Source organism: Nosocomiicoccus massiliensis, from assembly GCF_002871345.2.
Taxonomy (GTDB): Bacteria; Bacillota; Bacilli; order Staphylococcales; family Salinicoccaceae; genus Nosocomiicoccus; species Nosocomiicoccus ampullae_A.
In genome coordinates this window covers 1,326,446-1,384,116 of sequence record NZ_CP136964.1, presented here as the reverse complement: position 1 = coordinate 1,384,116, position 57,671 = coordinate 1,326,446, and the positions used below count along the sequence as shown (strand labels likewise).

Genomic DNA, 57,671 nt, shown 5'->3' with positions numbered 1-57,671 from the left:
AAGGGTGGTTTATACATGAGTCCGACGAGAGAAGATTACTTAAAAATCATATATGAACTCGGTGGCGAGTTTTCTAGAGTATCTAATAAATCGATATCTCAAAAACTCAATATTTCACCACCAACAGTTACCGAGATGATGAACAGCCTAGTTAAAATCGGCTGGATCGATTTAAAGCCGTATCACGGAAGTATGCTTACCGCTGAAGGCGCAGAAGAAGCAAAACGACTCGTCCATAAACATCGTCTATGGGAAGTGTTTCTCGTTGAAAAACTTGGTTTTTCTATCGATGAGGTTCACGACGAAGCTGAACTATTAGAGCACTCGACTTCAGATAAACTCGCTGAAAGAATATACGAATATCTAGGACGTCCAAAATATTGTCCACATGGCGGAGCGATTTTACCTGAAGATATGGAAATCGCAGATCGCCACGCGAAAATCTTACCGGACATAAAAATTAGCGATTCCGTCGTCATCCAGCGTTTCGTAAACGAAGACCGACTCGTACATTACTTTAAAAACCAAAACTTAAACATAAACGACGTCGTCACTGTAAAGAACTTCGATGATATGCTTGACTCATACGAACTATACAATGAAACAAACGGAGAAATCGTATATATATCCTCTACAATCGCACAATTTATATTCGTTCGACCATTATAATAGCCGCATCCGTTTATACGGACACGGCTAGTTTTATTTAAATGAGTTTATAATGTTTTAACGCATGATATAATCCGTCGTCATCGACGTGACTCGTGACATATTCGGCGACTGATTTCGTTTCATCGACACCGTTACCCATCGCAACAGAGTGCTTAACGAGCTTTAACATGTCATAATCGTTCGGTCCGTCTCCAAATGCATAGACGTCATCTTCATTAAATCCGAGCTTTTCGATCACTTTTTTAACTGTTTCTGCTTTAGATCCGCCTTTTGGCATTACGTCTAACGACACTCGATGCCATCTTAAAAAGTCTAACTCACTATATCTTTCTTTATAATAGTCTTCTTCATCTTCTGTACAGAAGAGTAATCCTTGGTACACTTCGTTTTCAAGGTGGAAGTTTTCATTATGTCCAGGTGATTGATCGAACTTTAAAGAGCCTAACCCTTCGTTGATTCGGCTATGACCTTTTATATTTGACACCATATGTGTATCGTTTAAATAGACGACTGGATGGTTATGTTTTTTAGCGTCTTTAGATATTTCTTCTAACAAGTCACTCGGAATCGGATTTTTGTAAATCACTTCTCCATCAACGACTGCGTATTGTCCGTTTAATGCGATGAACGACTCAATACCTAACTCTTCTCTTAAATCTTTAAATAAAAACGGTGCGCGACCTGTCGCAATGACTAACGTATGTCCATCTTTTTTAAGAGACTCAATCGCACGTTTAGTAGATTCTGGTACTTTGACCGATGTATTATAAAGTGTTCCGTCAATGTCAAAAAACAATAATTTTTTCACCATTTAGTCCTCCATAATTGATTGTTTTGCAAGATTATCTGCGCGCTCGTTATAAAAATCTCCAGTGTGTGCTTTCACTTTTATAAAATCTACTTTGATTTGGTGCATCAGTTGCTCCATTTGCTTCTGATATTCTTTTGTTGTCGGTTTATTTGCACGCCACTCTTTCGTTGCCCATTTTTCTAAACCTGCATAGTCATAATGGACGTGAATTTTATCGTACTGATTTGAAATCGCATAGTTAACTGCATATAGTACTCCACCAATTTCAGCGCTGACGTTCCATAAGTTGTTTTCTTTATTAATAGCAATCTCTTTCGACGCTTCGTGTATTACTTTACCATCTTCAATTAGAATTGCACCAAATCCTGCGCGTTCTGATCGCTTATCATAACTCCCGTCAACATACGCTATAAGCCCATCTAACTTTATAGCTTCTTTTTTGTTTAAATTTATAAACTGAAGTGCTTCATCTTCAGTTTTAAATGATTTATACTCTGCACCGCTAAAACCCATCACTTCGCGCTTTGCAGTGTCCCAATCTCTATAAATACCAGGGCTTCTCCCTTTACGTACTGCATAATATTTACTCATATGTCTCCTCCACGGTTCATTGTACCAAAAAAGGCAGACCGGAGTCTGCCTTCGTGATATTACATTTCATCAGATTTATCTTCTTTTTCCCCTGGGGGAATGCCGATTTCTTCATCCGCTTCAATATGCGTGACAAATGGCGCTTCTTTTAAACTTTCGTATTGTGACTCATCGAGATCGATTGTCTTCATGTTCATGTTGTCCATCTCATTAATCACATCTGATTCTTCTACACCATATTCTTTTAGGTCTTCTAATGTAACGTCACGATTAAACGAGACGATGTAACGTGTTTTTGTCATATCTTTATCTACATCTTTCTCTTCAATATTTTCTTTTGGTTCTTCGACGTTTTCGGACGGCTCTTTTGTATCTGTATTCGTTGAACATGCAGCTAAAAGTAGTGACATTGACATCAACATGATATAGCGTTTCAACACCATCAGCTCCGATCCATTATTTTGCGCGTTTTTTATCAGTAAATATGCTGATGAAAAACACAAAAAAGATACTTAAAATGAGTTTAATAATATGTTTCATACGTATATTATAACTCATTGCTTGCTGGTTTCGCTTGTTCTGAACCGTAAATATCTTCTAAGAACTCTTCTTTTTCGCTGTCAGTAATATATTTAACCCCAATACCTGTCGCAGCTAAAATGAGTGCAATAATTGGTACAGAGAAGTTTAAAATCGCGTATGGGCCGTAATCCCAAGCGTACACTCCTAACGTTCCATATATAAATACCCCACACGTATTCCACGGGATGAATACTGACGTTAACGTACCACCATCTTCTAAGCTTCGTGATAAGTTTTTCGGATGTAGTTTATTGTCTATATATGATTTTAAGTACATTCTTGACGGTACAACGATTGAAATATATTGTTCAGAACACGTTGCGTTTGTGAAAAACGCTGAAGCAAGTGTAGCTGAAATTAAACCAAATGTTCCTTTTGCGATTTTTAAAATTTGGTTCATAATCGATTGAAGCATGCCTGAGTACTCCATAATCCCTGCGAAAGTCATCGCAACGATTGTCATCGAAACAGTATACATCATGTCGAGTAATCCACCGCGGTTAAACAGTGTATCTACACTTTCGTTACCACTTTCTAAAGCGTATCCGTTTGTTAAGACGTCAATTGACGTGCTGAGTGATCCACCTTGAACAAATACTTGAGCAAGTACCCCGAGCATCGCACCGATGAATAGTGCAGGTGCAGCACTCATTTTTAATACGATTAAAACGATAACAATGACTGGTACTAAAAATAGCCACGGTGAAATGACAAAGTTATCTTGCATCGCATTGAGCATGCTATTCACCTCTTCATCATTTAACGTTTCGTTACCAATTACTTTAAGTCCAATAATTAAAAATACGATTAATGAAATAATAAGCCCTGGAATCGTCGTGTAAAACATATGTTTAATGTGATCGAATAACGGTACGTGTGTTAAACCAGCAGCTAAGTTTGTCGTGTCTGATAGCGGTGACATTTTATCTCCAAAATAAGCTCCAGATATAACAGCTCCGGCAATCATCGCAGGTTCAATCCCCATCGACATACCGATACCCATACCAGCAACACCAATCGTTGCCATCGTTGACCATGAGCTTCCAATCGCAAGTGCAACTAATGCACAGATAAGCATGATCGTGACTAAGAAATATTTAGGATTTAATAAAATTAAACCGTAGTAAATCATCGTCGCAACAATACCTCCACCGATCCAAGAACCGATGACGAGACCAACTAAAATAATAATAACGACAGCCGGTAGTGCGAGTTTGATTCCTTTATACATAAATTCTTCAAGTGAATCCCACTTATAACCACAAATAAGAGCGACAATCGCAGCAGTTGCCGTACCGAGAATTAACGGCACGTGCGGATCAATTTCAAATTTAACCACCGCAACATACATCGAAAAGATCATAACAATGAACGGTATAATTGCTAAAAAGACGTTAATCTGTCTTGGTGATTCTAGTTTACTTTCCTTCATTGAAAATCCCCCTAATAATAATCTCTTTTTAATTATAGCGATTAAAACAAAAAATGGTAGCGATTTCTTAAATATTTTCAAAAAATCGCTGACATTTTCATCAACAATTTGACTGATTTTAATCGTCATATATTACAATACACCAAGAAAATGATACGATATAATTGATAATTTTATAGGAGAGAACGTAATGAATATACTAGTATTAGTTGGAGCGAATGTCGGTTCAAAAACGGCAACTGCTTTACAATACGTCACAGATTATTTTGAAACACATTATAATACTCATAATATCGAGATGATCGATTTAAAAGATAAAACACTCAACTTAGCAGATGGTCGTCATTATGAAGACTGGTCGGGTGACACAAAAGAAGTTATTTCTAAAATGTTAGCCGCTGACGTCATCGTTATCGGATTCCCAGTGTTCCAAGCATCAATCCCTGCAGTTCTAAAAAACTTATTCGACCTATTACCAATCAATGGCTTAAAAGGAAAAACAGTATCCATCGTCTCAACAGCAGGATCCAATAGACATTTCTTAGTTGCAGAAATGATGCTGAAGCCAATATTAAACTACATGAAAGCACACGTACTATCATCATATGTATTCATCACACCAGAAGCATACGAAGGAAAGCGACTCACAGACGTTAACATCTTGCACCGACTCGATAATTTAGCAGATGAAACAATCGACATCGCCGAGGCACATCAATCATTTAGTAAACGTAAGAACAAATAAAATAACGCCGAGTACAACTGTACTCGGCGTTTATTCATAATGAGACCAGCATGAGTAAATATAGACGATTTTCTCATCTTCATTTACTGTATAAACCACTCTGTGTTGATGGTTAATTCTTCTAGAATATCTTCCCTCACTTTTTGGTACGAGCTTTTTAAATGATTGTGTCGATTTAAAGGGATCATTTTTTAATGTCTTTATAATCTTCATAAAGTTATACTTTAAGTTTGATTGCTTAATCTTTTTCAAATCGGTCTTTGCACTATTTTTAATAATAACTTTATACTGTGTTACGCTCATAGCTCATCCCAATTGATATCGTCAATATCTGTCCAACCACTATTATCTTCCATTCGTTCTCTAACTACATTTAATACACCGTTATTTTCTAAATATAGCGTTTCATTAATACTATCCCAATCTTCTTTACTAATAAGGACTGCTTCAGAGTTTGATTTGCTACCACTAATAACTATTGGACTATGACTTTCATTAACTTCTTTTAAAATATTATAAAAATTTTCCCTAGCCTTTGTGGGTGTAATAATTTCCATATCCTTCACTCCAAACGTACGTTTATATGTACGTTTATTATAAGCTATTATTCATCAAGAATACAAATGTCTAATCTCTATACGCTAATAATCTTAAACCATTTAATATAACTAGAATTGTTGATCCTTCGTGGCCAATGACTCCTAGTGGTAAGTTTATTGCTTGGAAAAGGTTCGCAATGATGAGTAACGCGATGACCGCAATTGCAAATAAAACGTTCGCAATGACGATTCGTTTCATCTTTTTAGATAATCCTATAGAGTACGGTATCATCGTTAAGTCGTCTTTAATAAGTACGACGTCTGCTGTTTCCATTGCGATATCTGTTCCTGAACCCATCGCAAATCCAACTGAAGATTTCGCTAACGCCGGTGCATCGTTTACACCATCTCCAACCATTCCGATGTTACCATATTTTTCTTTTAATTCATCTAATATAGAAGATTTTTCATCTGGCATTTTATTTGCATGAACTTCTTTAATACCAACTTGTTTTGCGATATGCTTTCCGGTATTTTCATTATCACCCGTAACCATAATCGTTTGAATACCCATGTTATTAAGTTTTTCAATCGCAATTTTCGCATTTTCTTTCACGACGTCTTCTAGCGCATAAAACGCTTGTAACTCGTTATCACGACTCACGAAAATTACCGTGTTTCCTGTCGATTCTTTTTCAATTACGACACGCTTCACTTCTTCAGATAGCTGAATATTAGATTCATCTAACACATAACTATGCTTTCCGACTTTCCATTCGCTACCTTTGTTTTGAATTAAGAATCCTTTACCTGTAATATCCTCAACGTGACCGAGTTCAATGAGTGGCGTGTCTTCTAAGTAATCTAAAATCGCTACTGCAATTGGATGCTTAGATCCTGATTCCGCACTTTTAATAACCTCATCGACATGTGCGTGGTCGACACCATCTACGTAATAAACATCTGTAACAGCAGGCTCACCGACTGTTAACGTACCTGTTTTGTCAAATATAATCGCATTTAACGCATTCGTGTTGTCAATCGTTTGACCGCCTTTAAACACCATTCCGTTACGTGCAGCGTTTGAAATTGCTGAAAGTGTTGCAGGTGTTGCACTTGCGACTAATGCACATGGTGACGCAACTGTTAAAAGTACCATCCCACGGTAAAACGACTCTGTCCAACCCCAGTCGAGTACAAAGTACGCTAAAGCGATAAATAACGGAACCCCGACTAATACAACTTTTACATAAGTATCTTCAATTGACTCAATAAAACTCGCTGTTTTACTTGGTGAAGACTGCGCTTCATCGACAAGTCGAATAATTTTAGCAAATAACGTGTTACTGTCTTCAACTGTGACTTCCATATCGATTCTGTTACCTTCGTTAATCGTCCCCCCGATGACCTCGTCTCCTGTTAGTTTTTCAACAGGAACGGATTCACCTGTAACAGATGCTTCGTTAACAACCGCGTCAGTTGAAAGTAGTTTTCCGTCAATTGGAATTGTTTCACCGCGTGGCACTTGAACTTTATCTCCAACTTTTAGCTCAGCAGTTGGAACGACTTCAATTTCGCCGTTTTCATTGTAACGACGTGCTTCGTCTGGCGTTAAGTTCATTAACTCAGAAATCGCGTTTCGGCTTTTTTCGTTTGCCATCGATTCCATTGCTTCAGCAAGACTGAAAATGAAAATTAACAGTGCACCTTCCATCCAATAACCGATGATCGATGCACCAACGGCAGCTAAAATCATCAGTACGTCTACGTTTAAATGTTTGTCGTGAATCAGTTCTTCGATTCCGTTTTTAGCGCTATAATATCCCCCGATTAAAAAAGCAGCAATAAACACTGGAATCGCAACATTTTCAAGGCTTTGGTATTGAAGTACAATCCCTATAACAATAAGAACCGCACAAATCACCGTGTTTCTGAAGCCTTTGTTTTGTAACCATTTTTTCAAAGTTGTTCACCTACTAATTTAGAAAATTATCATTTAATTTAATGCTATATCTATACTTAATTATAATAATTTTAAATAAGAAATACAATGGTTTAGATTAGTTATTATTATTTTTTTCAAACATCCTTTTATTCTAAGTATCAATATGTTAGTCTATATACTTGTGTATAAAAAAGGAGTGTTAAAATGACCGATAAAAGTAAGCAAAAAATATCACCAGTGTTTAAATACGCGTCAATTTTAGTACTAATTCTTGTTTTATTTGGTATGTTTATGCCAGCAAGATTCGGTGAATTGACTGGAGCTTTAAGTAACTATATTACAGTTACTTTTGGTTGGTATTACATGATACTTGTTACGGTAATTATTATATTTTCAGTATTTTTAATATTTAGTCCGATTGGAAAATTAAAACTCGGTAAACCGAATGACGAACCTGAATTCAGAACAATTTCTTGGTTAGCGATGTTATTCAGTGCCGGTATGGGGATCGGTCTTGTGTTCTACGGCGCATCAGAACCTATTTCCCATTATCTAGCACCACCATCCACTGACCCTGAAACTAAAGAAGCGTTCATGGAGTCAATGCGTTCAACGATATTCCACTACGGATTCCATCCGTGGGCGGTATATGGAATCGTTGCGTTATCTCTCGCTTACTTCCAATTTAGAAAGAACGAAGATGGTTTACTGTCTAAAACGTTAAGACCTATTTTTGGAGACCGAGTAGATGGTCCATTAGGTACAGTCGTCGACGTACTTGCGGTATTCGCAACTGTTATTGGGGTTGCGGTATCTTTAGGTGTAGGTACGTTACAAATTAACGCAGGTCTGAATTATTTATTGAATGTGCCTCAAAATATTTTAGTACAGTTTATAATTATTTTTGTTGTTACAATTCTATTCTTAGCGAGTGCTTGGAGTGGATTATCTAAAGGGATTCAATATTTAAGTAACATTAATATGTCACTTGCAGTACTATTATTAGTTGCTCTATTTTTCATAGGGCCAACGATCCTTATTTTAAATATGATGACAACAACTGCAGGATCTTACCTCGGAACTTTTTTACAAAACAGTTTCGACGTAGCCCCTCTCTATGAGCAAAAATCTGAATGGCTGAAAAGCTGGACCATTTACTACTGGGGTTGGTGGATCAGTTGGAGTCCTTTCGTTGGTATATTTATTGCACGTGTATCAAAAGGACGTTCAATTAGACAGTTTGTTATTGCAGTATTACTCGTTCCAACAATCGTAAGCTTAATTTGGTTTAGTGTATTTGGAACGACAGGAATTACTGTCGCTCAAAATTCAGACAGCATATTAGCGTTACCACCAGAAACACAGTTATTTGCGATATTTAATGAATTACCACTAAGTGTCGTACTTTCAACAATCGCAATACTATTAGTATCGATATTCTTTATTACATCAGCGGACTCAGCGACATTCGTTTTAGGTATGCAAACGTCATACGGAACGTTACAACCACCTAAAGGAATTAAAATCGTATGGGGAGTATTACTGTCACTCATCGCATTTGTACTATTGCTCACGGGCGGTGACGAAGGTCTAGGCGCGTTACAATCAGCAGCGATTATATCTGCTTTCCCATTTAGTATCGTAATTATCCTAATGACAATCAGTTTCTATAAAGACGCAGATTTAGAAAGACGAAACTTAGGACTTACAATTACGCCAGACCAAGATAAGTTAGAAGAATATTACGAACACGTAGAAGAACATCCAAATACAGATATGGAAAGAGAAAATCCAGACAATGTATTCTAAAATTATCCTTACCGATTTTATATCGGTAGGGTTTTTTATTTTGTATCTATAAAAATTATATTCAACTTTCCAAGAATACATATTGTTTATTCACCATATAAGGGATATGATTATGAAAAATACATATTACGGAGTGATTCTTTCGTATGAAAATGTCTAAAAAGGATTTCTTTTTTAATATATTAAATGGGATGGCGATTGGTATCGTCGTTGCATTAATTTCTAGTGCATTACTCGGAGAAGTACTAAAGTTTTTTGGACGTTATTCTGACGTCTTTATAACGATCGGTAATGCAGTAAGTTCATTTCAGTTAATTACATCTGTCATTATCGGTGTATTAGCGGGGATCAACTTAAAGTTTGACGGGATTCGCAGCGTAATTTTAGGAGGCGCAGCGTTAATTGGTTCTGGAGCGTTAGTGTTTGAAGAAACGGGTGTCCGTTTACAAGGAATGGGAGATCTAATTAACGTTTTAATTACGCTCATTATTGCAGCGGCTATTATCGTATTCATTGGCGATAAACTCGGATCTCTGAACATCGTATTTTTACCGTTTCTCGGTGGTGTCGTTCCCGGTTTAATCGGATTAATGATCTTACCGTACTCAAAACTTGTGACGACAAGTTTAGGTGAATTAATTGCGCACTTTACAGATTTAAATCCGCTTCTCATGACGATTTTAATTTGTGTATTTTACTCTGCATTTCTCGCAACACCAATTTCACTCGTTGCGATTGCGACTGTTGTCAGTCTCTCTGGACTAGCGAGTGGTGCAGCGAACTTAGGAATTTTAACAGCATGTATGACGTTTTTATTCGGTTCAATTGGAATTAACAACAAAGGTACAATCATCGCTCTCATCATCGGTACAGGTAAAATGATGATGCCAGTGTACTTCAAAAATCCAATTATCGCGGTCCCGTTAGTCATTAACGGAATTATCGTCGGTGCGACAGGATACTTTATGAACGTTCAAGGTACACCGATGTCAGCAGGTTTTGGTCACACAGGATTAGTTGGTCCAATTAACTCGTTAGCGTTAATGGACGGTAGTACTGGTATGAATATCGCTAAACTTACAGTGGCGTATCTCATCGTTCCTGTCATCACTGCATTTATCGTCGATAAGTTATGCTTAAAATTTCTACCAAAATATACGAGAGAAATGTTCCTATTTAAACCATAAAAAGACTGCAACTAAGCTGCAGTCTTTTTTAATTAAACGGATATGGTAACGGCCCACGCTGAGTACTCATCCATTTTAAATCTGTAAAATCTTCTAACACATATGGATTCCCGTAACGTCCCATACCACTATTTTTAACGCCACCAAACGGTATATTCGGAAAATCAAGAACCGTTTGTTCATTGATGTGTACCATACCACTTTCTATCTGTTCCGCATACTTCTGTCCTTTTTCAACATCTTCAGTAAATATCGCAGCCGATAGTCCGTAATCTGTATCATTTGCAAAACGAATCGCCTCATCGTTAGAACGTGCTTTTATAATTAACGCTATCGGACTAAATAATTCAGTTTGTGCGATCTCACTGTCATTTTTAATATCTTTAAAGATAAATGGTGTGACAAAATTACCACTCACTTCACCTTCTAACACCATTTCTCCAGACTCTTTTGCCATTTCGATAAATTTCTTAGTTTTTTCAAGCTGTGTTTTATTAATAATCGGACCGATGATTCCAACTTTATTGTGTTCGACACTCATTTTTAAATTTTCAGTTGCCGCTTTAAATTTATCGATAAACTCTTCATATACTGATTCATGAACGATGATTCGATTGACACTCATACATATTTGACCGGAATGTAAAAATTTCCCAGGAATTAACGCACGTACTGCATGATCTAAATTCGCATTATCCATAACGATAAAAGGACTATTCCCGCCAAGTTCTAGCGCTGTCGATATAAATCTATCGTTTGTTACTTTACGAATGTGTTTACCAACTGCAGTCGATCCTGTAAAACTAATCGCATTAATTTTCTCATGCGTAAAAAATACCTCACCAACAAGTTTCGGTTCAGTTAACACCATCTGAAAAACGTTACTCGGTACTCCCGCTTCTCTTAATAATACTGCCGGTATCGCCCCACTCACGATTCCTGTTTGAACGTCTGGTTTATGGACGACCGCATTGCCTAACGCTAGTGCTGGCGCAATTGTACGCATCGATAAATGTAACGGGAAGTTAAATGGCGCAACGGACGACACTACTCCTTTTGGTGAGCGGTAAATTAAATTTTTCTTACCTGGTATAAGAGATGAACGATTTCCAACGTGTCCAATCTTTTCTACTAATTTTAAAGACTCTCTTAAAATATTAATCGTCGCAACATATTCAGCATTCGCTTTAACAAAAGTACTTCCACTCTCTTTAATTAAGACGTCTACGATATTTTTTCTATGCTGTATAAATAGTTTGATAAGATTTTTAAGTACTTTTTTACGTTGTTTTGGATTGTGTTTCCATTCACTGTTATCCGCAACTTCAAATGCCTTGTTCGTTTGCTCTAAACTCGCGAGCGGAATTTCTGCAACCAACGAGTCGTCAAACGGGTTTAACGACTGAAATACTTCTCCACTGTCGCCTTCAACAAATTTTCCATCTATATAACTTTTATTTAAAGTTAAAAATATATTCATATCATCACTCCATTTTTATACTATACCCAAAAAATATTTTATTAATTTAAAACATATCTATTTACTAGGAATTAAAATTGTCCTATAATCGATTTATCAAAATTTTAAAAAGGATGTTATTCATGGACGCTACATTTATTATTATAAATCTAGTTGTATTTTTTGCGCTCCTTGTTGGAGTTTTTTTCATGCAAAAAAAACATATTAAATTTTCATACCGCGTATTAATCGCACTCGGTATTGGTTTAGTATTCGGAGGAATTATTCAGCTTCTATATGGTGCTGATTCATACGTCACAACTCAAACAACAGGTTGGATGGGCCTCATCGGAAATGGCTTCATTCGATTACTACGTATGATCGTTATTCCACTGATCTTCGTATCAATCTTAAGTGCATTTGCGAAATTAGAAGTTAGAGAGAAATTTTTAAAGTCTGCAGTTAAGGCAATTTCAATCTTACTCATTACCGTTGCAATTTCTGCGGTAATTGGTATTACGACAGCTATCGCATTTAACTTAGACGCTTCAAGTATTAATTTAGGGGAAGCTGAAAACGCGCGTAGTTTAGATATTGAATCAACAGCTTCAGAAATTGAAGGGTTAACGTTACCAGAGCAAATTACGCAACTGATCCCAGCAAATCCATTTTTAGACTTTACAGGTCAGCGTGGTGCTTCGACAATTGCGGTCGTAATTTTCACAGCATTACTCGGATATAGTTTATTAAAGTTTAAAAAACACGATGAAGTACGTGCAAACAAATTATCAGAGGGGATTTTAATCCTCAACGATTTCGTCATGGAACTCGTTAAAATCATTTTACGCTTAACGCCATACGGAATTTTAGCAATTATGGCAAATACTGTTGCAACAAGTGACTTTAGAGCTTTAGTGGATTTAAGCTTATTCGTCGTCGCGTCTTACGTTGCACTCATTGCGATGTTTATCGTTCATTTAATTATTATTGCATTAACGGGGTTAAACCCATTCACTTACGTTAAAAAGACGGCTGAAGTGTTACTATTCGCATTTACGTCACGTTCAAGTGCAGGTGCGTTACCGTTAAATATTCAAACTCAAACGACACGTCTCGGTGTTCCGTCAAGTGTTGCAAACTTCTCTGCAAGTTTCGGATTATCGATTGGACAAAATGGATGTGCAGGAATTTACCCATCAATGCTTGCGATAATGGTTGCACCAGTTGCTGGAGTGAATGTTGACTTACAGTTTATACTCACGTTAATCGTCGTTATCGTAGTTACAAGCCTTGGTATCGCTGGTGTAGGAGGCGGTGCGACGTTTGCTGCCATTATCGTTTTAAGTACGATGAACTTACCAGTCGCACTCGCAGCAGTATTAATTTCTGTTGAGCCGTTAATCGATATGGGACGTACAGCATTAAACGTTAGTGACTCTATAGTCGCAGGTACTGTAACAGCAAAAACTGACGGTACATTAGATAAAGACACTTACGATAATATGTCTTACGATGAACTTACAACTTCAAATATCTAACTCAATTTTACGGTTCGATGTTTTAAAACATATAAACCGGGTATATATCTAGTACTTCAGAAATGAAAGGTATGATATGAATGAGTAAATTTGAAGGTAAAGTAGATCAATTAAAAGGTAAAGCAAAAGAAACAGCTGGTAAAGCGTTAAACGATAAGAGTAAAGAATTCGAAGGTAAAGCAGATCAAGCTGCTGGTAAAGCGAAAGATTCAATTGATAACGCATCTGAAAAGGCAAAAGACAAACTTGGTAAATTAGGCGAATAATCGCATGACAAAGGGAGTTCCGAATGGAACTCCCTTTTTTTATTTTTCGATAATTTCAATACTATTTTTTACCTCTGCCCAGTGGTTAACGGGACCATGTCCGTGACCAACTTCGATACCTTCTTCAATCGCGCTTTGGATAAAACTCTTCGCCGTAATAATTGACGTTTTTAGATCATTTCCTTTAGCAAGTTCAGATGCGATACACGCTGCGAACGTATCCCCTGTACCGTGTGTACGATTTGTATCGATACGTGTGCCGCGCATCCAAAACTCTTCATCTTTTAAACTGACGAAGTCTTCAGCATATGAATCATCACGGTGTCCGCCTTTAATAATGACGTTTTCTGCCCCTAGTGCTTTTAAGTAATTCGCCGCTTCAACCATATCTTCTCCAGATTGAATCGTTAAGCCTGTTAACACTTCCGCTTCTGGAATGTTCGGTGTAATGACCGTTGCAAGTGGTACTAATTCTGACTTTATTGAGTCGATTGCGCCGTCTTCGAGTAATTTATGACCACCTTTTGCTATCATCACGGGATCTAATATGTACGGTCCAAAATCGACTCTTTTTAAGTTTTCTACAACACATTTTACATGTGCCTCACTTGCGAGCATACCTGTTTTACACGCACCGATTTTAAAATCATCTGCGAGAGAATCAAATTGTGCATCAATAAACTCTGTCGGTACATAATACGCGTCTTGTACGCCTTTTGTGTTTTGTGCAGTGAGTGCGACGACAATGTTCATTCCAAATACGTTACGCGCTTGAAATGTTTTTAAATCTGCTTGAATTCCTGCGCCACCTCCAGAGTCTGAACCTGCGATTGTAACTGCTTGTGGTGTTGAGTTAATCATCTAATTGTCCTCCAAAATATAATCTATTTTTTGTTTTAAACCACTTACTTTTTCTGCAACGTTTTCTGCTAACATAATTTCAGAAACAATAGCTGCACCTTTTACTCCTGTGTCTTTTAATACGTCTATGTTTTCTTCTTTAAGACCACCGATCCCAACAGATGGCACGTTCGTATGTTGAATGACCTCGACTAACGCTTCTTTCGACTGAACAATCGTTTCTTTTGTGTTTGTATCAAAGAATGCCCCGACGCCGAAATAATCTGCGCCACCTCTCTCTGCTTCTATCGCTCGAGTGGTTGTTTTTACAGTGACACCGAGTATTTTATCGTCACCTATAATTTGTCGAGTAATATGTACAGGTAACTCATCATCCCCGATATGAACCCCCGCAGCGTCAACTGCTAAAGCAATATCTACACGGTCATTAATAATAAGTGGCACGTTATATTTGTCCGTCACTTCTTTTACTTTAACGGCGAGATTATAAAACGCGTTTGTCGTTAACTCTTTTTCTCGTAGTTGTACGATCGTGACCCCATTTTTGCACGCTTCTTCAATGATCGATAAAAACTCATCATCGCTATAATCATAGCGTCCTGTCACTAAATATAAACTTAAATCGAATGTCATACGTATTCTCCTTTAACTTCTTTCGTCCAATCTGTATCTTTTAATAGAGATAACTCGTTTAATAAATGAAATCTAAATTCGTTAAGACCACGACTTTTCTCTGCTGCGACTTCACCGCAAATGTTAAAATAACTGACTCCGTTAATACATGCGTCTACAGGATGAAGACCACTACCTAAATTCGCAGCTATAAGCGCACCGACCGTGTCTCCAGTTCCAGTAAATTGACCGTTATATTCGACGCCATTCGATAGTTTTACTACATGATCTTTACTGACGATAATATCGACTGGACCTGTCGCTAAGAAGACTGTGTTTTCATGCTCTAGTGTTTTATCTTTTAACGCGTCGATTAATTCCTCTAAACGGTCCGCTTTCGTATCCTCTTCACCAGCATCTACCCCTCGGCCATGGCTCTTCAGTTTACAAAAAGCACGCATTTCAGACATATTGCCTTTTACTACTGCCGGCTTAAGATCAACAAGTGCGTCACCAATACTATTTCTAAACTGACTGACGCCGTATCCGACTAAATCAACAACGACTCGCTTTTTATGAGAATTCGCACGCTTCGCTGCATGTACTAAATGTGTCGCTTCATTGTGTGGTAGGCGCGCTAAGTTAATAAACAATGCGTCTACGGCTTGAATTACTTCATCTTGTTCTTCGATATGAGCGGCCATAATCGGTTTTGCACCGACATAGAGTAAACTGTTTGCGATCATTTCTATAGAAATCTGATTCGTAATACAGTTCACGAGCGGGCTCGATTGAAGCGGAAACCCCGGTTTAAAATCAAACAAAAAAAGCACTCCTTAATTATTTTCATAATTTCGGAGTGCTCAAAGAAGCCCTAAACATTTGTTACCTACGCCAGCATTATCTGTACAGGTTCAATGGGTATAATCTCAGCCACAAAAGTAGCACCCCGAAATGTCTATATTATTTTCTTTAGTATAACACATCAGTCGTCATTCATTGGATAATTTTGTCAATCGAATGCGGTATTTTCTTTAATATTAAGTTCACACCAGAGTTATTGATGTGCGTTGTAGATACTAAGTTCCCGTATAATTTCATAGTATCTAACACACCAGCTTTAGAGATTACCGAAAACTCGGGGTATGTAATCTTTATACCGCCAAGCTCGTCGACTTGTAGAATCCCCTTTTCAATAAGCGTCTTCACTAAAGGTGAAGCGTTGTTTTCATCGGCTAAATTTTCGCCACTTAAGTTTGGACCGACCGCACTCACCATAACGTCTGCTGAATAACTACCATCTTCAGAGTTGATAACAAACTCGTCATCATAACTAATATCTTTTACTCCCGATACGTAAGTTAATTGTCCTGCTTCAATTAGTTCTACGATTTTTTCAGCTGTCATTTTCGGAAATGGTCCCGTTAATTGGCCGTGCGTCCCTTTTATATGCTTAATGTAGTACTTTTTATCCTCTATGGACAAATGATTCCACACTTCTCGAAGTACTTCTGACATTGCTTCAGCGATTTGTTGAACTACACCGAGCGTATCTAAATGTTCGAGTTGATATGTGAGAGAATCGAGGACCGGCATGTCATTGAGCTCTGTTAAAAGATGAAAATCTATACCTTGCTTCTTCGTTTCTTCTTTAAATATATCGACGATTGTTTGAATCGTGATGTCTCTATTTTGTTTTAGCGCTTCTACGTCGATATCGACTTCCGCTTCATTTCCTCTAATGAAGGGCACTGTGCCACTTCGTGACGTCACTAAAATATCGTTTTTATAGTTATTGTGATGTAAATACATAATAATATCGAGTGACGTTAAGTTTGTCCCAATCACTCCGACAGATTTCGCGTTTAATAACACCTCACTATTGCGTTCTATCGGAAACGGTGTTGCGATATATTTGTCAATTTCTTTTAAATTATAAATATCCGTTTGAGGCAACTGACCGATACATAAGTGTACGATATCGACTTCGTATTTTTCATCTGCATGTATGATATACGTCTTTTCTATTACATCGATATCATCGACGACTGTCGGTACGAACGTCACTCGGCTATCTTTTACATACTCTGAAAACACGTCTTTAGAATACTCACCAAATTCTGGTCGCGTAATAAATTCGTGCTTTAATAAGTCCGGATTATTTTTCTTTAAATATTTGACGTATTCTTTTTTATCGTCCCACGGTGCGAGCGTCATCTTTTTTAGTCGCTGGTTGAGTAATAATGCGTCATCATCTGGCCCAAATGGATATCCAGTCCCTGCAGCATTTGAATCATCGAACATATAAATTTCCATATCAGGATTATCGATATGGTCAATATAATAGCGAAGTGTTCCGATGCCGGCCATGCCTGCACCGACAATTGCGATTTTCATATACAACCTCATTTCTAACTGTTTCATTACACATACCCGTTTCTCATAATAAAAACTCCTGTCTAGAATGATGTGCTACCCAAAAGTTGGACACTAAAATCCAACTTTAGGGGTGTTTTTGTATGAAGTATAAAAAACATAGCTTTGAATTTAAGGTAAAAGTAGTTAATGAACTACAAAAACCCACCTGAAATTCGTTGGTATAAGTCGCATGGCGAGCAGTATCATGCAAAATTTATGCTTCATAACAATAATGGTGAGGAATCCACATTAATTCTAGGCTCATCTAACTTTACAAGACGTAACTTGAAAGACTTAAACTTAGAAACAGACCTTATTGTGAAGTCAAATTCGGACAGCGAAGAAATGATTGCTATGAACGAATACTACAATAGACTTTGGAACAACGAAGATGGTATTTACACGCTCGATTATGAAGAAGAAAGAGAAGATAGTGTTATGAAAACAATTCTCTACAGAATTCAAGAAAGGCTAGGTCTTTCCACATTTTAGGGATAGTTATCTTACATAGTTCTTTTTATTAATATGCTCATGCTAAATAGATATAGAATCACTAGACAATCTAAGTTCATTAAAAATAACACTTGTAAATACAGATACACGTAGTAATCACGAGAGTATACTAAAAACAAACACGTATATCGCAAAATAGGAATAAACTTCCTATGTTTATCCCTATTTTTATTTAGCAATATTAATAGTTTTCGATATAATTACACTGAATCAATTAGATTAAGGAGAAAATGCTAATGAGATTTCTATTGATGTTATGTTTACTAACATTAACTCTTTCTGCTTGTAGCCAATCACAAGAAAATCCTGAAGAGATTGTCGTTGAGCGAAAGAATAGTTCAGAACAAGACAAACAAGTAATAGACAAAAAGAAAGATAAAGATAATGAGAGCAATAAAAAAGCAGATATGAAAAAAGATACTAAGGATAAGTCAAAAGAGAAACAGTCTTATGAAAATCTAACTGTTAATGACATCGTTGCAATGGCGCTTAAAGAAGATTCAATCAGCGACATTAGTATAACTGCTGATGATTTGTTATCTGGCTCTTTTGAACATAGCGCACCTAGTTTTACTTCAGTTGAACAAATAGACCGTTTACTATTAAGTCCCATGGATTATCATATTTCCCCTGGCTTGACTAAAAATCAAAAAATTTATTCAGTATCTCCACCAAAAACAAACGCACAATCTATAATAATTATAGATGAAGAAACAAATGAAATTGTCATAACAGGAACTCAACAAACTTTGTCTTATGCAGAATTCAGAGAAATAGGATATGTGTTTAATATTAAAGATTTATTTGACAAATACTACGATGATGATTTAGAAAAGATATCACAAAAAATTGTTTTAACTGATGAAATGACTTACGAAGATTACTCAAAAGAAGATATCATCGCTCTAGCGTGGCTGACATATTTTTACAATGATGAAACAATAGATTCGATTCCAGTAGATCCGACAACGCCTTACCTCACATATAGTGATATGAGTAATAAGCCACTAAATCCCTATAATATAGATAGTACTGTCGCGCTACAGGAAGGAACGATAACTATTCAGGCTAAAATACTCGCTGATGGACAAGTGACTTTTGTCGATAACAAAGATGGTACATTTACTTATTATAACGTGCCTGCACATTTTCAAGATCAAAGATGGCTAGATGATGATAATTACTCACTCAACGAATCTAAGAGAATTATTAATGAGGCCAAAGTTGTACCTATCCTTAAAGTTCCTTACGACATCTTACGGTACTACAGCAATATCGTAACACCATCAGAGTATTGATTTTTACATTTTCTATAATTATGTAAATAAAAAAATACGGTAAATGATTCAAGAATCATTTACCGTATTTTTGTTTTATTCGTCCTCTGTATGAGTAAAATATCTCTCCTTATAAGAATCCGATTTGGATAATGAATAATACCGCAAACACATATATTAAAGGATGAACTTCTTTACCTCTACCTGCAACGAGTTTGAGTAACGGATATGTGATAAATCCGAGCGCGATTCCCGTTGCGATACTTGCCGTAAATGGCATCGTTAAAACGATAATAAACGTTGGGAATGCGTCATCAAAACGCGACCAATTGACTTTCGCTAATCCCGTCATCATAAAGCTACCAACGATTATAAGTGCTGGTGCTGTAATTGCAGATAACGCTGAAATAGATTCAATAATCGGTGAAAAGAATAACGTTAACATAAATAGTACCGCTACGACTAACGTCGTAAGCCCAGTACGTCCACCGACTTGAACACCTGATGATGATTCGATATACGCACTTGACGGTGTCGAACCAAACGTCGCACCAACTGTCGTTGCGACCGCATCTGCCATTAACGCCTTTTTAGCACCTGGTAGTTCGCCGTTTTTCATAAGACCTGCTTGTTCAGCAACACCGATCATCGTACCTGTCGTGTCGAATAGTGTTACAAGTAAAAATGCGAATACGACTGAGTATAACGATTGACTAAATACTCCGCCTAAGTCGATATCAAAAAATACTGGTGACGGAGGCGTAGATACGACACCATTATCGATGTGAAGAAGTCCAGTCACGTAACCGATGATTGCCGTCACGAGCATTCCGATAAATAATGCACCTTTAACGTTACGCGCAACAAGAATTAACGTCAGTAATAACCCAACGACTGTTAGTATCGTTACCGGTGACTTAATATCACCAAACGCAACGAGCGTTCCTTCATCTGCCACGACAATACCTGACATTTTTAAACCAAGTGAAGCAATAAATAAACCAATACCACTTGCGACTCCAACTTTTAACGGTGTCGGAATCGAGCGGATCAGTGTTTCACGAAGTGACGTAAATGTTAGCAGTAAAAATATTACCCCTGCAAAAAACACTGTTCCGAATACTGCTTGATACGTAACACCTTCGGTGAATACGACCGACACAAAATATGCGTTCATACCCATACCAGGCGCGATTGCGATTGGATAATTCGCCCATAACGCCATAATGAGCGTACCGATAACTGCAGAAATCACTGTCGCAATAAATACTTGGTTAAACGGTACCCCAGCTGCTGATAAAATCGCTGGGTTTACGATGACGATATACGCCATCGTAAGAAACGTTGTCAGACCCGCAATTAACTCCGTACGGACGTCTGTCCCACGTTCATGTAACTTAAAGAATTCATTCATAATTATATTCTCCCTAATGATTAAACTAACATACTAATTTTACGCTTCATTCGCTTAGTCGTCTAGAGGTTCTCACTACTTCACGATCACAACTGGTATTTTTGATTTCTTCGTGACTTGATGACTCACGCTTCCGAGCATCATCTCTTGGAATGCGTTTAACCCTCTTGAACCGATAACGACAACGTCATAAGTACCTTCGTTTGCGATTGCTACTACTTTTCGGATCGGATTCCCCGATTCTAAACGGAGTTGATAATTTACATTGTTTGAATCATATAATTCAGTAATTGGCTGAAGCACTTTAATATGTTTCTCTTTTATATCTTTCTCGCCAGGTTCGTCTTGTAAAAAGTCGTATTTCACCGCTTCAGTTTCTAATACACTTAACACTGTTATGACGCTTTCTTCACTTCTAAAATTTAACGCTTCTTTTGCAGCGCGGAAACTATAATCCGAGCCGTCTGAAGCGAGTAGTATTGATTTATACATCATCGTGCACTCCTTTTTGTATGAGATGAGACTCTTCTATCGTAGTTCGTGTTATAAACTTATCATAACTGTTTTTAGATAAATGTGTCACGTACACTTGATTGTGTGTTTTTAGTTGATGAACAATCTGTTCAATCGCCTCTAATCCAGCGTCATCGTATATTCTTGAGTCGTCGAAATTTAAGTATATTGTCTGGCCTTTATCATTTAAGTCGATGTGGTCCATCATCGATTCAATCGACGCGTAAAAAATATTCCCTGATACTTTATACGTAACGACGTCACTTACTTCTTTTGTCACTGATACGTTCGATATTTTTCTTAAGAAAAATAACGCACTTAACAGCACCCCGAGAATGACCCCGACCGCTAAGTTGTTCGTTAAAACGACTGCTGCGACTGTAACGAGCATGACGAAAATATCGCTCTTTTCAGCGTACTTCACGTATTTAAAAGTGCCCCAGTCAAATGTCTTTAACGCGACCATTACCATAATCGCTGCGAGTACAGACATCGGAATCTGAACCATAATATCGCCTAAAACGAGTATCATAAACATTAAAAAGGCACCTGCAGTAAACGTCGAAAGACGTGTTGTACCACCGTACTCAACACTTACGACTGATTGTCCGATCATCGCACAACCACCCATTCCACCGAAGAAACCTGTAATAATATTTGAAATCCCTTGTCCGCGAGATTCCTTATTTTTGTTACTCATCGTACCTGTCGCATCATCGACGATTTTAGCTGTCAACAAACTCTCAACGAGTCCGACAATCGCCATAGAAATCGAGTAAGGTAAAACGATGAGTAGCGTTTCTAACGTATACGGTACATTCGGAATAATTAATTCTGGTAATGTACGTTTAATTTCCCCTAGGTCACCGACTGTTTTAATATCTGCACCAAAGATAATATATACACTCGTTAAAATGACAATCGCAAATAGTGGTGCTGGAATCGTCTTAACAAAACGCGGTGTAATATACACGATCAGTAACGTGACAGTGACATATATGTATGTCGCAAATGATATATTAAAAATATGCTCAAGTTGTGCCATAAAGATTAAAATCCCTAGAGCATTCACAAAACCAATCATGACGGAATTCGGTATAAACTTCAGTAAAGAACCGACTTTTAGCAACCCAAAAATGACTTGGATAATCCCCATCACAATCGTTGCGAAGATTAAATAATCAACACCATACTCCTTAACAAGTGGGCTCACTAAAAGCGCAATCGCACCGGCAGCTGCAGAAATCATCGCTGGTCGACCACCTAAAAACGAAATAGAAATCGCCATAACAACCGACGCATATAGCCCAACCATCGGTTCGACACCTGCAATAAAAGAAAAAGCAATCACTTCTGGAATTAACGCAAGTGAGACGACAATCCCTGCCAATATATTTTGAAGCGGCTGATTTAGCCACTCGGCTTTTATTTTTTCTACCATAGTAACCTCCAGTTTACAAACATCTATTATAATGGAAATAACAGTATAGTTGCATGTAATATCTGCTATATTATAATTTAAGAAGAAAAAACACAACGTATAATGTGAGGTGGTAATTTTTGAAAAAAGTATTATACACATTCGCTTCACTTTCACTCATACTCGCTGCGTGTAGTAAAAAAGACGTGGTAGACACTGAGAAGCCTGAAAACGAAGTCGAACGTTCGCATCAAGAAGCGAAATCTGATACAGAAAAAGGCAAAGAACAAACTGAAACAAAAGAAGACACACCCCTAATCGCATTTGAAGACTTAACGACAGAACATCTATTAGCAATGACGATTTACGAACAACAAGTAATCGACGAATTTAACGAATACGTATTACCAACAGCAGACGAGATATTCGCTGGGGAGTATTCGCGTCCTCTTTACCCTGGTGGTGAAAGCGCTGACGTAACAAATAAAATACCAGAAGTCAGTATAATAAGTGTAGACGTCACTGACGTACTCGTAGATACACCACAAGATCCACTCACATTCTACGTCGTCAACCCACCAAGCATGGGTGGAATGTCCGTATTTGCAGTAGGAGAAACATACACGTTACTCTACTCATCACTCGGAGAACTTACGTACCAAGAAGCATTAAACTATGGCCACAAATATAACATTAAAGAATTATACGAAAAGCATAAAAACAACGAAAACATATTAAACCTCATTGAACGAATGAACAGCTATGAAAATATGGAAGCGTATTACAAAAAAATAGATTCTATGTATGGAGAATAAAAATACATTTAAAAATTACTACATTCTAACTGAAGGAGTTTCAATCATGCGTTCAAACGTTAACTTTAACACGAAGATTATTCATAACTGTCAGACAGAAAAAGAAGCGGGCGCAATCGTTCAATCGATTGTTCCTGCTGTTGCATACTCATTTGACTGTACAACTGATGCTCAGCATGCGACAAAATGTGCATCTGAAATTCATTACGGTCGATACGGTAATGAGACGACTAAGCAATTAGAACAAAAAATTGCGAGTCTAGAAGAAGCAGACGATGCACTTGCAGTAAGTAGCGGCATGGCAGCAATTAGTATCGCACTACTCTCACAACTAAAATCAGGTGACCACGTACTCGTTACAAAAGACTTATACGGCGGTACGTACAGTTTCTTAACAAAAATCGCAAGCCGATATAACATCGAATACGACTATATCGACTGCACTGATACAAATACAATAGAACAACATATTAAAGACAATACAAAAGTGATTTTTATAGAAACACCATCCAACCCGACGTTAACAATATTAGACATAGAAGCAATATCACACGTTGCAAAGAAACATCACTTAAAAGTCATTATCGATAACACGTTTATGTCACCATACTTACAGCGCCCACTCACACTCGGCGCAGATATCATTGTACATAGCGCAACAAAATACTTAAACGGTCACGGCGACGTCGTTGCAGGTCTCATTTGTGGATCAAACGAAGACATCGCATTTATGCGTCAAAACATCATGGGAGAACTCGGGCAAAACTTAAACGCGTGGGATGCGTTCTTAATCCTCCGTGGGATTAAAACATTATCCGTCCGAATGGATAGACACTGTGAAAACGCAAAAGCAGTATTCGAGTACCTTAAAAATCATCCACTCGTAAAAAACGTCTATTTCCCGGGTGATGAAAACCATCCACAAAAAGAAACTATAGAGAAACAAATGGCAGACAGTGGCGCAGTCGTATCCTTTGAAATCGATGGCGATTCAAAGATGGCAGAAGCACTGTTAAACCATTTAAAACTCATCATCATATCATTCAGCCTAGGTGACCCAGAAACACTCATCCAACACCCAGCATCCATGACACACTCAGCAATACCAGTGGAAGAGTTAAAAGAATTCAACCTAACAGAAAGCCTCATACGTTTGTCCGTTGGACTTGAAGCGGCAGAAGACATTATCAACGACTTAGATCAAGCGTTTGATAAGGTAAAAGAAGAGTTTAGAAAATAAATAAAAACCCGTTAAGCTAAAAGTTTTAACTTAACGGGTTTCTTCTTTGTCTATTTTTAATAACAATATTAATAGCTAGCCATACGACTTGTATAATAAACGGGATTATAAAAGCTGCCGCTAACACTGCGATATTAAGAAGTTTTAATTCCGTTGTTTGAACTGCACCAGTCGCATCAACTTCACGTAACCAAAGAAATGCTGAAATTGCTAAAAAGCTTGCGACTTCTACAATCGTGATTATCCACCAAAAAATCCATGAGACTCTCATAACATCATCCCCTTTTTTAGAATAACATACTATGCCTTTGACATTATAAAATGTATTTACTTATAATTAAAAATATTTCTAAGGAGATGATTACATTGGATTTTTATCAAATGCCGATGTTTAACAAAATTCTAGTCAAGGATATTGAGCATTCAGAAAAATGGTACGAGAAAACTCTTGGCTTTAAGAGCGTGTTTAAATTTAGAAACGACAAAAACGAAGTGCTTATGAATCATTTACGATTAGAAAAGTATCAAGATATCATGCTGATTTCTAGTGATGAGTTCGAAGTTGGTAATTCAGTCTATATAAATGTACTCATTAACGACATTGAAGAGAAGTCAAAAAGCATCTCACCAAAGTTCATTGTACATGAATTAGAAGAACAACCGTGGAATGCTAAAGAAATGACCGTGAAAGACCCTGATGGGCATTTAATTACACTTACACAATCGAATATTAATGATGCAGATTTCGAAAAGTTAATGAAACTGACTTCTAAAAAGTATTAATAGATTTTTTAAATATTAATTCTTAAAAAAGACCCCAAGCAATCGAGTTACTCCCTTAAAGTTAGACACTAAAATCCAACTTTAGGGGTGCAACTCATATGTGATTTAAACATACTTTTATGCCGAGAAAACTTTTTGCTTGGGAAAACAATCGTATTAAACTTGAGTTGTAGTAGTGTAACCACTGCTGCAACTTGAAAAGCTTTATAGATTGCGTAAAATTCCGAACAACAAGGAAATTGGAATAAATTTCGAAGGAGGATAATTAAATTGAATACGGATGAAATTATAAATAAAAAGCTGAGCTTTAAAAGAATTACTCTTAAAAAAAGATTTAAAAGACTTTGTATCGTAATACCAGTTTTATATTTTATATTATTTTTAACATATTTAATTAATGATGATGTCGGTTCTCTATTAATTACAGTTGTCTTTTATAGTTTTATTAATATTATTATCAGGAATATGCTTTATGTTGATGCTAATAAGAATTTGAATAGTCTAGATGATTTCGATAAAAAGCGCATTGTATTTAGTAAAAAGTTGAGTGATTTTAATGATATAACTTTAATGTCTTTTGCACTTGCCAGTTCTTTAAAAGAATTCTTAGAATTTTTATTTAAGGCTACTTCTTTTGGAAATATTTGTGAATTAAATATAGATAATCTTATTTATAATTTTATATTACCGTTTGCATTACTTGTGATAGTCTTTATGTTTATAATTGTTTACTTTAGAACAACATTTTTAAAAGATAGCGATAGTTATTGGTATGATGAAGAAGATAAAGAAGGATCAAAATAGAACAGCTAGCATTATAAGCTACACCCCTAAAGTTGGACACTAAAATCCAACTTTAGGGGTGTTTTTGTATGAAGTATAAAACGCATAGCTTTGAATTTAAGGTAAAAGTAGTTAATGAATATTTAAATGGAGAAGGAGGATACAAGTTTTTAGGTGAAAAGCATAATATAAACAGGTCCCTTATTCAAAAATGGGTGGGACAATATAAGACATATGGATATCAAGGGCTCGCTAAATCTCTAGGTAATACTCAATATACTAGTGAATTTAAACTGACTGTTTTAAAATATAGAGAAGAAAATCAATTGTCCTATAGAGAAACAGCGGAATACTTTGGTATCAAACATTTTCCAACAATCGCTAACTGGAATCGCAAGATTCAAGAAGGTGGCCCAGCTGCTCTAGAGGGCAAGCAAGGGAGACCAAGAAAAAATATGTCTAAGAAAGAAAATAATCAAAAACAAGTATCGAAGAGTGAGCCACTTAATGAAACAGAACGTGAAGAGCTAGAACGCCTTAGAGAAGAATTAAGAATGAAAGAACTGGAAAATATCATTCTAAAAAAGTTGAACGCCTTACCGACAAATCCAACAGACAAAAAATGAAAGTAGCGCTTACGGATGTCTAACAGATTCTAACGTTGATTTTGAAATCTGTAAAGTAATATACATTTTAAAAGATTTTTGCCATACTTTATTTTATAAACCATATTTCTCTTCTGAGTGGTAGTTTAACTCTGCCTTTTTTTATCCATTTTTGTTTTGGATAAATCGGAGTGTTTTCGGTATTTGTTTCTATGGCTTTTATAATGTTTTTTCTTTTATTTCTTTGCCATATCCAATATCTAAAATATATTTCTTGTCCACCACCCGTTTCTTTTAAAGATGTACGTGCTTTTCTTTTATTCCAAATTTTTTCAGAGTCATAATCTCTTAAGTTGTTTAACGAAATCAAAAAAATAAATAAGAGCATTAATAGAAAAATTAGAATGACGAAGAATATAAGAAATGAATATCCAATGTTTTTTAGGTTTTCTAGTGCTACTAATGTTTCTAATGAATTAGATAGTTCATTGATTTTTTCAATTTTTGACCTCCTGATATTTTACGTACTTATTAATTTAGTATAACGTTTTATTCCGAGAGAACTTTTTGCTTGGAAAAGCAATTGTATTAAACTTGTATTGTAGTAAAGTTGTAGCCATTACTACATCTAAAAAATTTTTATAGATTGCGTATGGCTCCGAGCAAAAAGGAAATTAGAATAAATTAATACTATTTAAACTAATTAAGGCTAATGATAATTATTGTTATGGATAAAGCTATATATGACACTAATCATTGCGTTAATTATTTTGTGTTTTGTTTTATCAACATTGATTTTTCAATGTTGTTGTCACTGTTTCTCGCTTCGAATATTCTAGCCCCGAGTTCAACAATCCTACCGCTATTCGTTTCGATTACAGAATAACCAACACTTGCAATACCAATGTCTAAACCAATACTATACATAATTCCACCCCGTAAATTTTCATATTACTAATAATTATACCAATTAACGACAAAGAAACCAGTGTTCATAATAGAATACTGACTCCCTTTTACCCCTACTCTTCAAACAAATCTGTAAAGTTTTCGCCACCGAGGCTTTCTACAACTTTAGATAGTTCGTTTAATTTTGATCTGAACTCTTCTGATGATTTCAGCTGTGCAGGTAGTTCATTTGCACGTACAAATTTTAGCTCATCTGCACCTTTTTTATACACTTCAACTTCTAGTTTACTTGACGGATATTCCGCTTCTACTTCTAGCTTGTAGTGTACATTTTCATCTGTTAATGAAATGACGATTTCTAACTCGTCTTCTCCTCCTGAAACTCCTTCATTAAAGAGTTTCGACTCTAACTCACTTTCTATGATGAGAAAGTTGTTATTGTCCGCTTCCTTTACAGAAATATCAAAAAGAATGTCTTCTAACTCTCGGAGTAGCCCTCTGACTTTTCGTCTATTCGTTAATTGTTCACTCATAATGATGCCTCCTTTTTATATTCCCTTCTCTTATTATTATACTATTTTTTACAATAATATTAAATTTAAGTCTGTTATTTTGAACATTTAAATATAAAAATCGCCCTACACCTAAAATATAGGTGTAGGACTTAATTTTATGCAATCTGCCATGGATATGGATCTTCTAATGTGTTCCAGTCTTGTTCCATTTCTTCTGCGTTGATTAGACATTCATCTAATTGTTTTGTGATTGCTTCTTTGTCTAAGTCGATTCCAATGAATACGAGTTCATTTCTTCTGTCTCCGTATTCTGGATCCCACGTTTGTGCCATTTCTCTATTTTCTGCTAATATTTGACGGCGTGTTTCTGTAGGCATCGCTGCTACCCAGTAGCTCACTGGTTCGATTCCAACACTTCTACCTGCTTGTGATACCATGATTGCAAAGTCATTTCTTGACGCGAGCCATGCGAGTCCTTTTGCACGTACGATGTTTTCTGGCATTTCTTGTAAGAAGTCGTCAAAGCGTTTTGCGTTGAATGGTAATGTGCGTTTATATACGAAACTTGAAATACCGTATTCTTCTGTTTCTGGTGTATGGTTTTCATGTCCCATTTCAAGCTCTCTTAACCATCCTGCGGATGATGCTGCTTTTTCATAGTCAAAACGTCCGGTATTTAATACTTTTTCTAGTGGTACTTCTGCATTCACTGTTTCGATAATTTCTGCTTCAGGCTGTAACGTACGAATTGTTCGTTTTAATTGTGATAACTCATCTTCAGATACTAAATCTGTTTTATTTAAAATAATAATGTCACAAAACTCGATTTGGTCAATGAGTAAATCACTCACTTCACGTTCATCGACTTCACTCATTCCTTCTTGACGATCAAGTAGGGTTTCTCCTGAATTATAGTCATTCCAGAATCGATATGCGTCTACTACTGTGACCATCGTATCGATGTAAGTCGTTTTTGTTAAGTCGATACCGAGCGCTTCATCGACATATGAAAACGTCTGTGCAACTGGGACAGGCTCACTGATTCCTGTAGATTCGATTAAAATGTAGTCGATATCTTGTTTAGATAACTTCTCAATTTCTACGAGTAAGTCCTCGCGTAATGTACAACAAATACATCCGTTAGAAAGTTCTACAAACTTTTCATCTGTACGACTTAAGCTACTTCCATTCGCAATTAAGTCTGCATCGATATTAATTTCACTCATATCGTTTACGAGTACTGCTACTTTTAAGCCTTCTGTATTGTTTAAAATGTGGTTCATTAACGTTGTCTTACCTGCACCAAGGTATCCACTAAGTATTGTTACTGGTATTCTTTTCATTAAAATTCTCCTAAATCGTAATTGTTACGTTCTATATAATAACATGTTTGAAAATTTTAAGTCAATGTTTCGACACTCATTAAAAAAGCCTTACACTACTTCGTAGTATAAGACCTATCTCTTTTAATTATTCGCTTGTTTTAAGTAACTATTCATGAGTTCGACTAATTCTGTTGCATCGTACCCGACTGCGATATTTGCGTTTACGTTAATTCCTGGCAAGCCCATATTTTCGTTTGCTTTTGCCATCTTTTTAGCAAAATCTGACAGATTGCGTAGTGTCTCATCTGGATTTTTTAATTGAACATTCACGAATTGCTGTCCGCTCATTTCAGCATGTTGAATTTGACTGACTTCACTCCATTCAATTAACTGATCATTTGTCGCCATGAGTGATGAATAATCGTAAAATCCTTTGTCGTTAATAACGAGTAACGTATCTCCTGAACGGTACATTTTAATCGTAGCAATTAGACCCGCGATAGAAAAACCAATTCCTGCTCCACCGATGATGGATAGTAATAAGCTTTCTTTATTTAAACCATAGAGCAGTATAAATACGCTTAGACCGATAAAGGCAATCGAGAATAAAATTAGCATCGTTACTTTCTTTTTGCTCTTTTTAATGACAATTTCTCCCATAAGATTCACTCCTTTTAGCTGATAAAAAATATTTACCCAAAGAGTGTTGAAAAATAACATTAATAAAAAAGACTGTAGATTAAATCTACAGTCTAATAACTTACTATTTAAAAGTTTTTATTTGATTTATCTATCAAATCTATCTTGGTCTTTTTCTACATTAACATTACCATCCGTTTGAACGTCTAGTTCTTCACGTCTAACGTTGTCTTCAAAGTGTTCAGTATCTGTAACACGACGTTTACCTACTTCTACTTCTTCAGTGACTACTGATTTTTTATCAACGTCTACTTGTTCTTCTGTTAATGGAATAGAGTAATCTTCGTCATGGAAGTCTCCATCTTTAGCTTCTCTACCGTCTTCAACTTTATGGCGTTCAATTACAACTTCGTCATGTTCAACTGGAACGTCAATTGACTCTCTGTCTTCAACTACGTTTTTAGAAACGTTTACTTGACCACTTTCAACTTCACGTTTATTAACGTCAAGTTGCTCTTCTTTTAATTCTACATTTTGTGTGTCAGCGTCTGCTACGCGGCTACGGTCATTCACGTCTCTATCTTCATAAGCACCACCAACTGGTGCTGCGCCATCTACTGCGTTAGCTTCTGAAACATTTCCACGTTCACCGTCTACTACAACGAGCACCTTACCTGCATCAATATCTGAACGGTAATCTGCTAACACATCGCCGTCTTGTCCAACACGATGTTCATAGTCATCTTCAACTGTAAATGCATTTACAATTTTGTCCCAGAATGACTCGTCTTCATGGTTTACACCATTTGCTCCTTCTGCTGAAGTAACGTCTACACCTGAATTATTTACAAATGTATCACGTGTTGATTCGTTTGCTACTAATCTAATTTGGTCTTCTCTGTAACCTTCTGCTTTTAACCCTTTAACTGCTTCTAATGCTTCTTCTGATGAATTATAACTTCCTTGTACAAAACTCATTATAATCTTCCTCCTATGTTTACCTTGATGGTAATCATTATTTTAATTGTTAAGATTATATGCCTATCGTATGTTGTTAATTAAAGTATGCCCGTTTAAATTTTTCTTAAACATCTTTTTTAATTTTTCTAATTATTCTCCCTCAACAAGTAGTTCTTCTGCTAGCTCTACAATGTAACGAAGTTTGTTCCACTGTTCTTCTTCAGTGAGTAAATTACCATGGTGCGTTGAAGCGAAACCGCATTGCGGTGATAAGCAAATTTGTGATTTCGGTATAAATTGACTCGCTTCTTTGATTCTTTCTTTTATTGTTTCTTTGTCTTCAAGTTCACCGTGTTTAGAGGTAAATAATCCAAGCACTACTTTTGGACCATCGTTCGGAATATAATCTAGTGGTTTAAAGTCTCCGGATTTGTCATCATCATATTCTAAGAAGAATCCATCGACTTTCTCTTTTTTAAATAATGTCGGTGCGATTTTTGCATAACTGCCTTCGAATGCGTATTTTGAACGGTAGTTACCACGGCATAGATGCGTTGTGATGACGAGATCATCTGGTTTTACTTCTAAAATAGAGTTCACGACATATAGCGCTAGATCAATTGCTTCTTGTCGACTTAATTCAGTATCTCCCCATAAGTAATCTTCTGCATTCAGTCCTGCAATGTACACATCATCAAATTGTAAGTATCGGCATCCTGCATCGTAAAATGCTTTGACTGCATCTTGATAAGTTTTAATAATATCGTCTGCATAATCTTTAATGTCTGGGTAGATAGACTTATCACGAATACCCTCGTTAAATAGTTGGTTCGGGCTTGGGATCGTTTGTTTTGCGACTGCACGTCCGTTTACTATTTTCTTAAACAATTTAAACTCTTCGACGTGAGGGTGGTTTTTGTTAAACGAAATTTTACCGTTATTTCGAATGTTCCACGCTTCTGTAACTTCACCGACGAACGTGTATCCTTGTTCTGGCTCGTACCCTTCAACACCATTTAATTGTTCTAAAAAGTCTGTGTGCCAAAATCGTCTTCTGAATTCTCCATCTGTGACTGCTTTTAACCCTACTTCGATTTGTTTATCGACAACTTTTTCAATTTCTTCTGTTTCTATTTTAAATAATTCTTCTTTAGAAATATTGCCTGCTTTAAAATCTTTTCGTGCGTTATGAATACGTTCTGGTCTAAGTAAACTTCCTACGTGATCTGCTTTGAATGGTCCTTTTGTCATATTAAACATCTCCTAATGTTAATTTTTCGTGTTCTCTTTCATTTCAACTCGTTTTTCATCATGTCACTTTCGATTTTAATCGCCCCATTTAAATAGCTGCCAATAAAAAAACGTCCTTTGAAATTTACAATTCAAAGGACGCTATACACGTGTTACCACCTTACTTTATGCATTTCTTGCGAAATACACCTCACAGGTACGGCGTAAATATACGCTTATACCCTGGCTTTGTAACGGAAGCAACCGATTAACTCTTACTTTAAAGTTCGAATCAATGCTTTAGAGGCCATTTTCAAAATAATTCCAACCGTCTTTTTTCACCAACCAAAGACTCTCTGTAACGTCTTCATTACTTTTACTTTCCTCATCAACAGCTTTAATTTATTGTTGTGAATAACTATATCACACACAAGAAATTAAAATCAATACAATTTTTAAAATTATCTGAAAATTTATTATTCAGTTACTGGATACGCTCTTTTATAACTTGATATATCTTCTTCTAACGGTATCTCGTCTGCACGTGCATGTTTAAAAGATTATTAAAATAAAATCACCTCTATTTTCATAGAGGTGATTCCATATTATTATCCGTTAATTTTGATTTTAAAAATAAATGATTTGTCTGTCGTTTCAACTTTATATTGCTTATTGTAATTATCTAATAAACTACTCACGATATATAAGCCGAGTCCATTACTCGTCTTCTTGTTGATATCAAATTTCACATCAAATATCCCGTCAGTATTTAGCGCTTTAACATTTTTATACGTATTTTCGATAAAGAACCAGTCATTATCGACACCGATATTAATCTCACCGTGATCGTCGGTATATTTGACTGCGTTACTCACTAAGTTCGACATAATCATTGTTAACGCCTGATGGTTAATATATATCGTCTCGTCTTCTACTCGATTACTAATTGTAATATTTTTTTGTTTTGAAATCACACGATAATTATCTAAAACGTTTTGTAAGACGTCGTTAATTAGAATTTCCGCTTCATCTTCCTTTAAATGATCGACAGATGACAACGATAAAATTTGCGTGATGTTTTGTGAAAGTTCATCTGTAATTTCAATACAATTCGCGATATATTTATCTCTATCTCTGTATTTCCCGATGTTATACTGCATATTCTCGAGTATAATTTTTAGACTTGCAAGTGGTGTTTTTAACTCATGAGATGCGCCTCTATAAAAGTCATACTTTAACGCTTCTAATTTTAAAATTTCTTTGTTTTTAACTTCTAAATCGTCTATCGACTGTAGCAGCGTAAAATACAATTCGTTAATTTGTCTTTTTAAATCTCCGATTTCATCGTTTGACGTAACTGCTAACGATGCACTTTTATCGAGCAACATCATATCGTCTGTTACAGATTTTATTTCTTCGATATTATTTTTAATAAACTTTGCATAAACGAGCGCAACGATAACAGATACGATTAATGATAACAGTAGTGAATACGGTAGAAATTTAAAGCTTAAATCTCTCGCATCCTTTTGCATATCTGCTGTTGATATAAACTGAACGTCTAGATTTTCACCACTATTTAAAGTAATTGTACGCTCTTCGATGATAAGTGAGTTATTACTACTCGTCGGATCGATGCCAACGTCTTTGTTAATCTCTACAGCATTATTATTGTGGTTGCCTTTTATAATGACTTTAATTTCACTATTCTCCGAATAGAAATTTAATGATTCTTGAACATAGTATAGTGACTCTCCATTTAAGTTTGCTGATATCTCTTCTGCTTTACGATAAATTTCATCTTTTCTACTTTCTAAATACGGCTTGGGGAAAACTAAAAAGACAAATAGATGAATGAGTAACGTAACGACTAATAGAACTGAAAAGATTTGTATAAACATTTTAGGAAATATCTTCATAATGTTATTGTCTCTCCAGTCTATAGCCGACATTACGTATTGTTTTAATACAGTCGAGCTGTAGTTTCTTTCGTAACTCTTTAATGTACACATCAATCACGCGGTCATATGGTGCGTCGTCGGTATCTTTCCATACGTTATCTAATATTTGCGACCGCGTTAATGCATTACCTTCATTGATGAGTAAACACTTTAATATCTCTAATTCTTTCGGATTCACGTCAACTGGCTCACCGTTCACTGTCGCTGTGTAACTTGTGAAATTCACTTCTGTATCACGATACTCAAAACTTTCTACGTTACTATAATGTTTTTTAATGAGCGCATCGACTCTTACTTTTAATACAGGTAAGGAGAATGGTTTTTCGATATAGCCATCTGCAAAATGTGTAAACGCATCGATCTTATACACTTCATCGTTAAAAGCTGTTAACATCAAGACAGGTAACGTGCTCACTTTTCTAATTTCTTTTAACACGTCTAAGCCGTTCATGACTGGAAGTTGGATGTCTAGTATAACGAGCTTTATATCACGGTTAAATAATTGTAGAGCTACTCCACCATCTTCAGCTTCTATCACAGTGTAGCCAAATTCAGATAAATACTCTGCGATGCCTTCTCTTATTATTTTGTCATCTTCAACAATGAGTACTTTCATATGATCTCCTTACCTAATACTTGTATTATCTTATTTCGTATCTATAAGCAGCTCTTTCGGGTTCTTTTTAAGAATATTTATAGAAGCAATGATGACTGATACGAGTAAAACGATAGACATAAAGATTACGACGTAAACGATTGATTCAGTTAATATATTAACATCTAAATGCGTTAAAGTTCTATTAAATCCATCTACTTCCGCACCGCCACCTAACTGACTAGATGATGACTGTGACTCGATTTGTTTTTGGATATCGCCAGATACTTTACTTAAGATTTTTTCTCCGAATATTTGAGCTGTGTATTTTGCGATAATCGTTGAGGCAATAAATGCAGGGATTGATATAAATATCACTTCAAAAATAAGTTGCATTAGTATTTGACCTTTAGAAATTCCTAACGATAATAGTATCGCAATTTCTTTTTTTCTCGCGTTCATCCATAAGAATAATAGTAATGACACGATGACACCAGCAAATATAAGTGAACCGATAAACAACGTGTTCGCAATGCTGCTAATATTTGAGATTGACTCTTCTAACGCTGGGAAGTTTGACGTACTCTTAACTAAACTATACATACTCCAGTTGATGTCGAGTTTTTCAAGGTCTTTAACGACCGTTTCTAAACTCGTATCCCCTTTAACAAAGAATGTCGCATCTTGATATACTGCAGTGTCTTCAGTATTTCCGTACACTTTAGCTGCTGTATTTAAATCTGTCATAATCGTGTTTTGATATAACTCTTGTGGTGCTGTTACTGGTCCGTTGTTCTCTCCATCAAACAATCCGATGATTTCCGCTTCTACAGTTTCATCAGCGCCTTTTTCGTTATCCGCATCATACACGTTAGATTTAATTTTAATTGTATCTCCGACTTTTAGATTATTCTTTTCAGCGAGTTCTTTATGAAGGATGACTTTACTCACGTCTCCATCTTTTAAATGCTCACCTTCAACAAGTTTATAACTTTCAGATACGAATTTAGTTTCTTTAGATGAATCATTTACCCCTGTTAACATGACTGTACGCTTAAAGTATTTTGCACGGTCACTCGACGGATCGACTTTTGTTTCAGGCGTTTCGATAATATCATGGTCTGCTAAGTCTGCGACACTGTTAATTCTTTTAACGTAGTGATCGATACTTTTTACTTCTGATATCTTCTTAATATCTTCGCCTTTAATATTACCCCCACCTCTAGGTGTACCTGGGTTCACTTGTCGGTTAATTTCCATAATAAAACTATTCATGACGTTTCCAAACGTCTCTTCAGATGCTTTTTCAGTAGAATCTTTAATAGATAAACCAATTAAAGATAGTGTCGTCATTATTAAAATGACACTCATTATAATTAAACTTTTTAATTTCTTTCTCGTCACATAATGAAAGGCGTTTTTTATCATTTTCTTACCTCCCTATCGACAAGTTGAAGTGTTTTTTGTTTCAGTTCTAATACGACGTCTGCTGCTTTTGCGACTGCTTGACTATGTGTAACAACGATGACACACTTATCTCTTTTGATTGCGAGTTCTTTTAGTACTTCGATAATATCTAACGCTGTATTGTCATCTAAGTTCCCAGTTGGTTCATCTGCTAATATTATCGGAGCTTTCGATACTAGCGCACGTGCAATCGCTACACGTTGTTGCTGACCACCGGAAAGTTTTAAGACGTTTCTTTTCACTTCATTTGGACCAAGACCAAGCGCTAATAATATGTCTGGTGACGCTGCTTTGTTTACTAAACGAATATTTTCTAGTGGAGATAAATAATCGATTAAATTATAATTTTGAAACACTAACGATATATGATCTTTTCTATGCTTTGTGTACCCGGCATTTTTAATATCTTCACCGTCAAATAATATTTGTCCACTCGTCGGTTCATCGAGCCCAGCAAGAAGTGATAGTAACGTCGACTTACCAGATCCAGATTTACCGACAATTGCGTAAAATTTACCTTTCTCAAATGTTTCAGTTACATTCGATAATACTTTTCCTTTACCGCTTTTATATTGATACGATACGTTTTTTATCTCTAATATGCTCATAATAATCTCCTAACTAATTTTTGATAATAGCTCTTTTGGCGTTTTAACGAGAATCATTAACGATGCGATAACTATAGATATCACGATAATGACAACGAGTAATCCATAACTCATTACAAATGTAGATAACTGATACGTCATTTCTATTTGTAGTTCACTCTGTACTAACTGATTCTCAATAATTTTCCCTACAACAAAATAGCTAAAGATAAACGACAATACGAGTGCCGGTATAGATATAATAAAAAGTTCTGCTAAAAACTGCATAATAACTTTAAACTTACTCACACCAATCGAAAGTAAAATCGCAATTTCGTATATGCGTTCTCTGATAAAGAATGTGAGTACGAGTGATAACACTAAAACTCCACCGACTAATATCGAATACGCCATAAGCTTAATCATGTCATTTATACTTCCGTAAGATTCAATCACATCTTTAAATGGATCGTTTTTTTCTTCAAAGTAAAACTCCGCACTAAGCACACTCGACTTTTCTAACGTTTCTTTTAACTTTGCTGGTTCTTTTGTGAACATCTCTAATTCGTTCACTATATGATCGTCCTCTAGGCCAAGTGCACGCTGACTTGTTTTGTAATTCATAAACACTGTGTTTTCACTAAAATCAGATGTTAAACCTGTATATTGTTCTTGTTTTTTACCAGAAAAAATCCCTTTAATTTTGAACGTGTATGGTTCATGTGCTTTCTCACTGTTCGTTTCAAACATTTCTAACTGAATCTCATCATTCACTTTTAAGTTGTTTTCTTTCGCAAGTGCTTCGTGGATTAAAATACCATTCTCATCGTTCTCTTTTAAATTTTCACCCGCTTCAATAGTAAACGCACCACTTTGGAATAACTCATGACGTTTCACATCCTGAACCGCTTCAAAAGCGAGCACCTTTCTAAACTCACTCGGTAAATCCTCTCGCATCACCGTCTGAGCAGCTTCAATAACTTTTAAACCTTTAGGTTTCGCAAGCCCTTTATATTTAGAAACAATCTCTTGATCACCTTCTACAGAATCAAACTCTGATCTTAAAAAATCACCGCCGTCTTTTTTCATCACCACTAGAGAAGAGCGAGATGACTTTTCAAGAGACGACTTCAATTGATTTGTCGTATATAAAAAGTTCAAACAAGAATATAAACAAGAGAGAACGACCGCTAAAATTAAAAGCAAAATCACCGTCCGTCTCATCTTTCTCGTAACATACACCCATGCATTCCTTAACATCACAAACCTCCTTCAAACTTTTACAAGTTTATAATACAACCCATTTATAAAACGTATATGAAATGAAGAAATAAAATTGAGAAATAAAAAAAGCACTTCTCGATTTCTCGAAAAGTGCTTAATTTCTAATATATAAAGAAATTAATATATGTCCGGACGACATTAATATTTTAAAATTCTAGCAGTAATTTTATGCATGACTACTAAATTAACTACTGCTAATAATAAAACTATTGGTATATAAACTAATACCTCACTATATGATACATCTAGAGATAATAGTATTAGTATCAATATAATCGAGCTAAATGTCCCCATATAAAATCCTGGTATAATTTTTTTGATTATAATAGCTTGCAAGTAATGAATCAATATATGAATTATATAAACAATAATCAAAGCAATATATGAATTATATAAACAATAATCAAAGCAATATATAAGGAGATGTTGTCGCTTATATAACAAAATAAAGAGATAGATATAATCACTATCAATTGTTCAAAAACAATAATTACAAAAGAAATACGATTGATAGCTGGAATACGCTTAATAATATTATTACTACTCTCTTTCTTTAGACATTTCACGAATTTAGGCAAATACAAAATTTCTTCTATCTCATGTGTCATAAATAAAATTGGGAATAACCAATAAATCTATATTCCTTCAAACATTTATGTCATTCCCTATATTTCCTGTCCCTATAGAAATACGATTCCATGTGTTGACTTGATTTACAAGCATTATAAAATCAACATAATCTTTTCCCGACAAATATTTTCTCATATTTGAATACTCTTCATCAGAAATTGAGTACTCTGAGATTAGCGTTAATTTTTTAGCAAATAATAGTAGCACCCTTTCTTCTGCATTGAAGTTTTCGCTATCTATATTTAAATTTAAAATCGATTCTACATGTTTCTTATCAATTTTCTTTTTTGATGCCTCTTTATAGTGCATCTCTATACAGTAAGAACATCCATTCAAAACAGAAACATATAGTTTCACTAAAGGTATCATTTTTCAATCTATCTTTATTTTATTGACATATTTTTCTTGTAACATGATGTTTTCCATTCCAACTGGAGATACTTTGAAATAATTCACTCGGTTATCCATACTCATAAAACTAGCAGCTTTTACTAAACTTTTAGATAAAAATTTCTTCATTGTTCTCTCTCCTAATTGCAACATTTGTAGAACTTTTGATTATATAGTAAATTACATATAGCATAAGCTCAACACTTTGTAACGAAGTTCAACATAACTCGTCTTTTGTTGCACAGGAGTGAAATCGTAATGAAGAATTCTAATCATCCATCAGTAATCCAGTCACAGCAGTGGATATACGAAAGTTTGATAAAACTTATGAAAGAAAAGTCGTTTGACAGTATTTCAATCGGTGAGATTACAAAACTTGCGGATTTGGATAGAACAACTTTTTATAGAAACTTTGATTCAAAAGAAGATATATTGAATGTAGGTATTTCAAACATAAAAAACAAGTATATTGATGCATTGAATAATTCTCAATCGCTAAAAATGAATTATGTATCTTATGTATTCTTTAACATATGTTATGAAGAAATCGATTTATTAAAGTTACTACATAATCATGGTTTGTCATCTTTATTATTAGAACAGTTCAATGATATACTGCCTCAACTTCATAACTCTGTGAAAAACAAATTTCATTATCAGATTAATGACGAATATATGATTTTTGCACTATATTATAATACAGGTGGGTTTTTAAATATATTAATGAAATGGATTGAAGGTGGATGTAGTGAAACTGTCGATGAATTGGCGTCGAGTTTTATTGAGATTAGCAAATTCAACATTTCAGAATAAAATAATCAGAGGAGGTGCCTAATGAATCAATTACTATTCAATGAATTTATTAAAATTTGTCGCGCTTTAAATCAAGTAAATATAAAACCAACATTAATGGGCTCTTTAGGTTTAGAATTAGTGTCTAAAAAAGACTGGAATCCGAGTGATATCGATATACATGTACACGGAGATCCACGTGGTTGGGAAGCGCCTGACGAGGAGAGAATCTATCATTTTGATGCTATTCAGTCGGTCATGAATCGTCTCGACTACCGCTTAATTGACCGACATGAGCATGAGTTTTCTAATGGTACGACGAGTGTTGAATACGGGTGTATCGATACATTACCTGAATTCGCGAATGTGCAGTTGTCTGATATACAGCACATGTCTATTGAGGGTGCTGAATTTTACGTCCCTTCACTCGAGCAATTTTTAAAAATATATGAGTCCTCATCACAAGACAGCTATAGAAATGAAAATAATAACAATAAAGATTTTAAAAAAATAGCATACTTAGAAAATGTATTGTCTAAACGTTAATACAACGTACTTTACACAAATAAAACCTGTAACTTCCATTACATCATTGTATTGAAAGCTACAGGTCATTTTATTATCGTTTGATTATATCCCCCTGGTGCATATCATTATTTCCATCAAAGTTAATTCGAATACTTTTTGAATCCCACAGATCACTTGAATCAGCAACGTGGAAATGGATATGTGCTTCACTTGAGTTCCCAGAGTTTCCAACAAGACCAAGTAAGTCGCCTCTCTTTACAGTATCTCCTTCTTTAACGACAATTGATTGATACTTAAAATGAGAAAGATGGCTAAATTCATCATTTCCATGATCTAAAATAACATAGTTTCCAGCTGGATCATCAGTATTAGATACCCCAACAGGTTCGTTATCTTTAATGTCATTTTCAATCCCTACAACGACACCATCCGCAGGTGCTATATACTCTTTGCCAAACGCATAATAACTTTCATTGAGTTCTTTGTTTTCCTCATATGATTTATTGTCTTTTACAACGATAAAATCATACGCATAACGTTGTGATTCATACTCATAATGATAGTTCACTAAACTATTTATACCACCCCAAACAACTAGCCACTCACCCTTAAATGGGGGTGAAAACATTGTTTTAGTAAATACTTCATCTGTTTCTGGATAGCTCTCTACTGGTAAAAACTGTATTCCATCCATTAAATCATCTTTATTAAACACGGCAACAATACCTTTTGTGCCACTATCGTCTATCCATACATACTGTTTTGACTCATCATTATCAAACAGTTCAGATTGAAATTCCAAACCTGTGATATCTTTCGTAAAATCTTCCGCTACCTCACGAAATTCATCTAGAGATATCTCGTTTTGAAATTCATTATCTGTTTGACTATACACTGTTTCAAAATCACCTTGTAGTATCAAGTTCGCTAACTCTTTTTGTTGCATGATATTCCCTCCTATATGTAATTTTATTTTTCCATGTCATATTCGTTGAATTATTTTCTTACATCAATCAATTCGAATCGTTCACAAACAAGGAGCATGTCTTCTGAAAACTCATGGCCAATTGCATTGAGTTCTTTTTTAAAGAATTTCTCATGCTCATCCCACCAATATTGGTAAGTTCTATCTCCTTCACCTTCCGCAATCGCAAATTCTTCACTGACCTCATTCATTGGAGTTATAGTCACTTCAACTGTTTTGATAATTGCTACAGGCTGATTTTCACTATTCAAAATAATGCTGTAGTCCTCTGTTGTAGGCAGAGGTTCGTTTTCGATTTCATAAAATACACGTCCTGAACAAGTTGCGGTTTTAATACCATCTACCACTAACTGTGCAAGAGTGTCAGGATCATCCCCAAATTGCCATGCACTCACTGATTTAGGCTGTTCTTGATTTTTCCAATAATCATTCCAATATTCTTCACTTACTTTATTCATGATAGACCACTCTTCTCATAAAATAATATTCATTGTAATTAAATTTAATTATATATACTATGATAAAAAGTCACAATGATGTAAATTTAAATAGCTAATTCATTAAGGAGAACTAAAATTGGACATTAAATTAAAGTGGGTATTGCTTATAATTATAGCAATTTTATTACTCACATTATTTATTTATAAAGTAAACAGTCCTTCTACTAAAACATTCACTTCATCCAATGGACGTGAAGGTGAATACATGATTTACCCGGTGAGTAATTCTAAAGGCATACTATTATGGTTACATGGTGACGGTGCTTTTGAATATCAGAATCCAAAGTCAAAAGAGTATTTAGAAGGTTCAAAAGGGATTAAACATGTGGCAAAAGATAAAAATTTAACTCTAGTCGTTCCTAAAACACCTTCAACAAAATATGATACGTGGTGGGAAGAAGGAGATCTTAATTCAGATTATCTTATTGAATTAATTCAGTCTCTTCCGCACCATGATAATCTTTGGATAGGTGGATTTTCAGGTGGTACCGAAATCACATCTTACTGGCTAATCGAAAAGCTTCAAAAAGTAGATATTAAAGAAGGAGGCGCAGTTCTTTTTGGAGGCGGCGGTTCTCCAAAAGTTGAAAATATAAGTGAGCGTATTCCAAAAGATGAAATTATACCGGGCGACTTCCCTATTTATTGGATTGTCGGAGAACATGATACTGGCGACAGCAAAGAACATCCTTTTGACGCTTTAACTGCAAGTAAGGAAGGAGAAGAATTTTATAGAGAAAACGGTTGGGAAACACATATTACTATCTTAGATAATTACGGCCATTTATTAACCAAAAATAATGAAGTAAAATATGGCGAATTTCTTGATGAAATAATACCAGAACGTTAAGTAAAAACAAGCACTCCTCGATTCCTCGAGAAGTGCTTGTAAATTTCATATGAATACAAATTGCTATGCAATTTGTGTACTGGACTTGTAAGCAAACAAGTTTGCCACTTTTCCACCTAGATTAACTTTGCATAAAAATATTTGAACATCGACAAACCGTCACTATGAAAATTAATTTGTAACACTAATGTGAATTAACTGTTTATATAATCATAAAATATACTTAATTAGTGATTTCTTCAATATAGATAAGACCATCGAATTGTTCTCTAGGGTTCAATTCATATTCTATAAAACCTTCGTCGTAAGCATTGTATCTATTATTTAATAGCTTATGTTGTTCTAGATTTATAAATAATGGACTTTCCTGATAATAAGAAAGTTGTGCTTCTAAAAATTTTTCATCAGTTATTTTTTCTAAATCTTCATTGTTTAAATAAATTGAAGAAAAGTTTTCAGCACTGTTAAAATACGTCCCAATAACAAAGGTTTTTAAATTAGATTGATTTAATAAGTAACCTAAAGAATAATGATCAGTAGGTCTAGATATTTGTCCTTCTTCGCTAGGAATATTTATTTTCCCAGGATTTTTTAAGGCATGCCAATTATGAACCCATACTATTACCTTATTTCCTTCTTTAACTAAGTTATTTATTTTTTCATACATGCCTATTCCTCTGCGTGAAAAATAATCTTGATTAGGATTAGTAATCTTTAAACCTGTTAAATATTCTTTAGATAAAGGGTTCTGTAGCACATCAATTCTGTGATTTATAAATTTTTTTGAATGAGGGTCCAAATCTTTATAACTGCTACTATTTTTAAGGTTTTTATAAAAATTAAGATAACTATCAACTTCGTCGTAATCAATATATTCTTCATCATTAAAAAGCATTCTACTAGTGAATTCTCTAAGTTTAATTTCTTTATTTTTAAAGTCCTCTGCATTCTCTATATTATTCTTTTTTATATCTTGGTAAATATTTTCTAACAAATGTGTATTATCTGTTGTTTGATTATAAACAGTAGGTACCCAATCTATACCTTCTACAGATAGTTCATTATTCCAATGTTTTTTAAAGAGAATCGAAAAATTGGGTTGTCTATATTTTTCCATAACACTTTCATTTCTGACTATGTCTAAATTACTCTCATCATAGAAATTTAAATAATATTCCAATTCTGCACTAGACGTTTCTAAACCAACAACATTATAGTCACCGTCTTTTGTTAATTGTGTTATTAATTTTATAAATATCTCGTCTATGTCTGAAGATGCATGAGTTGGTTCTGCGAGCACGATTACCTCATAATCTTCTATAGTATCAACTATATTAGAAAGGTCAGAGTCTAAATTATAAACTCCATTCTCTTCATTAGATGCACATCCTAATAGAAATATAGGAAAAATAAATATCAATAAATATCTCATTTGTTTTTTACTATATGTCATAAAATACCTCCTTCACTTAATCCTTGTAAACGTTCACTTTTATATTGTATAATACATTTTAACATTTATTAAATATTTCTGATTTTTTAGTAATTAAATTAATATGATATAATTATTATAAGGAGTGATTAAAATGCAACTAAGTAAATTTGACATTCTAATATCTTCAATATACTTCATTGTAATATTATTCTTTTTTATATTTGAATACTTTACATTTAAGATTTTTATAATCACTACCGTCATTTATTTCATTATTAGTTTTTCTATCTCTCTAATACGTGGTGAAAGAGATTATGATTAGCAATATGAACAATTTGGTAGCACATTAATGAAAGCACTGTCTTATTTTATTTCTTATTATTGATTATAATTTTTATGCAAAATAATTCTTTGTCCAACGATTAGTTTTATAGAATGAGATAGAATTTATAAACGTCAGTATTTGAATGGTAGCTAACGAAACAAACACTCCAATTATTTGGTCCTCAAACATTTTTGGCATAAATAATAATGTAAGTATCACAATTATATACATATTAGAAATGATGAGATACATACTTCCTTTAGCATCACCTGATCCAGCATTAACTAAAATAAATATCATTGCAATTGTACCAATCATCCAAGGCACAATATATACATTAATAAAAGTTCTAAAATAGTGGATGTCTAGTCCTGAAAACAGTTGTAAATCTGCTACATTCACGATTACTACAATTAGAATTGAAGCAATTCCTGTATACACTAGTAGGACCGTAATCATCTTTCTGATTAAAATCTTTAAATTGCTAATTTTATTTTTTGCTTTATATTCTGGTACAAGTGGTATGACACTTGCTGAGAAGTTCTGAGCAAATATTCCTACAATCATAAATATATAACTAGCCATTGCGTATACATTAAAAGCTGTATCAGGATACATAGATAAAATAACTAGATATAAAAATGCTGAAAAGTTAAATGTAAATCCATTAAAAATCTGCGAGAAGATAAAGCTTCCATTCTCTTTAATAAGTTTAAAATTAATTTTAAATTGAAATCTATCTGGAGTTGTAAATAGACTCAATCTATCTTTATAAATTATCATATAAAATAAATAACTTAGCATAATAAAATTTGAGATTACAGTACCCCATGCGATTGCATTCAATTCGTTAAATTCTAACTTTTTAAAGAACATCACAACTAATGGAGATATAACAATATTTGATATAATGAGTATAGTTAAACCTAAGTAAATCAGCTTTAATTTATTGAAATATCTCGGTAAAAGTATTAAAAAATTAGCTAAACTCAAAATTATAAATCCAATCAACATTGGAATTACATATTGTTGTGCATAAGATAGTATCTCATCATTCACTTGAAATGCTTTTCCGATTAATGGGAGACATATAATTCCTAGTATACTCATAACAATACCGATTATAATATTGGTATTGAATAATGTATTAAAAGCATTCACTGACTTACTATACTGTGCCTCATGAAATTTTTGTGACATATATATAACTAAAGCAGAAGTAAAACCAACTCCAATTCCTTCTACTAGTAAAAGATAAGAAAATACGATACGAATAGCAGAAATAGCTTGTACATCATCGATGAATATCTTACTCCACATAAGATCTATCATAACAATTAAAATTTCTACTACTCCGATAATAGTGAAGGGTAATGAGTATTTAACAATCTTTTTCCAAGAATGATTCATAATATTCCTCCTAAGATTTATGATTACCACAATTTTAAAATTTTTTAGAAGTAATATTTTATGAATCATATTTTTTAAAAAATGTAATATCTTTAATGCTAGGTGTGATATAATGGAAAATTTAATAAAATTTTTAAGAGAGTCTAGAAATCTATCAAAAAGTGATATTTATAAAGGAATTATGAGTGAGTATACATATACGAATATCGAAAACGATATTGATAATGCTAATTTTTATAGTTTAATTATGATTTTAGATTGACTAAACATTCCATTTTCTGAGTTCGCTTATTTATATTCTAAGTCAAAAGATATTCCTAATTTTTTTGATGATTTAAACAATGAATTAAGCAATCGTATAGTGATTATTGATGAATTTATTAAGAATCATCCTTATCTAACGGATTTTCAAATAGATATCCTATATAGCCTAGCTACACTTTATGAAGGTACAGCTCAAGAACAAGAAAAGTATAGAAAGATTATTTGGAACTCAATTCAGAATAGAGAAAACTTATTGCCAAATGACATTGTTTTATTAAGTTATATATTCTTTTTATTTAAAGATGAACAACAAGCTTATATCATTAACGAGATAGAAGAAAAAATGAATTTATGGGAAGATTATTACGGCATATCTAAAACAATATCTTTATTTTATTATCATCTTGGCACTCTTTACAATTTAGTACATAAGGATACTGACATAGCGATTAAATATTATAATATCGCAATTAATAAAGGTGTAAAACATCAATCACCTTATCCAACTGCAAGAGCAATGATAGATTTAGGAAATATCACTTCTAATGAGGACTTAAAAACTAAAGGTAATACAATATTATCTGTATTCCACCCTGAAATGCTAGATATGTTATAACATAAAACGAGCACTCCTCGATTTCTCGAGAAGTGCTTAATTTTTTCTATTTCATATGTCATATATAATATCGGGTATAATCAATAAACCCATATCTCATCAAATATCATAATGATTTTAATACAGTAAATATGAGTTATTGGACACGTGCGGAAATGAAATTTTCTTTGCTATAACACAGTATAAAGACTACTTAAACAATCGCGCACAGTAGGTAGTGTAACATTTGCCACAGATAAGTTTAAAGAATTATAAGATACTCAAAAATATTACACTTTTAGCGAGATTGATAAAAACATTTTAAAGCATGTTAGTAAAGAATTACCACGATATTTTACTGATTTAAAAATTAAATCGAATGAACGTTGCAATCCAATAATAGCTTATGAATTTACATTTAAACCAGAAAGAGTCGGTGCTTGAATTGAAAATAAATATAAAAGATAGAAAAAAAACTAGATCTACCGCCTATAAATTGGGTAAAAGACGAATCTTAACTATTTAACTCTAAAATAAAAACAAATATACTGTTCTTAGAATCAAGTAAATAATTAAAAAAGATATAACAGATTTTACTTGTGCTTTATTATCATTCTTTTTCATTTTAAATATGCCAAAAATTATTAGTAAGGGAATTACTATATAACCGATGAGAATTTGGTTAAGAAAGAAATCCAAAATTTAATCAGTCCTTACATTTTAAAGTTATTGATATATACTATGTTTTGAGTTTTCTTATTTCTATACTAACATAATTCATATACTTGTATAAGGTTAATAATCCATCATAAAAATGGTGCTAAAGTAACACCTGCAGGGCTAGCAGCTATATATGTTCATATGAACTACACATGTATTAAAGAAACAAATTCAAAATATAGTGTATACTAATTAATCTTAACTAAAGGATGATTAGCATTTTAGAAATTTTTTTCAATAATTTATTGTTTTGGTTCTTATGGTTACCACTCATATTCTCCATTTCAATTATTATAGTTTACAAAAAAGAAAATAAAAGTTTTATAAAACCACTATTAATATTTTTAATCGCATATTACATCGCTAGAACAATAATTTATATTATATAATTCTTAATCCAATTTCCTTTTGGTGTGAACCAACACGTTCCAAGTGACCACGTATATGAGAAACCTGACAAGGAGATAATCTATCATTTTGGCGCTATTCAGTCATAAGTCGTCTCGATTACTTCCTAATTGACCAACATGAGCATGAGTTTTCTAATGCCACGATAAGTGTTGAATACGGTTGTATCGATATATTACCTGAATCAGTCATCATCAAAAGATAGTTATAGAAATGATAAAAAACTTCAATTCTTTTTACATAAAGAAGACGTGTAACTTCAATTCCTCATTCATAGACAAAATTGGACACTTAATTATATCACGTTCTATATATTTCTATTAAGAAGCACGATGATGTAAACTTAAATAGATCATTTATTAAGGAGAACTAAAATTGGACATTAAATTAAGGTATTAAACAAGTTGCAAAAGATAAAAACTTAACTCTAGTCGTTCCTAAAACACCTTCAACAAAATATAACACGTGGTGGAACGAACGAGACCTTAATTCAGATTATCTTATTGATTTAATTCAATCTCTACCGAATAATGATTATCTTTGGATCGGCGGATTTTCAGGTGGTGCTGAAATTACATCTTATTGGCTAATTGAAAAGCTTAAAGACATAGATATTTAAAGAAGGAGGCGTTATTCTTTTTGGAGGCGGCGGTTCTCCAAAGGTTGAAAATATAAGTGAGCGTATCCCAAAAGAGAATATTATAAGAGGCGACTTCCTTATTTATTGGATTGTCGGAGCACATGATACAGGCGAGAGAAAAGAACATCCTTTTAACGCTTTAACAGCAAGTAAAGAAGGAGAAGGATTTTATAGAGAAAACGGCTGGGAAACACATATTATTATATTGGATAACTACGGTCATTTATTAACCAAAAATAATGAAGGGAAATATGGCGAGTTTCTAGATGAAATAATACCAGAACGTTAAGCATAGGTAATATACAAGCACTCCTCGATTTCTCGAGAAGTGCTTGTTGTGTTTGTTTTACTCTACATCAAAATACTTTTCGTAACACACACATTCGTGAATTCTAGTATCTTCTTTTTTAATTTGCTCAATATCATTTCCAGTATAATGAGCAAAACCATTCACAAAATATAATTTTGGTATTGTACTATTCACTACCTCATCTATTTGTTCTCCTTCAAAATAGACATGATAATAAGAATCAGTATTTTTAAAATTCATCTTTTCATACCAATTTTGAACCCATTGGTCGTCTCTTGTCCAAGCCTCAAAGCGATTTAGTTCTAACTTTTTCGCTCTTTTTTCCGCTTCTTTTAATAATGCTTCTCCGATTCCTTGTCGATAATAATCTGGGTGCACTGCAATATGCCAAATCATACCTCCAAGTCCAGCTCCTCTAGAACAAATTGTAAGTTCCTCTGTTTCGTATTCCACATCAATTAAGCCAACAATTTGTCCATCGATTTCTGCAACAAGTTCAATGGCAGGGTTGTCATAACGTTCTTTCTCCGTAAGCACATTGTCAAAATAAGCTGTTTGTAAAAAAGAAAGTACTCGGCACCTTACCCAGCCTGCTTCATTACTAACTTCATAATCTCTAATAATCATAGTTTCCTCCGGATTATAGGGATTACGTAGTTTATAGGGGCCTGATACGCTTATCCCTTAAAATAATTTCCCCCGTACATTACTCTTACCATTTTCATAATGCAACACCACCTTTAATTCGATAATAATTAAATTTTAGCAAAAGTTTTTCTAGAAATATATATTAATATAAAAAGTACTCCTCAAGTTGGGATTTCGTGTGCAGCTTTTAGATGGTAGTTCATACAGCAGATTATGCTATTTTTATTCCTCTATCCTAATTCTACAATTCTTATATCAGTATCTCGGTTCACCTCGGTCCATTCTCGGACCATCTCGGACCATCTCGGACCACGCTTTATCATTCATAAAAAACTAATCATAATAATCCGTTTTTAATTTATACCTACTTGATGAAGATCGCCCAACTAATACTATTTTGTCTTTATCTCTTAAGCTTTTAAGGATTCTCTTACTTGTAGATGCTGAAAAACCACATAGTCTCTCGACTTCTCTTCTTGTAATGGACTCATTTTTAGAAAGATATTCTAATATCATAGCCTCACCTTTAAATTCATCAAATCCTTTATCCTTTATATACTCAATTTGATTTTCAAATTCTGCGTAAACTCTGTGAGTAAACATATAGCTATTTCTATTCTCTCTTTGAATCAGATTCTTTTTTTGAATTAGATCATTTAATATTACTTGTACAGATTGATGACTCACTTGGGCAACCTCTGCTGCTTGAGATAGTGATATTTTCTTATTATTCTTTATATATTTCAGTATACATATCTCCTGAACTGAAAATGAACTATGCTTTTCTTCCTCTTTTGTAATAAATTTTAAAAACTCAATATCTTCCATGACGCTACGAAGAATGAGTTGAACAGAATTACTATAGAGTGTATAGTCAGGCGCTGATTTTCCTAGTGCCAACATATCTTTAAAAATAATATCTACACCTTGACCAGACCTTTGAACATACTTTAACTTTTGAAAAGTTTCCGCAATTAACTTGTTTCTAGGTGTAGAGGGATGACTTATAATATTTTTATTATTAATCCCCTCAGGAAATGACCCTGGGTTTTCAATATGTATTTCCTCAGGGTAAAATTTAATAATAATCGATGAGGGATTTTCATAATCCCTATGTGTCATAGCATTTAATAACGCCTCTTGAAACACATTGACAGGATAATCTAATACCTCTAATTTAAATAAACCAACTTGGATATTTTGTATAGTATTTTGATCCTCAAAGATATGTTGGATTCTATCCAATGATCTTAGTAATGGAAGTTTTAGTTCTAGTCTTTTATGATATTCAGTTATACCTTCTTTATAAGTTAATACAATTATTTCTGCTTGAGGTAGTAGTTTAGATATAGCTTGTTCTGTTCCAACAAATAAACAACCCGCAACTGTAAGTTTTATCTCTTCATCTACTATCTCAATGAGTTCTAAGTCCTGTAAGAAGCTAATATCATCTAAATTAAATAACGTAGAGTCCTTATCACGTGCTTGTAATTTACGCTTTAAATTTTCGACCTCATAAAAATCAATATCATTTTTATTAGACGGTTCAATAATTTTTGATGAGTAATCTCCTCTAAACCCATCTATTCTATTAGAACTATACTCCATTGGATAATCAGGTTTTGTATTTTTTCCTAATCGTCTATACGAAACACCTTTAGAAGTAGAGACTTTATTAATATTCTTCTCAACGGTTATTACTAAAATCTTTTTGTCCTCAATTTTTTCGACTTCAATATCACTAAACAAATTTGGAACTGTCTTATCATAAATAGATTCTATAATATTTTGAGTATCAAAATTGTCACAACCTGTTATATCGCCATTGTCCTCAACACCTACAAGAATAGTTCCACCTTTAGTGTTAGCGAAACCCACTGCTTCTTTAACTAATAATTCAATTAGATCTTTAAAATTAGATGACTTTTTCCAACTCTTAAATTCTACTGTATTACTTTCGCCATTCTTGATAATATCCAATATATTCAAATTAAACTCACCCCTTTTTATTTAATATCTCTTAGCCTTATAATATCACATACAAATTATTATTGATGAACACAAAAAAGCACCCCCTGATTTCTCGAGAAGTGCTTTTAAACTTTATATTTATATTTACTTTCTTAAGACCTAGTTTCATACGTTCAAAAATGCTGGCCATTAAATAATCTTGTAGCATCTTATTATTTCTTTCTATTGCTATCAAAATAGATTGCCTATTCAAAATTTAAGCATTCTATAATTAAAGTAATAGTACTCGAAAATTTTTCACTTTACTCGAAAGCTCGTAAACCCTTTGATTCCATCGATTCTACTCTATTTTTGTAATTTCTTTTAAGTTACTCGAAAATTCCTATATTTACTCGAAAGCTCACAAATGCCTTGATATCATTAGATTCTCATTATTTTTTAGTGTTTATCTATTTAATTACTCGAAAGTTTTCCACTTTACTCAAAACCGATTAAATAATATGTTCTCTTCGGATCATTTTTACTTGATCCATGTGTCGATACAATATTCATTTCTTCCAATTCTTTCAATCTTTTTCTAGCCGTAGGAGCAGATCTTTGAATAATACTTGCAATTTTATATGCTGTTAATTCTCCCTCATTATACAAATGTCTCACAATTAATTCTTGTTGCTCATTTAAACTTTCAAATAATTCAGGTGTTATTATATTACTCACTCGACTCATTTCTCTTTCTTTTCTAGCCACAATGTTATTCTTCAAAGTTAATTGTACCGAACTGTTATATTGTTAATATTTCTAGATATTATTAATTCACTAGATATTCATCATTATTGACTTGTGATATATTAAATAGTAGATTGAAAATGATAGCGCTTTTATATTTAAATTCACTTTTATTAGATCATATTATAAACGAAGGATTAGATGAAAATTATGTAGAGGAAATCTTAGTCAAAGAATATGTTAATCCTTGGGCATTTATGCATCAAAGCCAAGAATTTAATAGATTTATAGAAGTATTAAAGAGTCTATACATAAATGATAGAAGTAGAATATATTCAATTATGCATGGAAATAAAAAAGAAAATATACCACTTTGGTTAGGGTATAGTTATGGATATAGTTTAGTTAACTTTATAAAAAGAAATACCTTAATAAACATAGATGAATTAACAAAGAAAGATAGAAACTTTTTTGATAATTATAATAAAAATTTTAATGAAAGATGATTAAAAATATGGGCAAAAATGAGGTATTTAAACTAATTACAAAAAATAAAAATTATAGGAAACTTTTAATCACAACTATGATTACAGGATTAACACAGTGGGGTGCATTCATTGCAATGCTCGTTCTGATTGGTAATATTACCTCTAGTGGGCTTCAGCTTGGCGTCCTTTGGGCAGTAAGTGGATTATTCCCAATCTTTATGAGTTTCTTGCTCGGCGGTATTATTGATTGCTACGATACTAAAAAAGTATTGTTTATCAGTGAGTTTTTAAAAGTTCCATTTTATTTATTGTTTATTCTTGTCCCATTCTTTGAAGGATGGACTGCTTGGATTTTATTCTTTGTAATTCGATTTGTTGTTGGATTATTACAATCAGTTACAACTATTGTGAGACAAACGATTATTCCGGAAATGATGCCAGATGAAGATTTGGTTACTGCGAACTCTTTAAATTTTACACTAACTAGCTTTATACGACTAATTGGTGCTGCCACAGGTGGTTTAGTTGTTTCATTTTTTAGTCTTAATATATTTTGGATAATAACAAGCATCTCATTTGTATATGCTGGATTTGCTATGTTGAACTTAGATATTAAACGTAAAAAAATTTCTAACAAGGAACGAAATTTTGTAAAAGAAATAAAAGTTGGTCTCCAAGTAGCTAAAAATAATGTCTTTGTTTCTTACGTATTATTATTCGCGCTAACTGGTGGGCTAATCATTGGATCTTTCAACTTAATGATTGAAAGAATGGTGAATGAAGTATATCAAGTTCCTCCATTTGGTCTTAGTGTATTATATATTGCAGAAGGATTAACTTCTGTAATTATCGGCTACTGGATTGCGAACAATAAAATCATGTTTAAGAAAGTTCATAACTATGGTTATATCTATATACTGATGGGATTAACTTGGGCACTGTTTAGTCTGACAAATAACTTGTTTACTGGGTCTCTTATAATGATTGCATTCGCTTTTGTAGGAGGATTTGTAGTACCATTTGAAAGAAATGTGATGCAAATAAAGGTAAATCCTGATTTAAGAGGAAGAGTATTTGGGTTGTGGAATACATGTAGTATGCTTTCAATGCAAGTGGGGGCTTTATTTACAGGTATTATCATTCAATACCTTGGTAATAGATTTGTAACTCCAATCTTATCAATACTAGAAATTTTACTTGGAATTGTATTTTTATTTTATTTTTTAAAAGAGAAAGATAATAATTATGAAAATAAAACGATTTGATGAAAAAGATAAAGGTTTTATATAAGAAATGTCTCAAAGATTTAATGCTTTTGAAGTTTTAGAGATATAGGAGTCCACGATATATAACAAAAAAGCACTCCTCGATTTATCGAGAAGTACTTCGAACTTTATATTTAATTGAACACAAATCTGTAAGCGAACAAGTTCGCAACAGCTTTGACAATTAACGTTTAGAGAATTGTGGTGCTTTACGAGTTTTCTTAAGACCTGGTTTCATACGCTCAATAATTTTTGAGTTTTCATAGTGATCGATATACTTCATTAACGTTGATATATCAGTATTTCTATCAATTATTAACATCATACTATTTCATGCAGTTTCTATAAAAGGTATTAATTAGGTATTAAAATTTATGCTGGTCGGTAGTAACAAATAATTGATTTTTGTCTATAAATTCATCTTTCTAAGTAAATATCGATAAATAAACATTATAATTCTAAAGAGAAGCAATCGCCTCTTCAATTGCTTTATTGAATTGAACTAGTGTATGTTCCTTATTGAAAAGAGGTAGACCCATGACTCTATAATTATTGTTGAATGTATATTTTTACTATAGCCAGAAATGTGGCGACACATTTCTGGAAAATTATTTTATGCTTAAGTTAAAACTACTCAATATAAAATTTATAATTCCAATTGGTAATGAATAAAGTGATTATGATACCTCTTATATTTTCAGTATTTTCGTTATTAAAACCTCTTAAAACATTCCCAACTATAACAAAAGTATTCATAGCATACCAGCATTATTTTTATATTTTACTTTACTTTTATCTCTTACATAACAAGAATGAGTTCTAATGAAGTAGAAAATCAAAAATTTAATGCACGCACAATATTTCACACACTTTTACTTCTGTATTTTGATAGATTGACTCAGATTATCATTTGGCTGCAGCCGTACTTTGGAGATTTTCAAGTCTTCTAATTATGAATACATTAAATGATTTGTTCATATAACTTTCATAAAAACGATATATTATTATAAAATTTTTTTAAAAAATTTTGTTAAAATTAAATATCAAGGGGGAATCTGGATGAAAAAATATTTAATGCCGGTTTTGATGGGCATAATCTTTATTTTAGCAGGTTGTAGTGATAACTCAGCATCGAACGAATCAAATATTAAAGAAATGGTTTCGAAATTAAGCGCTAGTAATATTGTAGAATCAGCATCTATAAATGATAAAACACTTATTGTTAAAGATAGTGGAGATGAGAATGTCTATACTTTGCCAGACGATGAATTTTTTGTATCTATTGCACCATACATCTCATACACACATCCTTGTGAATTTCATAGCTTAACAGGTTGTCAGGGAGAACTGATGAATGAAGAGATGGATGTAAAAATTACAGATGAAGATGGAAAAGTTCACGTTGATGAGAAGTTGACTACCCTTGAGAATGGTTTCTTGGATTTTTGGCTGCCAAGAGATAAAAATTACTCTTTAGAAATTAATTATGATGGAAAAAAAGTTGAATCTAATTTTTCAACTTTTGAGAATGACAGCACCTGTCTGACAGATTTACAGCTTAAATAATATATTAAATGCAGATTACTCAATGCTATTTAGTGTTGTGGAATCTGCATTTTTAATTCAATGTTAAATCTCAGAGCAATAGTTAATTTATCTTTACTTAGTTTTTAAATACATGTAGTGGATAGTTTCTGCACATATATTTTTTATAATAAACTTAGTAAATTAATAGATTGATAAATAATGATTACAGAAGTAAACTTAAATTAATAAATCGTTTACAATTGTAGTCTTATTATAATGTAGTAGGGGGAAAGAAATGAATACAGAAGATAATCATAATCATGAGGAGAACCACGAATCCCATAATCATAACGGTCACGATCATCATGCACATATGGTGACAGATTTTCGAAATAAATTCTTCATTATCCTGATATTCACAATTCCAATTGTACTTCTATCTCCGATGATTCAAAGTTTCATAGGTGTGGATTGGCAATTTACTGGAGATAGTTATATTGTGGCAGCGTTGGCCACTTTCGTTTATTTCTACGGGGGGTGGCCATTCATTAAGGGCGCTTACGATGAATTGAAAAACAAAGAACCAGGCATGATGACATTAATAGCAATGGCGATTTCTGTCGCTTACTTCTATAGTATGGCAGTTGTTTTTGGATTCAATGGGGAAGAAATTTTCTGGGAGTTGTCAACTCTTGTATTAATCATGCTTCTCGGACATTGGATTGAAATGCGATCTATTAACAATGCTTCCAAGGCCCTGGAATCCCTCGCATCATTAATGCCTGATACGGCAAACCGTATCACTGAAAATGGTGAAACAGAAGAAATTCAGATTGATGATATTAAAGCGGGTGATTTACTATTGGTAAAACCCGGAGAAAAAATGCCGCTGGATGGTAAAATCGTTAAAGGAAAGTCGCAAGTTGATGAATCAATGTTAACGGGTGAATCTGTTCCAGTTGGAAAATCCGTTGATGACGAGGTCATTGGCGGTTCAATAAACAGAGAAGGTTCTCTCACTATTGAAGTAGAGAAACTGATGAATGAATCTTATCTGACACAAGTTATAGATATGGTTAGAGAATCACAACGTACTAAATCGAAAACTCAGGATGTAACTAATAAAGCAGCTAAATGGTTATTCTATATCGCTTTAGCTGCCGGTATTATCACATTTATCGTTTGGATAAGTATCGGAGCAACTATAGATACTGCTATCATGAGATTGGTAACAGTTTTGGTTATTGCTTGTCCTCATGCTTTAGGTCTGGCAGCACCGTTGGTTATTTCAGTATCTACATCCCTTGCTGCAAAGCACGGTTTGTTAATTCGAAAACGTCCACAGTTTGAAAAGGCTCGTAAAATTAACGCTGTGATATTTGATAAAACCGGCACTTTGACTGAAGGTGAATTTGGGGTTACAGATATACAGACTTTCAATAATATTGACGAAAATATCCTTTTAAGTTATGCAGCAACAGTAGAAAATGACTCGGAACACCCTATTGCGAGAGGTATACTCAATGAAGCCAAGTTAAAAGAACTTGAATTGCTTGAAATGACAAATTTCAATTCAATTACTGGTGTAGGAATTGAAGGGACGATTGATGATAAACAAGTCAAAGTAGTGAGTCCGGGATATGTACGTAAACAAAAAATAGATTTTGATGATCATAACTTCAATAAATGGTCAGAACAAGGTAAGACGGTAGTTTTTGTTTTGGTAAACGAAGAATTAGCAGGTGCGATTGCACTGGCAGATAAAATTAAGGAAAGTTCTAAGCAGGCAATTGAACAGCTGCATAAGAGAAATATTAAAGCTATCATGTTGACCGGGGACAATCAGAAAGTAGCAAATTACGTTGCAGAACAAATAGGAATTGATGAGGTTTATGCGGAAGTGATGCCCGATGAGAAAGCCGACAAAGTGACAGAAATCCAAGAACGTGGATTGATTGTTGC

59 protein-coding genes, 2 pseudogenes, 1 riboswitch and 1 other annotated feature (1 of these 63 cut by a window edge) are annotated in these 57,671 nt (G+C 34.1%); of the genes and pseudogenes, 23 read left to right on the top strand and 38 right to left on the bottom strand.

Going from position 1 to position 57,671, the window contains the following annotated elements; genetic code table 11:
• The first annotated feature begins 15 nt into the window (after positions 1-15).
• Complete coding sequence (locus CJ229_RS07255) at positions 16-669, top strand: metal-dependent transcriptional regulator (RefSeq protein WP_068129539.1); 654 nt, start codon at positions 16-18, stop codon at positions 667-669.
• Between the two features lie 37 nt (positions 670-706).
• On the opposite strand, the gene CJ229_RS07250 is transcribed toward CJ229_RS07255, so the two are convergent.
• From CJ229_RS07250 to nhaC, 4 genes are all read right to left on the bottom strand, one after another.
• A complete protein-coding gene (locus CJ229_RS07250) occupies positions 707-1,483 on the bottom strand; it encodes a Cof-type HAD-IIB family hydrolase (protein ID WP_068129537.1) in 777 nt (258 codons plus the stop codon).
• Positions 1,484-2,074: a ribonuclease H1 domain-containing protein gene (locus CJ229_RS07245; protein WP_070709665.1), complete on the bottom strand. Its 591-nt coding sequence runs from the start codon at positions 2,072-2,074 to the stop codon at positions 1,484-1,486.
• 59 nt (positions 2,075-2,133) lie between these two features.
• Positions 2,134-2,511: a hypothetical protein gene (locus CJ229_RS07240; RefSeq protein ID WP_040928437.1), complete on the bottom strand. Its 378-nt coding sequence runs from the start codon at positions 2,509-2,511 to the stop codon at positions 2,134-2,136.
• A 110-nt stretch (positions 2,512-2,621) separates the two neighbouring features.
• Complete coding sequence (nhaC, locus tag CJ229_RS07235; protein WP_070457084.1) at positions 2,622-4,088, bottom strand: Na+/H+ antiporter NhaC; 1,467 nt, start codon at positions 4,086-4,088, stop codon at positions 2,622-2,624.
• Between the two features lie 190 nt (positions 4,089-4,278).
• On the opposite strand from nhaC, the gene CJ229_RS07230 reads away from it, so the two are divergent.
• Positions 4,279-4,833, top strand: coding sequence for an NADPH-dependent FMN reductase (locus CJ229_RS07230; protein WP_070457085.1), 555 nt, complete (start codon positions 4,279-4,281; stop codon positions 4,831-4,833).
• A 30-nt stretch (positions 4,834-4,863) separates the two neighbouring features.
• Here the strand turns inward: CJ229_RS07230 and CJ229_RS07225 are convergent, their stop codons facing one another.
• The 3 genes from CJ229_RS07225 to CJ229_RS07215 form a co-directional block, all read right to left on the bottom strand.
• A complete protein-coding gene (locus CJ229_RS07225; protein WP_102167163.1) occupies positions 4,864-5,136 on the bottom strand; it encodes a Txe/YoeB family addiction module toxin in 273 nt (90 codons plus the stop codon).
• The gene (locus CJ229_RS07220; protein ID WP_068129527.1) at positions 5,133-5,390 is read right to left on the bottom strand and encodes a type II toxin-antitoxin system Phd/YefM family antitoxin; all 258 of its coding nucleotides are present in this window, start codon (positions 5,388-5,390) and stop codon (positions 5,133-5,135) included. Before CJ229_RS07220 ends, CJ229_RS07225 begins: the two co-directional genes overlap by 4 nt.
• Before the next feature lie 70 nt (positions 5,391-5,460).
• Complete coding sequence (locus tag CJ229_RS07215) at positions 5,461-7,335, bottom strand: heavy metal translocating P-type ATPase (RefSeq protein ID WP_102167162.1); 1,875 nt, start codon at positions 7,333-7,335, stop codon at positions 5,461-5,463.
• Between the two features lie 186 nt (positions 7,336-7,521).
• Between CJ229_RS07215 and CJ229_RS07210 the strand changes: the two genes are divergently transcribed.
• On the top strand, positions 7,522-9,126 hold the full coding sequence (locus CJ229_RS07210; protein WP_102167161.1) for a BCCT family transporter: 1,605 nt from the start codon (positions 7,522-7,524) through the stop codon (positions 9,124-9,126).
• Between the two features lie 146 nt (positions 9,127-9,272).
• Positions 9,273-10,313, top strand: a complete 1,041-nt coding sequence (locus tag CJ229_RS07205; protein WP_102167160.1) for a PTS sugar transporter subunit IIC — start codon at positions 9,273-9,275, stop codon at positions 10,311-10,313.
• A 28-nt stretch (positions 10,314-10,341) separates the two neighbouring features.
• On the opposite strand, the gene CJ229_RS07200 is transcribed toward CJ229_RS07205, so the two are convergent.
• Complete coding sequence (locus CJ229_RS07200) at positions 10,342-11,793, bottom strand: aldehyde dehydrogenase family protein (protein ID WP_102167159.1); 1,452 nt, start codon at positions 11,791-11,793, stop codon at positions 10,342-10,344.
• Positions 11,794-11,915: 122 nt separating this feature from the next.
• Between CJ229_RS07200 and CJ229_RS07195 the strand changes: the two genes are divergently transcribed.
• On the top strand, positions 11,916-13,310 hold the full coding sequence (locus tag CJ229_RS07195; RefSeq protein ID WP_102167158.1) for an L-cystine transporter: 1,395 nt from the start codon (positions 11,916-11,918) through the stop codon (positions 13,308-13,310).
• Between the two features lie 80 nt (positions 13,311-13,390).
• Positions 13,391-13,576 carry a CsbD family protein gene (locus tag CJ229_RS07190; protein ID WP_068129518.1) on the top strand — a complete coding sequence of 62 codons (186 nt, stop codon included), beginning with the start codon at positions 13,391-13,393 and terminating at the stop codon, positions 13,574-13,576.
• A gap of 39 nt (positions 13,577-13,615) precedes the next feature.
• Here the strand turns inward: CJ229_RS07190 and thiD are convergent, their stop codons facing one another.
• From thiD to CJ229_RS07170, 4 genes are all read right to left on the bottom strand, one after another.
• Positions 13,616-14,437, bottom strand: a complete 822-nt coding sequence (gene thiD / locus CJ229_RS07185; protein WP_102167157.1) for a bifunctional hydroxymethylpyrimidine kinase/phosphomethylpyrimidine kinase — start codon at positions 14,435-14,437, stop codon at positions 13,616-13,618.
• Entirely contained in the window at positions 14,438-15,070 is a 633-nt protein-coding gene (gene thiE / locus CJ229_RS07180) for a thiamine phosphate synthase (protein ID WP_068129515.1), read from the bottom strand.
• Positions 15,067-15,873 carry a hydroxyethylthiazole kinase gene (locus tag CJ229_RS07175; protein WP_102167156.1) on the bottom strand — a complete coding sequence of 269 codons (807 nt, stop codon included), beginning with the start codon at positions 15,871-15,873 and terminating at the stop codon, positions 15,067-15,069. Before CJ229_RS07175 ends, thiE begins: the two co-directional genes overlap by 4 nt.
• A gap of 43 nt (positions 15,874-15,916) precedes the next feature.
• A riboswitch (TPP riboswitch) is annotated at positions 15,917-16,011 on the bottom strand.
• Positions 16,012-16,045: 34 nt separating this feature from the next.
• Complete coding sequence (locus CJ229_RS07170) at positions 16,046-17,446, bottom strand: FAD/NAD(P)-binding protein (RefSeq protein ID WP_180953392.1); 1,401 nt, start codon at positions 17,444-17,446, stop codon at positions 16,046-16,048.
• Positions 17,447-17,614: 168 nt separating this feature from the next.
• Between CJ229_RS07170 and CJ229_RS07165 the strand changes: the two genes are divergently transcribed.
• Entirely contained in the window at positions 17,615-17,959 is a 345-nt protein-coding gene (locus CJ229_RS07165; protein ID WP_070710501.1) for a phospholipase D-like domain-containing protein, read from the top strand.
• A gap of 257 nt (positions 17,960-18,216) precedes the next feature.
• Positions 18,217-19,278, top strand: coding sequence for a hypothetical protein (locus CJ229_RS07160; RefSeq protein ID WP_070710499.1), 1,062 nt, complete (start codon positions 18,217-18,219; stop codon positions 19,276-19,278).
• Positions 19,279-19,387: 109 nt separating this feature from the next.
• On the opposite strand, the gene CJ229_RS07155 is transcribed toward CJ229_RS07160, so the two are convergent.
• The 3 genes from CJ229_RS07155 to CJ229_RS07145 form a co-directional block, all read right to left on the bottom strand.
• Positions 19,388-20,671 (bottom strand): NCS2 family permease, encoded by a 1,284-nt coding sequence (locus CJ229_RS07155; RefSeq protein WP_180953391.1) that lies wholly within the window; start codon positions 20,669-20,671, stop codon positions 19,388-19,390.
• Positions 20,672-20,746: 75 nt separating this feature from the next.
• Positions 20,747-21,166, bottom strand: coding sequence for a universal stress protein (locus CJ229_RS07150; RefSeq protein ID WP_317846550.1), 420 nt, complete (start codon positions 21,164-21,166; stop codon positions 20,747-20,749).
• Entirely contained in the window at positions 21,156-22,625 is a 1,470-nt protein-coding gene (locus CJ229_RS07145; protein ID WP_102167153.1) for a SulP family inorganic anion transporter, read from the bottom strand. The genes CJ229_RS07150 and CJ229_RS07145 overlap by 11 nt, the downstream gene beginning before the upstream one ends.
• 119 nt (positions 22,626-22,744) lie before the next feature.
• Between CJ229_RS07145 and CJ229_RS07140 the strand changes: the two genes are divergently transcribed.
• Together CJ229_RS07140 and CJ229_RS07135 are read left to right on the top strand one after the other, a co-directional pair.
• The gene (locus CJ229_RS07140; protein WP_102167152.1) at positions 22,745-23,419 is read left to right on the top strand and encodes a hypothetical protein; all 675 of its coding nucleotides are present in this window, start codon (positions 22,745-22,747) and stop codon (positions 23,417-23,419) included.
• 46 nt (positions 23,420-23,465) lie between these two features.
• Entirely contained in the window at positions 23,466-24,659 is a 1,194-nt protein-coding gene (locus tag CJ229_RS07135) for a trans-sulfuration enzyme family protein (RefSeq protein ID WP_102167151.1), read from the top strand.
• Between the two features lie 25 nt (positions 24,660-24,684).
• On the opposite strand, the gene CJ229_RS07130 is transcribed toward CJ229_RS07135, so the two are convergent.
• Complete coding sequence (locus CJ229_RS07130; protein WP_102167150.1) at positions 24,685-24,930, bottom strand: DUF3923 family protein; 246 nt, start codon at positions 24,928-24,930, stop codon at positions 24,685-24,687.
• A gap of 95 nt (positions 24,931-25,025) precedes the next feature.
• Here CJ229_RS07130 and CJ229_RS07125 point away from each other — a divergent pair, with 95 nt between their 5' ends.
• The 3 genes from CJ229_RS07125 (at position 25,026) to CJ229_RS07115 (ending at position 26,851) form a co-directional block, all read left to right on the top strand.
• Positions 25,026-25,442 (top strand): VOC family protein, encoded by a 417-nt coding sequence (locus tag CJ229_RS07125; protein WP_102167149.1) that lies wholly within the window; start codon positions 25,026-25,028, stop codon positions 25,440-25,442.
• Positions 25,443-25,712: 270 nt separating this feature from the next.
• Entirely contained in the window at positions 25,713-26,246 is a 534-nt protein-coding gene (locus CJ229_RS07120; protein ID WP_102167148.1) for a hypothetical protein, read from the top strand.
• Between the two features lie 68 nt (positions 26,247-26,314).
• Positions 26,315-26,851 carry a helix-turn-helix domain-containing protein gene (locus CJ229_RS07115; protein WP_317846548.1) on the top strand — a complete coding sequence of 179 codons (537 nt, stop codon included), beginning with the start codon at positions 26,315-26,317 and terminating at the stop codon, positions 26,849-26,851.
• A 744-nt stretch (positions 26,852-27,595) separates the two neighbouring features.
• On the opposite strand, the gene CJ229_RS07110 is transcribed toward CJ229_RS07115, so the two are convergent.
• The 14 genes from CJ229_RS07110 to CJ229_RS07050 form a co-directional block, all read right to left on the bottom strand.
• The gene (locus CJ229_RS07110) at positions 27,596-27,757 is read right to left on the bottom strand and encodes a hypothetical protein (protein ID WP_180953390.1); all 162 of its coding nucleotides are present in this window, start codon (positions 27,755-27,757) and stop codon (positions 27,596-27,598) included.
• A 95-nt stretch (positions 27,758-27,852) separates the two neighbouring features.
• Complete coding sequence (locus tag CJ229_RS07105) at positions 27,853-28,272, bottom strand: hypothetical protein (RefSeq protein WP_102167146.1); 420 nt, start codon at positions 28,270-28,272, stop codon at positions 27,853-27,855.
• A 137-nt stretch (positions 28,273-28,409) separates the two neighbouring features.
• Entirely contained in the window at positions 28,410-29,597 is a 1,188-nt protein-coding gene (locus CJ229_RS07100) for a GTP-binding protein (RefSeq protein WP_102167145.1), read from the bottom strand.
• 123 nt (positions 29,598-29,720) lie between these two features.
• A complete protein-coding gene (locus CJ229_RS07095; RefSeq protein ID WP_068130272.1) occupies positions 29,721-30,239 on the bottom strand; it encodes an STM3941 family protein in 519 nt (172 codons plus the stop codon).
• A 126-nt stretch (positions 30,240-30,365) separates the two neighbouring features.
• Positions 30,366-31,196: a DUF2382 domain-containing protein gene (locus CJ229_RS07090; RefSeq protein ID WP_070457107.1), complete on the bottom strand. Its 831-nt coding sequence runs from the start codon at positions 31,194-31,196 to the stop codon at positions 30,366-30,368.
• Positions 31,197-31,328: 132 nt separating this feature from the next.
• Positions 31,329-32,438 (bottom strand): 5-methyltetrahydropteroyltriglutamate--homocysteine S-methyltransferase, encoded by a 1,110-nt coding sequence (locus tag CJ229_RS07085; RefSeq protein WP_419181877.1) that lies wholly within the window; start codon positions 32,436-32,438, stop codon positions 31,329-31,331.
• A 122-nt stretch (positions 32,439-32,560) separates the two neighbouring features.
• Positions 32,561-32,809: a binding site (T-box leader), on the bottom strand.
• 207 nt (positions 32,810-33,016) lie between these two features.
• A complete protein-coding gene (locus tag CJ229_RS07080; protein WP_102167143.1) occupies positions 33,017-34,327 on the bottom strand; it encodes a sensor histidine kinase in 1,311 nt (436 codons plus the stop codon).
• A gap of 4 nt (positions 34,328-34,331) precedes the next feature.
• Entirely contained in the window at positions 34,332-34,985 is a 654-nt protein-coding gene (locus CJ229_RS07075; protein ID WP_102167142.1) for a response regulator transcription factor, read from the bottom strand.
• Between the two features lie 30 nt (positions 34,986-35,015).
• Complete coding sequence (locus tag CJ229_RS07070; protein WP_102167141.1) at positions 35,016-36,392, bottom strand: ABC transporter permease; 1,377 nt, start codon at positions 36,390-36,392, stop codon at positions 35,016-35,018.
• Positions 36,389-37,039, bottom strand: coding sequence for an ABC transporter ATP-binding protein (locus tag CJ229_RS07065; protein ID WP_102167140.1), 651 nt, complete (start codon positions 37,037-37,039; stop codon positions 36,389-36,391). The genes CJ229_RS07070 and CJ229_RS07065 overlap by 4 nt, the downstream gene beginning before the upstream one ends.
• Before the next feature lie 9 nt (positions 37,040-37,048).
• On the bottom strand, positions 37,049-38,278 hold the full coding sequence (locus tag CJ229_RS07060; RefSeq protein WP_102167139.1) for an ABC transporter permease: 1,230 nt from the start codon (positions 38,276-38,278) through the stop codon (positions 37,049-37,051).
• A gap of 395 nt (positions 38,279-38,673) precedes the next feature.
• Positions 38,674-38,919: an HXXEE domain-containing protein gene (locus CJ229_RS08845; RefSeq protein WP_419181886.1), complete on the bottom strand. Its 246-nt coding sequence runs from the start codon at positions 38,917-38,919 to the stop codon at positions 38,674-38,676.
• A gap of 28 nt (positions 38,920-38,947) precedes the next feature.
• Positions 38,948-39,289, bottom strand: coding sequence for a carboxymuconolactone decarboxylase family protein (locus tag CJ229_RS07055; RefSeq protein WP_317846546.1), 342 nt, complete (start codon positions 39,287-39,289; stop codon positions 38,948-38,950).
• A gap of 15 nt (positions 39,290-39,304) precedes the next feature.
• A complete protein-coding gene (locus CJ229_RS07050; RefSeq protein ID WP_317846545.1) occupies positions 39,305-39,451 on the bottom strand; it encodes a hypothetical protein in 147 nt (48 codons plus the stop codon).
• 129 nt (positions 39,452-39,580) lie between these two features.
• Between CJ229_RS07050 and CJ229_RS07045 the strand changes: the two genes are divergently transcribed.
• The gene (locus CJ229_RS07045) at positions 39,581-40,135 is read left to right on the top strand and encodes a TetR/AcrR family transcriptional regulator (RefSeq protein WP_102167137.1); all 555 of its coding nucleotides are present in this window, start codon (positions 39,581-39,583) and stop codon (positions 40,133-40,135) included.
• 21 nt (positions 40,136-40,156) lie between these two features.
• A complete protein-coding gene (locus CJ229_RS07040) occupies positions 40,157-40,660 on the top strand; it encodes a phosphoribosylanthranilate isomerase (RefSeq protein ID WP_102167136.1) in 504 nt (167 codons plus the stop codon).
• 73 nt (positions 40,661-40,733) lie between these two features.
• Here CJ229_RS07040 and CJ229_RS07035 read toward each other — a convergent pair whose 3' ends face one another.
• Both CJ229_RS07035 and CJ229_RS07030 read right to left on the bottom strand, forming a co-directional pair.
• The gene (locus CJ229_RS07035; protein WP_257993676.1) at positions 40,734-41,588 is read right to left on the bottom strand and encodes a M23 family metallopeptidase; all 855 of its coding nucleotides are present in this window, start codon (positions 41,586-41,588) and stop codon (positions 40,734-40,736) included.
• 50 nt (positions 41,589-41,638) lie between these two features.
• The gene (locus CJ229_RS07030) at positions 41,639-42,085 is read right to left on the bottom strand and encodes an ASCH domain-containing protein (protein ID WP_102167134.1); all 447 of its coding nucleotides are present in this window, start codon (positions 42,083-42,085) and stop codon (positions 41,639-41,641) included.
• A 118-nt stretch (positions 42,086-42,203) separates the two neighbouring features.
• Between CJ229_RS07030 and CJ229_RS07025 the strand changes: the two genes are divergently transcribed.
• Complete coding sequence (locus CJ229_RS07025) at positions 42,204-42,977, top strand: hypothetical protein (RefSeq protein ID WP_257993675.1); 774 nt, start codon at positions 42,204-42,206, stop codon at positions 42,975-42,977.
• Positions 42,978-43,200: 223 nt separating this feature from the next.
• Here the strand turns inward: CJ229_RS07025 and CJ229_RS07020 are convergent, their stop codons facing one another.
• Together CJ229_RS07020 and CJ229_RS07015 are read right to left on the bottom strand one after the other, a co-directional pair.
• Complete coding sequence (locus CJ229_RS07020) at positions 43,201-44,430, bottom strand: erythromycin esterase family protein (RefSeq protein ID WP_102167133.1); 1,230 nt, start codon at positions 44,428-44,430, stop codon at positions 43,201-43,203.
• Positions 44,431-44,806: 376 nt separating this feature from the next.
• Complete coding sequence (locus CJ229_RS07015; RefSeq protein ID WP_180953389.1) at positions 44,807-46,147, bottom strand: MATE family efflux transporter; 1,341 nt, start codon at positions 46,145-46,147, stop codon at positions 44,807-44,809.
• Between the two features lie 112 nt (positions 46,148-46,259).
• Here CJ229_RS07015 and CJ229_RS07010 point away from each other — a divergent pair, with 112 nt between their 5' ends.
• The 3 genes and pseudogenes from CJ229_RS07010 to CJ229_RS08840 all read left to right on the top strand — a co-directional run.
• Positions 46,260-46,409 (top strand): hypothetical protein, encoded by a 150-nt coding sequence (locus CJ229_RS07010; RefSeq protein ID WP_317846544.1) that lies wholly within the window; start codon positions 46,260-46,262, stop codon positions 46,407-46,409.
• A 99-nt stretch (positions 46,410-46,508) separates the two neighbouring features.
• A complete protein-coding gene (locus tag CJ229_RS07005; protein WP_317846543.1) occupies positions 46,509-47,027 on the top strand; it encodes a hypothetical protein in 519 nt (172 codons plus the stop codon).
• Positions 47,028-47,300: 273 nt separating this feature from the next.
• Positions 47,301-47,450: pseudogene (locus tag CJ229_RS08840) on the top strand (replication initiation protein); the annotation flags it as partial.
• Between the two features lie 1,670 nt (positions 47,451-49,120).
• Here the strand turns inward: CJ229_RS08840 and CJ229_RS07000 are convergent.
• The 3 genes and pseudogenes from CJ229_RS07000 to CJ229_RS06990 all read right to left on the bottom strand — a co-directional run.
• Positions 49,121-49,711 carry a GNAT family N-acetyltransferase gene (locus CJ229_RS07000; protein ID WP_102167130.1) on the bottom strand — a complete coding sequence of 197 codons (591 nt, stop codon included), beginning with the start codon at positions 49,709-49,711 and terminating at the stop codon, positions 49,121-49,123.
• 354 nt (positions 49,712-50,065) lie between these two features.
• Positions 50,066-51,721 (bottom strand): RNA-binding domain-containing protein, encoded by a 1,656-nt coding sequence (locus CJ229_RS06995; protein WP_102167129.1) that lies wholly within the window; start codon positions 51,719-51,721, stop codon positions 50,066-50,068.
• Between the two features lie 459 nt (positions 51,722-52,180).
• Positions 52,181-52,486, bottom strand: a pseudogene (locus CJ229_RS06990) (winged helix-turn-helix domain-containing protein); the annotation flags it as partial.
• Between the two features lie 83 nt (positions 52,487-52,569).
• Here CJ229_RS06990 and CJ229_RS06985 point away from each other — a divergent pair.
• Positions 52,570-52,935, top strand: a complete 366-nt coding sequence (locus CJ229_RS06985; protein ID WP_102167128.1) for a DUF2268 domain-containing putative Zn-dependent protease — start codon at positions 52,570-52,572, stop codon at positions 52,933-52,935.
• A gap of 8 nt (positions 52,936-52,943) precedes the next feature.
• On the top strand, positions 52,944-54,182 hold the full coding sequence (locus tag CJ229_RS06980; RefSeq protein ID WP_317846542.1) for an MFS transporter: 1,239 nt from the start codon (positions 52,944-52,946) through the stop codon (positions 54,180-54,182).
• 184 nt (positions 54,183-54,366) lie between these two features.
• Here the strand turns inward: CJ229_RS06980 and CJ229_RS06975 are convergent, their stop codons facing one another.
• Complete coding sequence (locus CJ229_RS06975) at positions 54,367-54,507, bottom strand: hypothetical protein (protein ID WP_180953388.1); 141 nt, start codon at positions 54,505-54,507, stop codon at positions 54,367-54,369.
• Positions 54,508-55,241: 734 nt separating this feature from the next.
• On the opposite strand from CJ229_RS06975, the gene CJ229_RS06970 reads away from it, so the two are divergent.
• Both CJ229_RS06970 and CJ229_RS06965 read left to right on the top strand, forming a co-directional pair.
• Complete coding sequence (locus tag CJ229_RS06970) at positions 55,242-55,748, top strand: CueP family metal-binding protein (protein WP_102167126.1); 507 nt, start codon at positions 55,242-55,244, stop codon at positions 55,746-55,748.
• Positions 55,749-56,004: 256 nt separating this feature from the next.
• Positions 56,005-57,671: the 5' portion of a copper-translocating P-type ATPase gene (locus tag CJ229_RS06965; protein WP_102167125.1), read on the top strand. 352 nt of this gene lie beyond the right edge of the window; only the first 1,667 of its 2,019 coding nucleotides appear in the window; its start codon is at positions 56,005-56,007; its stop codon lies off the right edge, out of view.

Coding starts and splice junctions, on each gene's coding strand:
- CJ229_RS07255 (WP_068129539.1), top strand. CDS start 16: ATGAGTCCGACGAGAGAAGATTACTTAAAAATCATATATGAACTCGGT.
- CJ229_RS07250 (WP_068129537.1), bottom strand. CDS start 1,483: ATGGTGAAAAAATTATTGTTTTTTGACATTGACGGAACACTTTATAAT.
- CJ229_RS07245 (WP_070709665.1), bottom strand. CDS start 2,074: ATGAGTAAATATTATGCAGTACGTAAAGGGAGAAGCCCTGGTATTTAT.
- nhaC (WP_070457084.1), bottom strand. CDS start 4,088: ATGAAGGAAAGTAAACTAGAATCACCAAGACAGATTAACGTCTTTTTA.
- CJ229_RS07230 (WP_070457085.1), top strand. CDS start 4,279: ATGAATATACTAGTATTAGTTGGAGCGAATGTCGGTTCAAAAACGGCA.
- CJ229_RS07225 (WP_102167163.1), bottom strand. CDS start 5,136: ATGAGCGTAACACAGTATAAAGTTATTATTAAAAATAGTGCAAAGACC.
- CJ229_RS07220 (WP_068129527.1), bottom strand. CDS start 5,390: ATGGAAATTATTACACCCACAAAGGCTAGGGAAAATTTTTATAATATT.
- CJ229_RS07210 (WP_102167161.1), top strand. CDS start 7,522: ATGACCGATAAAAGTAAGCAAAAAATATCACCAGTGTTTAAATACGCG.
- CJ229_RS07205 (WP_102167160.1), top strand. CDS start 9,273: ATGAAAATGTCTAAAAAGGATTTCTTTTTTAATATATTAAATGGGATG.
- CJ229_RS07200 (WP_102167159.1), bottom strand. CDS start 11,793: ATGAATATATTTTTAACTTTAAATAAAAGTTATATAGATGGAAAATTT.
- CJ229_RS07195 (WP_102167158.1), top strand. CDS start 11,916: ATGGACGCTACATTTATTATTATAAATCTAGTTGTATTTTTTGCGCTC.
- CJ229_RS07190 (WP_068129518.1), top strand. CDS start 13,391: ATGAGTAAATTTGAAGGTAAAGTAGATCAATTAAAAGGTAAAGCAAAA.
- thiD (WP_102167157.1), bottom strand. CDS start 14,437: ATGATTAACTCAACACCACAAGCAGTTACAATCGCAGGTTCAGACTCT.
- thiE (WP_068129515.1), bottom strand. CDS start 15,070: ATGACATTCGATTTAAGTTTATATTTAGTGACAGGACGCTATGATTAT.
- CJ229_RS07170 (WP_180953392.1), bottom strand. CDS start 17,446: ATGAAAATCGCAATTGTCGGTGCAGGCATGGCCGGCATCGGAACACTT.
- CJ229_RS07165 (WP_070710501.1), top strand. CDS start 17,615: ATGAACTACAAAAACCCACCTGAAATTCGTTGGTATAAGTCGCATGGC.
- CJ229_RS07160 (WP_070710499.1), top strand. CDS start 18,217: ATGAGATTTCTATTGATGTTATGTTTACTAACATTAACTCTTTCTGCT.
- CJ229_RS07155 (WP_180953391.1), bottom strand. CDS start 20,671: ATGAATGAATTCTTTAAGTTACATGAACGTGGGACAGACGTCCGTACG.
- CJ229_RS07150 (WP_317846550.1), bottom strand. CDS start 21,166: ATGATGTATAAATCAATACTACTCGCTTCAGACGGCTCGGATTATAGT.
- CJ229_RS07145 (WP_102167153.1), bottom strand. CDS start 22,625: ATGGTAGAAAAAATAAAAGCCGAGTGGCTAAATCAGCCGCTTCAAAAT.
- CJ229_RS07135 (WP_102167151.1), top strand. CDS start 23,466: ATGCGTTCAAACGTTAACTTTAACACGAAGATTATTCATAACTGTCAG.
- CJ229_RS07130 (WP_102167150.1), bottom strand. CDS start 24,930: ATGAGAGTCTCATGGATTTTTTGGTGGATAATCACGATTGTAGAAGTC.
- CJ229_RS07115 (WP_317846548.1), top strand. CDS start 26,315: ATGAAGTATAAAACGCATAGCTTTGAATTTAAGGTAAAAGTAGTTAAT.
- CJ229_RS07110 (WP_180953390.1), bottom strand. CDS start 27,757: ATGTATAGTATTGGTTTAGACATTGGTATTGCAAGTGTTGGTTATTCT.
- CJ229_RS07105 (WP_102167146.1), bottom strand. CDS start 28,272: ATGAGTGAACAATTAACGAATAGACGAAAAGTCAGAGGGCTACTCCGA.
- CJ229_RS07100 (WP_102167145.1), bottom strand. CDS start 29,597: ATGAAAAGAATACCAGTAACAATACTTAGTGGATACCTTGGTGCAGGT.
- CJ229_RS07095 (WP_068130272.1), bottom strand. CDS start 30,239: ATGGGAGAAATTGTCATTAAAAAGAGCAAAAAGAAAGTAACGATGCTA.
- CJ229_RS07090 (WP_070457107.1), bottom strand. CDS start 31,196: ATGAGTTTTGTACAAGGAAGTTATAATTCATCAGAAGAAGCATTAGAA.
- CJ229_RS07085 (WP_419181877.1), bottom strand. CDS start 32,438: ATGTTTAATATGACAAAAGGACCATTCAAAGCAGATCACGTAGGAAGT.
- CJ229_RS07080 (WP_102167143.1), bottom strand. CDS start 34,327: ATGAAGATATTTCCTAAAATGTTTATACAAATCTTTTCAGTTCTATTA.
- CJ229_RS07075 (WP_102167142.1), bottom strand. CDS start 34,985: ATGAAAGTACTCATTGTTGAAGATGACAAAATAATAAGAGAAGGCATC.
- CJ229_RS07070 (WP_102167141.1), bottom strand. CDS start 36,392: ATGATAAAAAACGCCTTTCATTATGTGACGAGAAAGAAATTAAAAAGT.
- CJ229_RS07065 (WP_102167140.1), bottom strand. CDS start 37,039: ATGAGCATATTAGAGATAAAAAACGTATCGTATCAATATAAAAGCGGT.
- CJ229_RS07060 (WP_102167139.1), bottom strand. CDS start 38,278: ATGTTAAGGAATGCATGGGTGTATGTTACGAGAAAGATGAGACGGACG.
- CJ229_RS07050 (WP_317846545.1), bottom strand. CDS start 39,451: ATGAAGAAATTTTTATCTAAAAGTTTAGTAAAAGCTGCTAGTTTTATG.
- CJ229_RS07045 (WP_102167137.1), top strand. CDS start 39,581: ATGAAGAATTCTAATCATCCATCAGTAATCCAGTCACAGCAGTGGATA.
- CJ229_RS07040 (WP_102167136.1), top strand. CDS start 40,157: ATGAATCAATTACTATTCAATGAATTTATTAAAATTTGTCGCGCTTTA.
- CJ229_RS07035 (WP_257993676.1), bottom strand. CDS start 41,588: ATGCAACAAAAAGAGTTAGCGAACTTGATACTACAAGGTGATTTTGAA.
- CJ229_RS07030 (WP_102167134.1), bottom strand. CDS start 42,085: ATGAATAAAGTAAGTGAAGAATATTGGAATGATTATTGGAAAAATCAA.
- CJ229_RS07020 (WP_102167133.1), bottom strand. CDS start 44,430: ATGACATATAGTAAAAAACAAATGAGATATTTATTGATATTTATTTTT.
- CJ229_RS07015 (WP_180953389.1), bottom strand. CDS start 46,147: ATGAATCATTCTTGGAAAAAGATTGTTAAATACTCATTACCCTTCACT.
- CJ229_RS07010 (WP_317846544.1), top strand. CDS start 46,260: ATGGAAAATTTAATAAAATTTTTAAGAGAGTCTAGAAATCTATCAAAA.
- CJ229_RS07000 (WP_102167130.1), bottom strand. CDS start 49,711: ATGATTATTAGAGATTATGAAGTTAGTAATGAAGCAGGCTGGGTAAGG.
- CJ229_RS06985 (WP_102167128.1), top strand. CDS start 52,570: ATGATAGCGCTTTTATATTTAAATTCACTTTTATTAGATCATATTATA.
- CJ229_RS06980 (WP_317846542.1), top strand. CDS start 52,944: ATGGGCAAAAATGAGGTATTTAAACTAATTACAAAAAATAAAAATTAT.
- CJ229_RS06975 (WP_180953388.1), bottom strand. CDS start 54,507: ATGATGTTAATAATTGATAGAAATACTGATATATCAACGTTAATGAAG.
- CJ229_RS06970 (WP_102167126.1), top strand. CDS start 55,242: ATGAAAAAATATTTAATGCCGGTTTTGATGGGCATAATCTTTATTTTA.